General features: G+C 56.4%; 59 protein-coding genes, 1 pseudogene and 1 riboswitch (1 of these 61 cut by a window edge). Of the genes and pseudogenes, 47 read left to right on the forward strand and 13 right to left on the reverse strand.

The window, feature by feature from the left end; genetic code table 11:
- The 3 genes and pseudogenes from BLT01_RS09205 to BLT01_RS09215 all read left to right on the forward strand — a co-directional run.
- Window positions 1-322 (forward strand): annotated as a pseudogene (locus BLT01_RS09205) (IS5/IS1182 family transposase); the annotation flags it as partial.
- 506 nt (window positions 323-828) lie between these two features.
- On the forward strand, window positions 829-1,380 hold the full coding sequence (locus BLT01_RS09210; protein WP_092097393.1) for an RNA polymerase sigma factor: 552 nt from the start codon (window positions 829-831) through the stop codon (window positions 1,378-1,380).
- A gap of 127 nt (window positions 1,381-1,507) precedes the next feature.
- Entirely contained in the window at window positions 1,508-2,968 is a 1,461-nt protein-coding gene (locus BLT01_RS09215; RefSeq protein ID WP_092097394.1) for a phospholipase D family protein, read from the forward strand.
- A 59-nt stretch (window positions 2,969-3,027) separates the two neighbouring features.
- Here the strand turns inward: BLT01_RS09215 and BLT01_RS09220 are convergent, their stop codons facing one another.
- Together BLT01_RS09220 and BLT01_RS09225 are read right to left on the reverse strand one after the other, a co-directional pair.
- Window positions 3,028-3,213, reverse strand: a complete 186-nt coding sequence (locus tag BLT01_RS09220) for an SE1832 family protein (protein WP_092097395.1) — start codon at window positions 3,211-3,213, stop codon at window positions 3,028-3,030.
- Window positions 3,214-3,298: 85 nt separating this feature from the next.
- The gene (locus tag BLT01_RS09225) at window positions 3,299-4,324 is read right to left on the reverse strand and encodes a glycosyltransferase family protein (protein ID WP_092097396.1); all 1,026 of its coding nucleotides are present in this window, start codon (window positions 4,322-4,324) and stop codon (window positions 3,299-3,301) included.
- 142 nt (window positions 4,325-4,466) lie between these two features.
- On the opposite strand from BLT01_RS09225, the gene BLT01_RS09230 reads away from it, so the two are divergent.
- From BLT01_RS09230 to BLT01_RS09270, 9 genes are all read left to right on the forward strand, one after another.
- Complete coding sequence (locus BLT01_RS09230; protein ID WP_092097397.1) at window positions 4,467-6,431, forward strand: cation:proton antiporter; 1,965 nt, start codon at window positions 4,467-4,469, stop codon at window positions 6,429-6,431.
- Window positions 6,432-6,561: 130 nt separating this feature from the next.
- Entirely contained in the window at window positions 6,562-8,736 is a 2,175-nt protein-coding gene (locus tag BLT01_RS09235) for a DNA topoisomerase III (protein ID WP_092097398.1), read from the forward strand.
- 14 nt (window positions 8,737-8,750) lie between these two features.
- Complete coding sequence (gene ybaK / locus BLT01_RS09240; protein WP_092097399.1) at window positions 8,751-9,239, forward strand: Cys-tRNA(Pro) deacylase; 489 nt, start codon at window positions 8,751-8,753, stop codon at window positions 9,237-9,239.
- Between the two features lie 33 nt (window positions 9,240-9,272).
- On the forward strand, window positions 9,273-9,905 hold the full coding sequence (locus tag BLT01_RS09245; RefSeq protein WP_092097400.1) for a YczE/YyaS/YitT family protein: 633 nt from the start codon (window positions 9,273-9,275) through the stop codon (window positions 9,903-9,905).
- A gap of 83 nt (window positions 9,906-9,988) precedes the next feature.
- Complete coding sequence (locus tag BLT01_RS09250; RefSeq protein WP_092097401.1) at window positions 9,989-11,056, forward strand: hypothetical protein; 1,068 nt, start codon at window positions 9,989-9,991, stop codon at window positions 11,054-11,056.
- Between the two features lie 98 nt (window positions 11,057-11,154).
- Window positions 11,155-11,496 (forward strand): DMT family transporter, encoded by a 342-nt coding sequence (locus BLT01_RS09255; protein WP_092097402.1) that lies wholly within the window; start codon window positions 11,155-11,157, stop codon window positions 11,494-11,496.
- Window positions 11,496-11,810 carry a DMT family transporter gene (locus tag BLT01_RS09260; RefSeq protein WP_092097403.1) on the forward strand — a complete coding sequence of 105 codons (315 nt, stop codon included), beginning with the start codon at window positions 11,496-11,498 and terminating at the stop codon, window positions 11,808-11,810. Before BLT01_RS09255 ends, BLT01_RS09260 begins: the two co-directional genes overlap by 1 nt.
- 29 nt (window positions 11,811-11,839) lie before the next feature.
- The gene (locus tag BLT01_RS09265; RefSeq protein ID WP_376739644.1) at window positions 11,840-13,051 is read left to right on the forward strand and encodes a glycine C-acetyltransferase; all 1,212 of its coding nucleotides are present in this window, start codon (window positions 11,840-11,842) and stop codon (window positions 13,049-13,051) included.
- Window positions 13,052-13,064: 13 nt separating this feature from the next.
- The gene (locus tag BLT01_RS09270; RefSeq protein ID WP_218123197.1) at window positions 13,065-13,352 is read left to right on the forward strand and encodes a DUF6958 family protein; all 288 of its coding nucleotides are present in this window, start codon (window positions 13,065-13,067) and stop codon (window positions 13,350-13,352) included.
- A gap of 55 nt (window positions 13,353-13,407) precedes the next feature.
- Here BLT01_RS09270 and BLT01_RS15220 read toward each other — a convergent pair whose 3' ends face one another.
- Together BLT01_RS15220 and BLT01_RS09275 are read right to left on the reverse strand one after the other, a co-directional pair.
- Entirely contained in the window at window positions 13,408-13,566 is a 159-nt protein-coding gene (locus BLT01_RS15220) for a hypothetical protein (protein ID WP_176765104.1), read from the reverse strand.
- 24 nt (window positions 13,567-13,590) lie between these two features.
- A complete protein-coding gene (locus BLT01_RS09275; RefSeq protein WP_092097404.1) occupies window positions 13,591-14,238 on the reverse strand; it encodes a hypothetical protein in 648 nt (215 codons plus the stop codon).
- Window positions 14,239-14,422: 184 nt separating this feature from the next.
- Here BLT01_RS09275 and BLT01_RS09280 point away from each other — a divergent pair, with 184 nt between their 5' ends.
- Window positions 14,423-15,373 carry an L-threonine 3-dehydrogenase gene (locus tag BLT01_RS09280; RefSeq protein ID WP_092097405.1) on the forward strand — a complete coding sequence of 317 codons (951 nt, stop codon included), beginning with the start codon at window positions 14,423-14,425 and terminating at the stop codon, window positions 15,371-15,373.
- Window positions 15,374-15,547: 174 nt separating this feature from the next.
- Window positions 15,548-16,426, forward strand: coding sequence for a GNAT family N-acetyltransferase (locus BLT01_RS09285; protein ID WP_092097406.1), 879 nt, complete (start codon window positions 15,548-15,550; stop codon window positions 16,424-16,426).
- Between the two features lie 69 nt (window positions 16,427-16,495).
- On the opposite strand, the gene BLT01_RS09290 is transcribed toward BLT01_RS09285, so the two are convergent.
- From BLT01_RS09290 to thiD, 4 genes are all read right to left on the reverse strand, one after another.
- Window positions 16,496-17,854 carry a YjiH family protein gene (locus BLT01_RS09290; RefSeq protein WP_092097407.1) on the reverse strand — a complete coding sequence of 453 codons (1,359 nt, stop codon included), beginning with the start codon at window positions 17,852-17,854 and terminating at the stop codon, window positions 16,496-16,498.
- 163 nt (window positions 17,855-18,017) lie between these two features.
- Window positions 18,018-18,719, reverse strand: coding sequence for a bacillithiol biosynthesis deacetylase BshB2 (bshB2, locus tag BLT01_RS09295; RefSeq protein ID WP_092097408.1), 702 nt, complete (start codon window positions 18,717-18,719; stop codon window positions 18,018-18,020).
- Between the two features lie 13 nt (window positions 18,720-18,732).
- Window positions 18,733-19,083 (reverse strand): YojF family protein, encoded by a 351-nt coding sequence (locus BLT01_RS09300; RefSeq protein WP_092097409.1) that lies wholly within the window; start codon window positions 19,081-19,083, stop codon window positions 18,733-18,735.
- Between the two features lie 144 nt (window positions 19,084-19,227).
- A complete protein-coding gene (gene thiD / locus BLT01_RS09305; protein ID WP_092097410.1) occupies window positions 19,228-20,061 on the reverse strand; it encodes a bifunctional hydroxymethylpyrimidine kinase/phosphomethylpyrimidine kinase in 834 nt (277 codons plus the stop codon).
- Between the two features lie 206 nt (window positions 20,062-20,267).
- On the opposite strand from thiD, the gene BLT01_RS09310 reads away from it, so the two are divergent.
- The 4 genes from BLT01_RS09310 (at window position 20,268) to BLT01_RS09325 (ending at window position 22,420) form a co-directional block, all read left to right on the forward strand.
- Window positions 20,268-20,987: a DUF4230 domain-containing protein gene (locus BLT01_RS09310; protein ID WP_092097411.1), complete on the forward strand. Its 720-nt coding sequence runs from the start codon at window positions 20,268-20,270 to the stop codon at window positions 20,985-20,987.
- 6 nt (window positions 20,988-20,993) lie between these two features.
- Window positions 20,994-21,677 carry a uracil-DNA glycosylase gene (locus BLT01_RS09315; protein WP_092097412.1) on the forward strand — a complete coding sequence of 228 codons (684 nt, stop codon included), beginning with the start codon at window positions 20,994-20,996 and terminating at the stop codon, window positions 21,675-21,677.
- An 80-nt stretch (window positions 21,678-21,757) separates the two neighbouring features.
- On the forward strand, window positions 21,758-22,021 hold the full coding sequence (locus tag BLT01_RS09320; protein ID WP_092097413.1) for a YwdI family protein: 264 nt from the start codon (window positions 21,758-21,760) through the stop codon (window positions 22,019-22,021).
- Between the two features lie 21 nt (window positions 22,022-22,042).
- Window positions 22,043-22,420 carry a DUF423 domain-containing protein gene (locus BLT01_RS09325; RefSeq protein ID WP_092097414.1) on the forward strand — a complete coding sequence of 126 codons (378 nt, stop codon included), beginning with the start codon at window positions 22,043-22,045 and terminating at the stop codon, window positions 22,418-22,420.
- A 108-nt stretch (window positions 22,421-22,528) separates the two neighbouring features.
- Here the strand turns inward: BLT01_RS09325 and gerQ are convergent, their stop codons facing one another.
- Together gerQ and BLT01_RS09335 are read right to left on the reverse strand one after the other, a co-directional pair.
- On the reverse strand, window positions 22,529-22,900 hold the full coding sequence (gene gerQ, locus BLT01_RS09330; RefSeq protein ID WP_245696908.1) for a spore coat protein GerQ: 372 nt from the start codon (window positions 22,898-22,900) through the stop codon (window positions 22,529-22,531).
- Window positions 22,901-22,921: 21 nt separating this feature from the next.
- A complete protein-coding gene (locus BLT01_RS09335) occupies window positions 22,922-23,341 on the reverse strand; it encodes a cell wall hydrolase (RefSeq protein WP_092097415.1) in 420 nt (139 codons plus the stop codon).
- A gap of 84 nt (window positions 23,342-23,425) precedes the next feature.
- Here BLT01_RS09335 and BLT01_RS09340 point away from each other — a divergent pair, with 84 nt between their 5' ends.
- Window positions 23,426-24,283, forward strand: a complete 858-nt coding sequence (locus BLT01_RS09340) for a hypothetical protein (protein ID WP_092097416.1) — start codon at window positions 23,426-23,428, stop codon at window positions 24,281-24,283.
- Window positions 24,284-24,410: 127 nt separating this feature from the next.
- Here BLT01_RS09340 and hemQ read toward each other — a convergent pair whose 3' ends face one another.
- Window positions 24,411-25,163, reverse strand: coding sequence for a hydrogen peroxide-dependent heme synthase (hemQ, locus tag BLT01_RS09345; RefSeq protein ID WP_092097417.1), 753 nt, complete (start codon window positions 25,161-25,163; stop codon window positions 24,411-24,413).
- Between the two features lie 209 nt (window positions 25,164-25,372).
- Between hemQ and BLT01_RS09350 the strand changes: the two genes are divergently transcribed.
- Window positions 25,373-26,215, forward strand: a complete 843-nt coding sequence (locus tag BLT01_RS09350; RefSeq protein ID WP_092097418.1) for a lipoate--protein ligase family protein — start codon at window positions 25,373-25,375, stop codon at window positions 26,213-26,215.
- A 94-nt stretch (window positions 26,216-26,309) separates the two neighbouring features.
- On the opposite strand, the gene BLT01_RS09355 is transcribed toward BLT01_RS09350, so the two are convergent.
- On the reverse strand, window positions 26,310-26,942 hold the full coding sequence (locus tag BLT01_RS09355; RefSeq protein ID WP_092097419.1) for an RsfA family transcriptional regulator: 633 nt from the start codon (window positions 26,940-26,942) through the stop codon (window positions 26,310-26,312).
- A 210-nt stretch (window positions 26,943-27,152) separates the two neighbouring features.
- Between BLT01_RS09355 and BLT01_RS09360 the strand changes: the two genes are divergently transcribed.
- The 3 genes from BLT01_RS09360 to BLT01_RS09370 are packed head-to-tail and all read left to right on the forward strand — an operon-like array spanning window position 27,153 to window position 29,553.
- Window positions 27,153-28,451, forward strand: coding sequence for an HD domain-containing protein (locus BLT01_RS09360; RefSeq protein ID WP_092097485.1), 1,299 nt, complete (start codon window positions 27,153-27,155; stop codon window positions 28,449-28,451).
- Window positions 28,452-28,469: 18 nt separating this feature from the next.
- Window positions 28,470-28,976: a YwgA family protein gene (locus BLT01_RS09365; RefSeq protein WP_092097420.1), complete on the forward strand. Its 507-nt coding sequence runs from the start codon at window positions 28,470-28,472 to the stop codon at window positions 28,974-28,976.
- A gap of 58 nt (window positions 28,977-29,034) precedes the next feature.
- A complete protein-coding gene (locus BLT01_RS09370) occupies window positions 29,035-29,553 on the forward strand; it encodes a YwhD family protein (RefSeq protein ID WP_092097421.1) in 519 nt (172 codons plus the stop codon).
- A 251-nt stretch (window positions 29,554-29,804) separates the two neighbouring features.
- Here the strand turns inward: BLT01_RS09370 and BLT01_RS09375 are convergent, their stop codons facing one another.
- Window positions 29,805-31,868, reverse strand: a complete 2,064-nt coding sequence (locus BLT01_RS09375; RefSeq protein WP_092097422.1) for a transglycosylase domain-containing protein — start codon at window positions 31,866-31,868, stop codon at window positions 29,805-29,807.
- A gap of 213 nt (window positions 31,869-32,081) precedes the next feature.
- Here BLT01_RS09375 and speE point away from each other — a divergent pair, with 213 nt between their 5' ends.
- The 24 genes from speE to icmF all read left to right on the forward strand — a co-directional run.
- Complete coding sequence (gene speE, locus BLT01_RS09380; RefSeq protein WP_092097423.1) at window positions 32,082-32,924, forward strand: polyamine aminopropyltransferase; 843 nt, start codon at window positions 32,082-32,084, stop codon at window positions 32,922-32,924.
- A complete protein-coding gene (gene speB, locus BLT01_RS09385) occupies window positions 32,921-33,793 on the forward strand; it encodes an agmatinase (protein WP_092097424.1) in 873 nt (290 codons plus the stop codon). Before speE ends, speB begins: the two co-directional genes overlap by 4 nt.
- 215 nt (window positions 33,794-34,008) lie before the next feature.
- Entirely contained in the window at window positions 34,009-34,443 is a 435-nt protein-coding gene (locus tag BLT01_RS09390; RefSeq protein WP_176765106.1) for a DUF1934 domain-containing protein, read from the forward strand.
- Window positions 34,440-36,110, forward strand: coding sequence for an arginine--tRNA ligase (gene argS / locus BLT01_RS09395; RefSeq protein ID WP_092097426.1), 1,671 nt, complete (start codon window positions 34,440-34,442; stop codon window positions 36,108-36,110). Before BLT01_RS09390 ends, argS begins: the two co-directional genes overlap by 4 nt.
- A 195-nt stretch (window positions 36,111-36,305) precedes the next feature.
- Window positions 36,306-36,437, forward strand: a riboswitch (cobalamin riboswitch).
- Window positions 36,438-36,589: 152 nt separating this feature from the next.
- A complete protein-coding gene (locus BLT01_RS09400; RefSeq protein WP_245696909.1) occupies window positions 36,590-37,615 on the forward strand; it encodes an ABC transporter substrate-binding protein in 1,026 nt (341 codons plus the stop codon).
- Complete coding sequence (locus BLT01_RS09405; RefSeq protein WP_092097428.1) at window positions 37,593-38,615, forward strand: FecCD family ABC transporter permease; 1,023 nt, start codon at window positions 37,593-37,595, stop codon at window positions 38,613-38,615. The genes BLT01_RS09400 and BLT01_RS09405 overlap by 23 nt, the downstream gene beginning before the upstream one ends.
- Complete coding sequence (locus BLT01_RS09410) at window positions 38,608-40,092, forward strand: adenosylcobinamide amidohydrolase (protein WP_092097429.1); 1,485 nt, start codon at window positions 38,608-38,610, stop codon at window positions 40,090-40,092. Before BLT01_RS09405 ends, BLT01_RS09410 begins: the two co-directional genes overlap by 8 nt.
- The gene (gene cbiB / locus BLT01_RS09415) at window positions 40,083-41,042 is read left to right on the forward strand and encodes an adenosylcobinamide-phosphate synthase CbiB (protein WP_092097430.1); all 960 of its coding nucleotides are present in this window, start codon (window positions 40,083-40,085) and stop codon (window positions 41,040-41,042) included. Before BLT01_RS09410 ends, cbiB begins: the two co-directional genes overlap by 10 nt.
- Window positions 41,029-42,105 (forward strand): threonine-phosphate decarboxylase CobD, encoded by a 1,077-nt coding sequence (gene cobD / locus BLT01_RS09420; protein ID WP_092097431.1) that lies wholly within the window; start codon window positions 41,029-41,031, stop codon window positions 42,103-42,105. The genes cbiB and cobD overlap by 14 nt, the downstream gene beginning before the upstream one ends.
- The gene (locus tag BLT01_RS09425; protein WP_092097432.1) at window positions 42,078-42,665 is read left to right on the forward strand and encodes a bifunctional adenosylcobinamide kinase/adenosylcobinamide-phosphate guanylyltransferase; all 588 of its coding nucleotides are present in this window, start codon (window positions 42,078-42,080) and stop codon (window positions 42,663-42,665) included. Before cobD ends, BLT01_RS09425 begins: the two co-directional genes overlap by 28 nt.
- Window positions 42,662-43,489 carry a cobyric acid synthase gene (locus BLT01_RS09430; RefSeq protein ID WP_092097433.1) on the forward strand — a complete coding sequence of 276 codons (828 nt, stop codon included), beginning with the start codon at window positions 42,662-42,664 and terminating at the stop codon, window positions 43,487-43,489. Before BLT01_RS09425 ends, BLT01_RS09430 begins: the two co-directional genes overlap by 4 nt.
- Window positions 43,486-44,253: an adenosylcobinamide-GDP ribazoletransferase gene (gene cobS / locus BLT01_RS09435; RefSeq protein WP_176765107.1), complete on the forward strand. Its 768-nt coding sequence runs from the start codon at window positions 43,486-43,488 to the stop codon at window positions 44,251-44,253. The genes BLT01_RS09430 and cobS overlap by 4 nt, the downstream gene beginning before the upstream one ends.
- Window positions 44,226-44,822 carry a histidine phosphatase family protein gene (locus tag BLT01_RS09440; RefSeq protein WP_092097435.1) on the forward strand — a complete coding sequence of 199 codons (597 nt, stop codon included), beginning with the start codon at window positions 44,226-44,228 and terminating at the stop codon, window positions 44,820-44,822. The genes cobS and BLT01_RS09440 overlap by 28 nt, the downstream gene beginning before the upstream one ends.
- Complete coding sequence (locus BLT01_RS09445; RefSeq protein WP_176765108.1) at window positions 44,774-45,166, forward strand: bifunctional adenosylcobinamide kinase/adenosylcobinamide-phosphate guanylyltransferase; 393 nt, start codon at window positions 44,774-44,776, stop codon at window positions 45,164-45,166. Before BLT01_RS09440 ends, BLT01_RS09445 begins: the two co-directional genes overlap by 49 nt.
- A 21-nt stretch (window positions 45,167-45,187) precedes the next feature.
- Window positions 45,188-45,784: a cob(I)yrinic acid a,c-diamide adenosyltransferase gene (locus BLT01_RS09450; RefSeq protein ID WP_092097436.1), complete on the forward strand. Its 597-nt coding sequence runs from the start codon at window positions 45,188-45,190 to the stop codon at window positions 45,782-45,784.
- Complete coding sequence (locus BLT01_RS09455) at window positions 45,781-46,266, forward strand: ECF transporter S component (protein WP_092097437.1); 486 nt, start codon at window positions 45,781-45,783, stop codon at window positions 46,264-46,266. Before BLT01_RS09450 ends, BLT01_RS09455 begins: the two co-directional genes overlap by 4 nt.
- A complete protein-coding gene (locus BLT01_RS09460; protein WP_092097438.1) occupies window positions 46,263-46,937 on the forward strand; it encodes a hypothetical protein in 675 nt (224 codons plus the stop codon). Before BLT01_RS09455 ends, BLT01_RS09460 begins: the two co-directional genes overlap by 4 nt.
- A 260-nt stretch (window positions 46,938-47,197) precedes the next feature.
- Complete coding sequence (locus BLT01_RS09465) at window positions 47,198-49,363, forward strand: heterodisulfide reductase-related iron-sulfur binding cluster (RefSeq protein ID WP_092097487.1); 2,166 nt, start codon at window positions 47,198-47,200, stop codon at window positions 49,361-49,363.
- Between the two features lie 181 nt (window positions 49,364-49,544).
- Window positions 49,545-50,750 (forward strand): acetyl-CoA C-acetyltransferase, encoded by a 1,206-nt coding sequence (locus BLT01_RS09470; protein ID WP_092097439.1) that lies wholly within the window; start codon window positions 49,545-49,547, stop codon window positions 50,748-50,750.
- A gap of 2 nt (window positions 50,751-50,752) precedes the next feature.
- Window positions 50,753-51,604: a 3-hydroxybutyryl-CoA dehydrogenase gene (locus BLT01_RS09475; protein WP_092097440.1), complete on the forward strand. Its 852-nt coding sequence runs from the start codon at window positions 50,753-50,755 to the stop codon at window positions 51,602-51,604.
- A 42-nt stretch (window positions 51,605-51,646) separates the two neighbouring features.
- Window positions 51,647-52,783 carry an acyl-CoA dehydrogenase gene (locus tag BLT01_RS09480; protein ID WP_092097441.1) on the forward strand — a complete coding sequence of 379 codons (1,137 nt, stop codon included), beginning with the start codon at window positions 51,647-51,649 and terminating at the stop codon, window positions 52,781-52,783.
- Between the two features lie 224 nt (window positions 52,784-53,007).
- Entirely contained in the window at window positions 53,008-54,147 is a 1,140-nt protein-coding gene (locus BLT01_RS09485) for an acyl-CoA dehydrogenase (RefSeq protein ID WP_092097442.1), read from the forward strand.
- Window positions 54,144-54,803 (forward strand): TetR/AcrR family transcriptional regulator, encoded by a 660-nt coding sequence (locus BLT01_RS09490; RefSeq protein ID WP_092097443.1) that lies wholly within the window; start codon window positions 54,144-54,146, stop codon window positions 54,801-54,803. Before BLT01_RS09485 ends, BLT01_RS09490 begins: the two co-directional genes overlap by 4 nt.
- A protein-coding gene (icmF, locus tag BLT01_RS09495; protein WP_092097444.1) for a fused isobutyryl-CoA mutase/GTPase IcmF crosses the window boundary here: on the forward strand, window positions 54,800-56,308 show its start. Its footprint extends 1,755 nt past the window's final position; the window shows 1,509 of its 3,264 coding nt (coding positions 1-1,509); its start codon is at window positions 54,800-54,802; its stop codon lies beyond the right edge, outside the window. The genes BLT01_RS09490 and icmF overlap by 4 nt, the downstream gene beginning before the upstream one ends.

The raw sequence follows: 56,308 nt of genomic DNA on the forward strand, positions 1-56,308 counted from the left end.
CCGGATTCTAAAACAGGTTGCAGACCGTGGGCTGCTCCGGGCGGAGCACGTGTTTATCGACTCTACCCATGTCAAGGCCAGCGCCAACAAACTGAAGTTCACGAAGAAAGTGGTCCGCAAGGAAACACGCGCCTACCAGTCCTTGCTGGAAGAAGAGATCAACGCGGATCGTGAGGAGAACGGAAAGAAACCGTTCCCTCCGGACAAGTGGGACCGTGAAGAGGAGAAGGAAATCAAGGAAAGCACAACCGATCCAGAAAGCGGTTATTACGTAAAAGACGAGCGGGAAAAGAAATTCGCCTATTCCTGTCAAAGAAAATGTCCATGCAGGCGATGCTTACTTTTGCTGCCTTAAATCTGAAAAGATAGGCCTGCTGGACCTGGGAGTCACCGGAACCGGCCCGACGGCCGGTCATTCCAAGGGGGTATGGGGAATAACATGCGAAATATCCACGAAAATGACAAAACGGACCCAAAAAGATTTCTTTTGGGTCCGTTTTGTCTACAGTCTGGGGCGCTTCCTTACGGTAGCGCCTTTTTGTGATTTCCTGACCTTTGCGTCCAGCTTCAGGGCCCAGCAACTAGCAAACTTCGCACTTCTCCACTGCAATAAGTCAACATCGGCTCGTACCTCGCCGTGTTTCCTTTATCTCATTGCGAAGTACCTCGTTTGTACGTTGCCAACCGGGCGATTTGCGCTTTTGTGTGCAACCTTTCTCCTTTTCTTACATCTTTGTAATGGACCTGAAAGAGAATCCGATGGAGGGCAAGGTTGCTCTATAGGACAATAAGGTCAACAAAGAACAGTACGAACGGGAGGGATCGGCCATGGCCGGTCGTAACATTGAAACCATCTACGAAGAATATGAACGCTTCATTTATCATCTCTGCCTCAAGCTCACACGGAACAAGGACGAGGCGGAAGACCTGATGCAGGACGTCTGGCTGAAAGTCGTGCGGAATGAAAAGTCGCTCGAGGGCGTCGACCATGTCAAGGCATGGCTCACGACAATCTGCATGAACACGTTCCGCGATCGCTACCGCAAGACGGTACGCAGGAGCCAGCATGTCATGGAACAGCCGGATACGCTTGATGTGCCGATCCTGGACCTTGTCCCGTGTGCGGAGCCGACAGCGGACGACCTGTTGGAGCGCGAGGATATCCGCGCCATTGTCCAGTCAAAGCTGGATGAACTGGACGGCATCTACCGCAAGACGGTGCTTTATTTCTACGTCAACCAGTATTCGCTCAACGAAATCGCCGAGCTTATGAAAGTATCGATCGGTACCGTCAAATCCCGGCTTTTCCGCGCCAAGCAGCGCCTCAAGGAAATGATGCTTCTCGATGAGCAGGCGCAAGGCTATGTCATAGCCGGATAAGATAGTCATTAGGACGGCGGTCCGGGCAGAAAGTTTCCCGGACCGTCTGTTTTTTTGTCCGTTTCGGCCGGGGCGTTTCCCGGCGTATCAGAAAGGGGAATGGAAGGGGAGCAAAGGGGGGAATCGGATGGACAAGAAGATAGTCAAAGAATGGAGCACGAGACGCAGGGTACTGACGATCATCACCTGCCTGTTCGTGCTTATTTATCTCGGAATCGTGCTCTACCATACATACAAGCCGCTCCCGGCAGGCATCTCCCATGACGGGACACTCTACCGCACAGACAATGTGGAGATGCTCACCGATCTGACTTATTCGCAAGACAGGTCAAAGGACAGCATGGTCCACGAACTGCAGATATTCGATGAAGTGTTTTCGATGATTGAACGGGCTGAAGAGTTCGTCGTGGCGGACTTTTTCCTTTATAACGCCTTCTACGATGAAAAAGAAGACTTCCCGGAGCTTTCCCGCACACTGACCGACCGGCTCGTGCAAAAGAAAAAAGATCATCCCGGCATGCCGGTGATCCTGATTACCGATCCCGTGAACAACGGGTACGGTTCCTATGAGTCTGAGGAAATCAGGCGCCTGGAGGATGCGGGCATCGAAGTCGTGGTCACTGCCCTGGATCCTCTCCGGGACTCCACGCCGATTTATTCGGGGGTCTATCGGATCCTATTCCAATGGTGGGGAGAGGACGGCAAGGGATGGCTGCCGAACCCGATGGCTGAAGACGCCCCTAAGATGACGGCCCGCTCCTATTTGAAGCTGTTGAACGTCAAGGCCAATCACCGGAAAGTCATTGCCACGGAAAAAGGGGTCCTTGTCAATTCCGGGAATCCTCACGACGCGAGCGGCTGGCATGGGAATGTCGCGTTCAAGACGGACGGCCCCGTGATCAATGATGTGCTTGAGGCGGAAGAAGCGGTTTCGCGCTACTCGGGCGGCCCGGAAACGTTTCCGCGAGCGGAAGTGGATGAAACCCCTGAAGGAGTGTACGGTGTGCAATACGTGACGGAACGGCCGATCCTCGATCACCTGCTTGAAGACATCGGTAAAGCAGGGAAAGGGGATGAGGTATGGCTCGGTATGTTTTATCTGGCCAAGCGGGACGTTTTATCTGCCCTCGTCGAAGCGGCAGAGCGCGGTGCACAAGTGCGGATCATCCTGGACCCGAACGAGAATGCCTTCGGCAACAAAAAGACCGGTTTGCCGAACATGCCGGTTGCCGAAGAGCTGATCGAGGACTCGGAGGACCGCATCGAAATCCGTTTCTACAATGCGGTCATCGGGCAGTACCATACCAAACTGGTTTATGTGAAGGACGGGGACGAAGCCTACATTTCAAGCGGTGCGGCCAACATGACGGAGCGTGCGCTGGATGACTACAACCTTGAGGCCAACCTGCGCATCGAAGCACCTGCGGACAGTCCGCTTGCAGCAGAGCTGGATGCTTACTTCAACCGCCTCTGGAACAACGAAGATGCGCTCTACACGCTGGAGGCCGAGGAAAAGCTGGACGGCTTCGCCCAGGCACAGCGGGTGGTGTACGGTCTTCAGAAGCTCCTGAAGCTCACTACATACTGACCTGAAAACAACGGCGGCCTCCGCACCGGTTGAAGGGTGCGAAGGCCGCTTTTGCCTGCTCAGTCCAGCGCGTCCAACTGCCGGTTCAGTTCCGACAGGCGGGCTTCCATGTCCGCAAGACGCTGTTCCGCATTTTGAACCTGTGCCTCATGGCCGGTCGACTCGAGTTTCTCGATGTCGCCCTGCAGGCTGATATAGTCCATCTTCAGTTCCGCAATCTCCGCTTCGAGAGAACGTTTGTCCATCAAGAACGCCTCCTTGTCGCGGACATTGTACCATAACCGGCAACCTTGCGTATTCCGGCAGCCGGGAAAACCTGCACTTAGGAGATCAGTGCTTTCCGGCCTGCCTTCGCGGCGGATACTCCAGGTAGTAATGCACCGCTTCGCTTACCATATCGAGCCCATCCTCGACGTTGAGTGCGGCCTGTCTTTCGACTGCGCGTTTCCTGCGAGGTTCATGCAGGAGAAGCTCCATCACCGCATTCAGCAGCATCGACTGCTTGACCTTGCGCCCGAGCCCGAGCGGGATAAAGCCATTTTCCTCATTGGGGAGCGCATGTCCCAGCTCTTCTTCGTCCTGTGCGAGAACGATGCACGGGATGCTCAAAAAAGCGACATCATAGGGAATGTATCCGGAAGAGCAGATGATAATGTCGGCGGCAGCAAGTTCCCTGCCGTAGTCGTAGGGCATTTTTTTGACGGTCACATTGCGGCGGCCGAGTGCCATCATCAGCAGCGGGTCATCGGGGTGGGAGTAGGCCTCGCCGAGAAGAACGGTCACTTTCAATGGAATGTGGAGCTGGGTCAGGTGCCGGAGCGTCCGGTGGGAAAGGTTGGCCGGGTCGGAAGGACCGTGGGTCACAACAATGTGGGGCAGATCGCCCGGCGGCCGCTTGGCGAGCCCGATCCGCCGGTGCCGGATCAGGCTAGGTTCTGCGATGAATCCCGTCTTTCCCGTAACGACATTGGAGGGCACAGGTCCCCGGAATTCCCCGTCGAACGTTCGGAAAACAAGGTCAGCCGCCGGTTCTCCCTCACCGCAGTCGTCAAAGTGGATGATTGCGGGAATCAGGTCCCTGAGTTCATCCGTTTCACCCGGTTCGGAGCGGCCGTCCCGCAGGAGGATATCCGGCCGCAGTTCAGCGGCCGCTTTTCTCAGTCCGGCCTTTCCGCGGATCCGGACGACCCTGAAACCCGCCTCCTCGACATGGGAGAGCGGGCGCTCCGAAAGGAAGATCACTTCAATATCGGTAAGCGACTGCGCGATGCGCAATGCGCGCCGTGTCCGGTAGGCGGAAGGAATGTCGATTGCCGTACAGTAAAACAGCGCTTTCTTTTTTGAATTTCCGGTCAAGGCCTTCACCCTTTCTGGCTGCAAAATCGGTTCCTGTCCAACATATGGGACCGGCCCCCGGAATATGAGGGTTTGAACTGGAAGTCTCGTCTGGATATGGTAAACTGGGTATTATTTTTGAGAGTACAAGGGGGGATTTCCCATGTTCGACTCGTTTCTGTTCTCCTTCATGGCCATCGCGGCACTTGGCATCGGGTCGCAATGGCTTGCCTGGAGGCTCCGGCTGCCTGCGATTGTCGTCATGTCCATTGCGGGGCTTTTGCTGGGCCCGCTGCTAGGCCTGCTGAATCCCGAACAGCAGCTCGGAGACTTTTTCGGCCCGGTCATCTCGATCGCGGTTGCGATTATCTTGTTTGAGGGGAGCCTGAATCTGGACGTGCGGGAAATCCGCGGATTTTCCAAGCCGGTCGGCCGCATCGTGACACTCGGCGCTTTTCTGGCCTGGATTTTCGGATCGCTTGCCGCGCACTATGTGGCAGGGCTTAGCTGGGAAGTGGCCTTTGTCATCGGCGGGCTGTTTATCGTCACGGGCCCGACTGTCATCTTACCGCTTCTGAGACAGGCGAAGCTGAAGCCGCGTGTCGGCGCCATCCTGAAATGGGAAGGGATCATTGTCGATCCTTTCGGCGCTCTGCTCGCATTGTTCGCATTCGAGACCATCCGCTTCCTGAGCGGGGACCTGACCGGCACAGGCATCATGATCTTCTTTGCCGCCTCTGCATTTGCGGGTGTGCTCGGCTGGTTTTTCGCGTGGTCGCTCGGCAGGATGTTCGAAGCAGACAAAGTGCCGGAATTCCTGAAATCGCCGGTGCTGTTTGCGGCTGTCCTGTTTGTCTTTGTCCTGTCCGATGAAATCATGCACGAGACGGGGCTGCTCGCAGTCACTGTCATGGGGGTCTCGATGGCGAATATGCATCTGTCTTCAATCGAGGACATCCGGCATTTCAAGGAGAACATTTCGGTTCTCCTCGTCTCCGCGATTTTCGTCATGCTGACAGCTTCGCTGTCAGTGGACACGTTGCTCGCGATATTTGAGCCGAGGATCATCGCTTTCGTCCTTGCCACCCTGTTCGTCGTCCGCCCGCTGTCGATCTGGCTGTCGACAATCGGTACCGACCTGACCCACCAGGAGCGCACACTCATCGGCTGGATAGCACCACGTGGAATTGTCGCACTTACGGTCTCCGGTTATTTTGCGACCATCCTGCTGAATCAGGGTTACAGGGACGCGGAGCTTCTGACAGCTCTGACGTTTGCGCTCGTTTTTGGCACGGTCATCGTGCACGGTTTCACGCTCGGCCCGCTCGCCAAAAAGCTCAATTTAGTCGCTGCCGACAACTCGGGTGCGCTGATTGTTGGAGGCGGATTGTTCAATGCGCGGCTTGCCGCATCCATCAAGGAGGACGGCAAGCCGGTCGCCCTGATGACCGATGCATGGAACGATGTGTTCGAAGCACGTAAGGCAGGCATCAAAGTGCTTTCGGGTGACATCCTGTCCGAACAGGTCGACTACAGATATGACCTTGCGCCTTACCAGAACCTGTTGACCCTGACGCCTATGGACATGTACAACGCTCACATCTGCAGCGACTTTGCCCATGATTTCGGCCCTTCATTTGTTTTCCGGGCAGGCCTGAAGGGAGATCCGAAGCGCTACGGCGTGGAGAGCGTCCGGCTTGTCCGGTCGCCGGGCAGGTTCATCTTTGAACCGGCGCTCCCGGTGGGCGTCTTGGACTCCCGTGTCCGGAACGGACATGTGATCCGGAAGACACCGATTACGGAGCGGTACAAGTACACCCAGTATCTTCGCGAGCGTGATGAGAGCCCGGTTCTCCTGTATATTCTGAGGAAGGATGGCAGGATCGACTTTTACTCACCGGGCGCTGAGCTGGCCGCGGAGCCGGGTGACACCGTCGTTTCCCTGAGCCCGCCCGACAAAACCGTCGAAAAGGTAAAGGAAAAGCTGGAAGTCAAGACGGAAGGTAAGGTATCCGCCAGTACAGAACAGATCAAAAACCGCCTGAACGGCAATGATCCGGCGGGCGGTGACGGCAACGGCGGAAAACCGCCGCTGCCGGGTGCCGCTCCGGAATCATCCCTTAAATAAAGCCAGGAAAAGCCGGAAGCGCAACGGATATGCTTCCGGCTTTTCTTCATTGCCGCCCGTCCCGCCGTGTCCGATGAAATCCCGCTTCCGGTCTTGTATAATCAGTACGTATGAGAGGAGTGGACGCACATTGTCCAAATCATTGGTATTGGCAGAGAAACCATCCGTCGCGCGGGACATCGCCCGCGTGCTCGGATGCAACGATAAACGGAACGGCGCAATGGAAGGGAAGGACTACGTCATCACATGGGCGCTTGGCCATCTAGTGACCCAAGCCGATCCGGAGCAGTATGACCCGAAATACAAGGACTGGAAAATGGAGGACCTGCCGATCTTGCCCGAGCCGTTCAAACTCGTGCCGATCCGTCAGACGACCAAGCAGTTCAACGCCGTGAAGGCGCTTCTGAAGCGCGGCGACATCAGAGAAGTCATCATCGCGACCGATGCAGGGCGTGAAGGGGAACTGGTTGCCCGCTGGATCCTTGAAAAAGCGAAGGCGAACAAGCCGGTCAAGCGTCTATGGATCTCTTCGGTCACTGACAAGGCGATCAAGGACGGTTTCCGCAACCTGAAAGACGGTCGCGAGTATGAAAACCTGTTCAAGGCAGCCGAAGCGCGTGCTGAAGCCGACTGGGTTGTCGGAATCAACGCGACCCGGGCCCTCACGGTCAAGCACAACGCCCAGCTTTCGACGGGGCGTGTACAGACGCCGACACTCGCGATGATTGCGGAGCGGGAGCGGCAAATCCGCGAGTTCCGGCCGAAATCGTTTTACGGCATCGAAGCGCTCACCGATTCCGGCCGATTCAAGTGGACCGCCAAGTCGGGGGACGGCCGCACGTTCGACAAAGGCGAAGCGGAGGCGCTTCTCGGCAAGTTGGAGAACATCCGTGAAGGCGTCATCGGGGAAGTGAAGCGCACGCCAAAAAGCCAGCCGGCACCTCAGCTTTTCGATCTGACGGAACTGCAGAAGGAAGCACACAAACGATTTGGCTGGTCGGCAAAGGAAACGCTGAACACCCTTCAGGGGCTTTATGAGTCGCACAAAGCCGTCACGTATCCGCGGACTGATTCCAAACATCTGACATCCGACATGGCGGCCACACTAAAGGACCGGCTTGAGGCCGTGCGCCTCGCCCCGTATCGGAAAGACATCGCCGCCATTCTGAAAAAAGGCAGTCCGAAGCCGCAAAAAGGGGTCATCGATGACGGGAAAGTCAGTGACCACCATGCCATTATTCCGACAGAAGAACCGGCAATCCTGGAGCGGATGTCAGACAGTGAGAAGCGGCTGTTCGATCTGATCGTGAAGCGGTTCATCGCCGTTTTCTCCGGTCCGTACAAGTATGAAGCGGTCACCGCGGTTCTCCAGACGGGCGGCGAACGGTTCCATGCAAAAGGCAGGACGATCATCGACGAAGGGTGGCGCGCCGTCTATGGCCTGGACGCGCAAGAGGATGACGACAAAACGCTTCCGCCATTTGAAAAGGGAGAAACGCTCAGCATCCGTGCGTTCTCGATGACAGAAGGCCAGACCAAGCCGCCAGCACGGTTCAATGAGGGGACCCTCCTGGCCGCAATGGAAAACCCGGCCCAGTTCATGGCCGGCGAGTCCAAGGAGCTGATCCGGACGCTCGGCGAAACGGGAGGGCTCGGAACCGTCGCGACACGGGCAGACATCATCGACAAACTGTTCAACTCGTTCGTCATCGAAAAGAAGGGCAATGACATCCACACCACATCCAAGGGCCGCCAGCTGCTGGAGCTGGTCCCTGAAGATTTAAAATCCCCGGCACTGACCGGAGAATGGGAACAAAAACTTACCGAGATTGCAAAAGGCCGTCTTTCGAAAAAAGAATTCATGAAAGAAATGATCGGGTTCGCCAAACAGGCCGTATCGGAAGTCAAGGCTTCCGAGAAGAAGTTCAAGCATGACAACGTCTCGGGCAAGGTATGCCCGGACTGCGGCAAGCCAATGCTCGAAGTGAACGGCAAGCGCGGCAAAATGCTCGTCTGCCAAGACCGCGAATGCGGACACCGCCAGCGGGTTTCCCAGCTGACAAATGCCCGCTGCCCGACCTGCCACAAAAAGCTTGAGCTGCGGGGCGAGGGCGAAGGCCGTATTTTCACATGCCGATGCGGCTACCGCGAAAAGCTGTCGGCATTCGAGAAGCGCAAGGCAAAGACCAACAAGGGCAAGGTGTCCAAGCAAGACGTGCAGAAATACATGAAAAAGCAGGATGATGAACCGGTAAATACAGCGCTTGCCGACCAGCTGAAAAAACTGCTCGGTGACCAAGACTGACGGAGGTGTCGGGGTTGGGCAGAAAAGACAAAATCCAGAAGACCAATGCCGTCCGGATCCTGGACCGGCAAAAGGCCGAATACGAACTGATTGAATATGCTACCGATGACGGTCAGCTTGACGGCATTTCGGTCGCGGAAAAAACCGGACAGGCTGAAGAGACCGTCTACAAGACGCTTGTCGCCACTGCCGGGACCGGGAAGTATTTCGTCTTTGTCATTCCTGTTGCCGGGGAGCTTGATCTGAGAAAGGCGGCGAAGGCGGCGGGAGAGAAAAAAATCGAGATGCTTCACTTGCGTGACCTGACCGATGTGACGGGGTATGTGCGGGGCGGATGCTCGCCGGTCGGCATGAAAAAAGACTTCCCTACATTCATCGATGAATCGGCCCGGACACTCGGACGGATGATCGTAAGCGCCGGAAAGCGCGGGCTCCAGATGAAACTTACGCCGGATGCGCTCGTCCGTGCATCGGATGCGGTGTTCGCGCCGCTGACGAAGTGAACCGGCCCGGCCGGAAGGAAAGGAGGTGGGGCCGTGCATCGGACTCATCTGTGGAGATGGATCTTCTTTATCGTGGGGCAACTGATTTTGTCTCTCGGAATCACGTTGACGATCAAAGGGCATCAGCTCGGCATCGGGCCGTGGGATGTGCTCCATGTGGGGCTGTACAGGATGTTCGGCCTTACAATCGGAACATGGTCGATCCTGACCGGTCTATTCATTGTCGGTTCCACGGCCATTTATCTGAGAAGGTGGCCGCAGGTCGGAACATGGATCAACATGATCCTGATCGGGCTGTTCATCGACTTTTTCAACTGGCTGATCCCTGCTGTTCCCACCATCGCCGGACAGGTGGCGGTCTTTATCCTCGGAATTGGCGTCATGGCGGTGGGGCTCGGCATGTATGTGTCGCCGAATATCGGCGCCGGGCCGAGGGATACACTCATGCTTGTCCTGATCGAGAAGACCGGCTGGAGTGTCAAGACGGTGAGGACAGCGCTTGAGGTGAGTGTGGCGCTGGCCGGTTGGCTGATCGGTGGGCCGATCGGAATCGGCACCGTCATCATCGCGCTGTTTTTCGGCCAACTGCTGCACTACACGCTGCCGTATTTCCAGGAGCTGCTCAGGCGGCTTGCTGATCCGCCTGAAGCTGCACAGGTCAACTGAATGGCACGGCCGGTATCTTTCCGGCCGTGCTTTTTCGTGTGCTTCCTGCATATAATGTCCCGTCAAGAGGAAAGGGTGATCGCTTGAACGGGACCATCACATCCTACATGAGCACGGCGTACACATCAGAAGGAATCCGGCACAATTATAGGGAGTTGCTTTCCGGTGCGTCCAAGGCGTTCCTCCTGAAAGCACCTCCGACAGGGGCTCTTTCCGTTCTTTTGAGGGAAATCGCACAGTATTATGTGAAGCGGGGCTGGGACGTTGAATTATTCCACGACCCGCTCACACCTGACGGACTGGATGCTGTCCATGTTGTAAAGCCCGGGATTCTGTTTGTCCAGGCCTCCCATCCCGTGTCGCTTGAACCCGTGCAACTCGGCGGGGCACATCGGGTGGTGACCTTCTATGACGGGTATGACGAAAGCCGGCTCCGTCTTCAGCATGGGTTCATTCAGGAAACCGCGGATCGGGCTGAAGGGGTCCTCGGCAAAACATTCGCTTCCCTCCGCCGGGCGAAGGAACTGCATGACAGGTGGGAAGAGGCAAACCGGGCAAGAATGTCCTGGGAACTGGCTGACAAACTATCGGCCGGCATGGCGGAAGCGCTGTTCGGCGACCTGTCGCTCAACAAGAAATCGGCAGTCGCCAACCGGTACATCGGCACGCTTACCGCGGAAGGCGCGCAGGACTTTTTCGGTTCGGTCACCAAAGGCCTGAAGCGCCGGCTTCTTATCAAGGCCCATCCCGGAACGGGCAAGTCCACGATGATGAAGAAACTCGGGAAGGAAGCGGAGGAACGCGGCCTCGATGTCATCTATGGCTGGTGCGCACTCGACCCGGGGAGTGTCGATCTCATTGTTCTTCCGGAACTTTCTGTCTGTGTGTTCGATGCGACCAAGCCGCATGAGTACGGGCCGGAGAGGGATGGGGACGAGATTGTCGACATGCTCGGGATGTGCCGTGATGATGAAAAGCTTGAAGAAAAGGCCGCGGAAATTGAAGCGGACTACCGGGAAGCCATGCTGGACGCGCGTGCCTATATGAACGCCTATGTGCGTGAAATCCATGCCATCCGGGCAAGGATGGACAGTGCCATCAACCAGGAGCGATGGGAAGAGAAAATCAGGATAATCAACGAACAATTGTGACAGGCCGCCCGGGGAGTTCCCGGGCGGTTTCGCTATGTGGGCAGGGTTCAGTTCTGTTAAAGTGGATACGATAGCAGAATGGAAAGAGGTGACGGCCGGTGGCATGGCTGTATGTGTTTTTCGCTGCCGTCGTCGAGGTATTCTGGGTGGTCGGCCTATCCTATTCCGACAGTGCCCTAGAATGGACCGGAACGGCAATCGCCATCATCTTCAGCTTTTATTTCATCATCAAGGCTTGTGAAAAATTGCCTTCCGGGACGGTCTATGCCGTTTTCACCGGATCGGGAGCCGCGGCGATCGTCCTCGTGGATATCATCGTTTTCGGAGAGCCATTTTCGCCGGTCAAACTGTTTTTCATCGGCCTCATCCTGGTCGGCGTGGTCGGAATCAAGCTGACTGACGGCGGGGGCAAGCAAGAACAGGAAAGGGGTGAGCAGTGATGGCATGGGTATTCCTTGCACTTGCCAGTTTGGGTGAAATCTTTGGCGTCATGTTCATCAACCTCTACCTGAAAGACAAGCAATGGTGGCGGCTCATCCCGCTTGTCCTTACCTTCGGCCTCGGCTTTGTCCTTTTGTCCCTCGCCATGCGGGAGATTCCGATGGGAACCGCCTATGCCATCTGGACAGGCCTCGGAGCCGCGGGGGCCGTACTGATGGGCATCCTGTTTTTCAAGGAGCCTGCGGGATGGCGTCGGCTCCTGTTCATTTCGTTCATCATCACGGGAGCGGCCGGCCTAAAACTGTTCAGCTGAGAACCCTGTGGTAAAATGAAGTCAATCACATGTCGGAAAGGAAGATTCCTTTGGCTAAAACTTTGGATCAATTTCTTGAACAAAACTTGCAGGAGCTGCGAGGTGCAGGATTGTATAACGAAATCGACCCGGTAGAAGGGCCGAACGGGCCGACGATCAAGATCGGCGGAAAAGACCTGATCAACCTGAGTTCGAATAACTACCTTGGCCTTGCAACGGATGAAGAACTGAAAAAGCTTGCGAAGGACGCCATCGACAAGTACGGCGTCGGCGCGGGCGCTGTCCGGACCATCAATGGCACACTCGATATCCACGTCCGGCTTGAGGAAAAGCTTGCCGAGTTCAAAGGGACCGAAGCGGCGATCGCTTACCAGTCCGGGTTCAACTGCAACATGGCGGCCATCTCGGCGGTCATGGACAAAAACGATGCCATCCTCTCCGATGAGCTGAACCACGCATCGATTATCGACGGCTGCCGCCTGTCCCGGGCTAAAATCATCCGTGTCAACCACCAGGACATGGATGACCTCCGCAAAAAGGCGAAGGAAGCGACGGAGTCCGGTCAATACAACAAAGTCATGTACATCACGGATGGTGTATTCTCAATGGACGGAGATGTCGCCAACCTGCCGGATGCTGTACAGATTGCAAAGGAATACGACCTGATCACTTATGTGGATGATGCGCACGGTTCCGGCGTCATGGGCGGCGGGAAAGGCACCGTGAAGCACTTCGGCCTGGAGAAGGAGATCGACTTCCAGATCGGCACCCTCTCCAAAGCGATCGGCGTCGTCGGCGGTTATGTGGCAGGGAAGCGGCAATTGATCGACTGGCTGAAAGTCCGCTCCCGTCCGTTCCTGTTCTCGACTGCGATGACTCCGGGAGATGTTGCGGCGGTCATCGGGTCTGTCGACAAGCTGCTTGCATCCGACGAACTTGTGGACAAGCTGTGGGAAAACGGCGACTACCTGAAAGACGGCCTGAAAAAGTTGGGCTTTGATATCGGCCATTCCGAAACCCCGATCACGCCTTGCATCATCGGTGAGGAAAAGCTGACCCAGCAGTTTTCGAGACGCCTGATGGAAGAGGGCGTCTATGCAAAATCGATTGTCTTCCCGACTGTTCCACAAGGCACCGGCCGCGTCCGCAACATGCCGACGGCCGCGCACACGAAAGAGATGCTCGACGAAGCACTCGCCGTCTACGAGAAAATAGGCAAGGAACTGGGCGTCATCGGCTGAGAGGGGACTCCTTATGAGCATGCGTGACGAAGAACAGATCCAACTGCTTCATCCGGAAGGAAAGCAAGGCGCGAGGATTCTGAAGCGCCGCTACGAAGCCATCCGCAAAGCGATTCTCGATGAGGTGGAAGCATCAGGCGAAATCTCATTCCTGGATCTGACCGAGCGCGCCCCAAAGCGGCTCTCTCATTTTGACGGCAAGACGACGTGGTACATCACCGCTGTCAAGCTCGATCTCGAGGCAAGAGGAGAACTGGAGCGATTCGAGCGGAATGGCAGGCAACAGATCAGAAGAACATGAAAACCGCCAGGACATCGGCATCAGCAGTTGTCCTGGCGGTTTTTCCGTATCCGGCTCAGATCGGCCGGTTCACTTCTTCGGCAAAGACAGTGACAATTTCTCCGTCTCCCATTTCAACGTCATACTGGATGGATTCCCCGTTGTCCCGAACGTCTACAATCAGCCCGCGGCGGCCGTCCTTTAATTCGACGGCTGTGTTCTCGGCAAGCAACATGGCAATCATCCTCCTGTATGTTTTTTATGGAGAAGCCGATGCCTCCATCTTTCTGAAGTTATGGTGCAGAAGATAATACTGGATGCCGCCTGCGTGAGCCTTCGCGGCAGCTGCTTCTTTGCGGAACGTATCGCGATCACCTTTGCGATGTGCCACAATTGCCCGGATGGCGTGCTTCATCCATTCATGGTCTTCAGGGATTTGGGAGAGGGCTTCTTCCGCCCGTTCATACTCCCCGTTAAGGGCGTGTCCGTAAGCATCATAATACGACTGCATCGGCCCGCTGCCGATCTTCTCCGCATGAGACAAAACACCGTCCCCGTCTTTTTCGGTCACAGCATACAAAGCACCGTACACATGGTGGATGTCCGGCTGCTTGTACCGAATCATGATCTCTTTGAGCGATGACCGGATTTCTTCATCGGTTCCATGAGCCACAGAATAGGCGTATTGATAGATCGGCTTACGGGAATTCCTTAACAAGAACCGGTCGATCGCCTGTAAATTTTTGGACTTATACGATAGCATCAGCGTTGGCACGGTGGTCAGTGTCAAGTACATGGCGGCGAGCACGAGCACCGTCAGCCAGAACGGTGCTCCAAGCCATATCAGCAGCAGAGCCGCCAATACCAAGATGGTGAGCAGCATCAGAAATTGTATGACAGCAATCAAAAAGGCACTTCCTCTGTTTTTTCACTATTATATCAATACTGACCTTTCGGGAAAAGCAATCCGGTGTTGTACTTACTGTGAATACAAATTATAATAGTGAACATTGAAATGCAGTGAAATCAGTGATTTATTTGAATAAAATGTCCGTTTCAAAAATACAAATGGACGAATGGGAGTGACGGAGATGAAGAAAATCATGGTGACCGGGGCGCTGGGACAGATCGGCTCGGAATTGACGGGTAAACTGAGGGGGCTATACGGCACGGATCAGGTTCTCGCAACGGATATCCGGGTGCCGGAATCGGGACCGGCGCTTGACGGGCCCTTCGAGCAACTGGACGTTACCGACGGCAAACGCATGCACGAGCTCGCCAAATCATTCGGGGCCGACACGATCATCCACATGGCCGCACTCCTGTCCGCGACGGCCGAGAAAAATCCGCTGTTCGCCTGGAACCTGAATATGGGCGGACTTGTCAACGCGCTTGAGACCGCACGCGAACTGGATCTCCAGTTCTTTACCCCGAGCTCGATCGGCGCATTCGGCCCGAGCACGCCGAAGAAAAACACACCGCAAGACACGATCCAGCGCCCCACCACCATGTACGGGGTCAACAAAGTGTCCGGGGAACTGCTCTGCGACTATTACTTCGAGAAGTTCGGTGTGGATACCCGGGGCGTCCGGTTCCCGGGGCTCATCTCGTATGTGACACCTCCGGGCGGCGGAACGACCGACTATGCCGTCGATATCTATTACAAAGCGATAGAGGAAGGAAAGTATGCCTCGTTCATCGCAGAAGGCACCTACATGGACATGATGTACATGCCGGATGCGCTGCAGGCCATTGTTGACCTGATGGAAGCGGACCCGTCGAAACTGACCCACCGCAACGCGTTCAATGTGACCGCGATGAGCGTAGAGCCGTCCGATTTCGAAAAGGCGATCCGAACGCATATTCCGGATTTCCAGCTTAATTACGACGTTGACCCGGTACGCCAGGCAATCGCCGAGAGCTGGCCGGATTCCATTGATCCATCCGCCGCAATTGCGGAATGGGGCTTCCAGGCCAAATACGACCTTGATAAAATGACAGCGGATATGCTCGAAAAACTTCGGGAAAAGCTGGGGAAATAACCGGGTGTCAAGAAAACTGGGCTGAGTGTTAAGAAGCAGCTTCTGAGTGTTAAGCAAATTCCAAATGACTTGGCCTTGAGTGGGCGGGAGTGACGGAAAACGTCCTCCCGTTTTTTGATTGGGAGATGAATGCCTTGCCCACAATGTGTACAGTAGGGGAAAGGGGGCGGCAAGATGGGAATCCGGGTGAGGCCGGCAAGCGATGAAGGGGAAGCGGCAAAGTTTGTTGCTGCACTGAACATCCATCGGACCAATCATATCGGTTTTTGCGGTACGGATGAAAAGGAGATCCGGCATGCGCTGGAGCACGGCTTTTCTGATTCAGGGTTTGAACAATCCTTTTTTGTGGCAGAAAACGAAGGGCGGATCGTGGGCGCGGTCGGCTTCGACATCGATAGCGATGAAGGAGCCGCTGAAGTGTGGGGGCCTTTTGTCAGTGAAGATTTGCCATTCAAGAAAGTGGCCATGTCCATGTGGAGCGAGACGATCGCAGCCCTGGAAGGCGTCCGAACCTTCCGGTTCTTCGTGAATGAGGAAAACACGGACGTATCGTCTATGGTCGAATCCATCGGCGCAATCCATACAGGACGGCACCTGATTTTGCGGGTACAGGCGGGAGCGGTGAACCCCGGGAACTCACAGGCGATTCCGGCTGAGGAACCGCACGAAAAAGAATTCCGCGCTATGCATGCCCGTGCTTTTCCGGGAACTTACTTATCTGCTGATGAAATCCTCGAGCTTTTGGACGACAACCACAGGCTCTTTGTCATTCCTGACGGGGAAGCAGGTGTAAAGGGATATGTCTACACCGAGGCGGACCCGATCCACGGAGAGGGGAGCATCGGGTTTCTCGCGGTCGGGGAGGCGTACCGCCGTCAGGGCCTTGCCACTGCCCTTCTTCAGGCAGGGCTCGGCGAATTGTTCCGCCATGAGCCAATCCGCGAAGTGCGGCTTACGGTCGGGGAGGAAAATGGAGCCGCCGTGGGGCTGTATGAAGCAGCCGGATTTGAGCGGATTCATCGGATGAACGCCTACCGGCTTGACCTGGACTGAGCGGTACGGACATATCGGGAAATCTGAACATAAAAACCGCCGTTTCCAAGGGAAGGGCGGTTTTTATATTTAAAACAGCATATGGGCGATCAACGAAACAATCGGCAGGGCGATGATCGTCCGGAGCAGGAAAATCACAAACAGCTCAAAGAAGTTGACCGGAATCTTGGAACCGAGAATCAGTCCGCCGACTTCCGACATGTAGATCAGCTGGACGACCGAGATGACCGCCACTGTAAACAGCGTGATTTCGGATGCGACCGTGCCCGCAGCGAGAATCGATGGCAGGAACATATCCGCAAAACCGACGATCATGAGCGGCGCCGCCTCGGCCGCTTCAGGAATCTGGAGAAGTGCCAGGTAAGGCTCGAACGGTTTCCCGATGATCTGGAAGAAACTTGTGTACTCGGCGAGAATGAGTGCGACTGTCCCGAAGGCCATTACAACGGGAATGACGCCGACCCACATATCCAGCACGTTTTTTAGACCGTCTTTGAACATTTTGCCGATGTTGCGGTTGGCATGGGCCTTCGTCAAGGCATTTTCAAGGCCGTGGGAAAACGAATTGTAACCTGCCGGCACTTTTTCCTCTTCGCCTGTAAACGCACGTCCATCCACATACTCCTGCTTTTTTCGGGACAGCGGATAAATGCGCGGCATAATCAATGCTAAGGCGAGTCCGGTTACGATAACGGTACCGTAGAACGGCAGGAAGTATTTCGCCAAACCGACTGTATCAATAATGACGATGGAAAACGTGATCGATACGACGGAGAACGTCGTGGCGATGATTGCGGATTCTTTTTTCGTATAGTGGCCTTCCTGGTACTGCTTGTCAGTGAGAAGGACGCCGATCGTGCCGTCGCCTACCCAGGAAGCAAGCGCATCGATCGATGAACGGCCCGGCAGTTTAAAGAGAGGGCGCATGATCTTGACCATCATCGTGCCGAAAAACTCCAACAGCCCAAAGTTCATGAGAAGAGGCAACAGCAGCCCGGCAAAAACGAAAATCGTGAAAAGGAAGGTGACAAGTCCTTCTGCCGGATCGAGGAGAAGTCCGCCGGTGTTCTCACTCCAGATAGCCTCCGGTCCGAGCCTGAAGGCAGTCATGATTGCGAATACGGCCCCGATCATCCTGACCACTGTCCAGAACAGAGACACGCCAAACAGGTTATGCCAGAATCCCCGTTTATCGGGTTCCTTTTTAGGTCCAAACAGCATGATGACCGAGCCGAGAGCGGCGATGACGAGGATGGCGACCGCCACCCACATGATGATCGGTGTGACGATGCCAGCCAGCCAGTTGGCGAGAATGGCGATCGGCACAATCCAATCTCCTTCATATTTGATCGGAACCATGAACAGGAAGACCCCGATAATCGACGGAATCAAGAACCAAGTCCACGTCGATGCACTTTTCTTTTGCATTTTTATTATCCCCCAATATTATTTTTACCGGTTTTGATTTTCACTTTTTTACATATTAATTCACCTTAGTGAATAAGTAAATCCCCTTGCAAATGAAAGTGAATTCAGCCAATTCCGGCACAAAAAATACCCCTCCCAACAATAGCAGGGAGGGGGGGCGCCGTCAAAAGGAATTTTCAAAATCCTCTTGCCAGCGATAGTAATAATAGCGTTCCTTCGCGAAGCGCTCAAGGGCTTCCCCGTTGCCGGCGGCAAGGGCCGGCTCGAGATCCCGCATCATCCAAGCGGTCTGGGAGGAGTGGGCCTTCAGTGTTTTAATCTTTCTGTCCAGCATATCCGTGACATCGTGTTCGATGTCAGGCATGCCGAGATTTTCTTCCGTATCATTCGAGAAAGCGACAAGGTACATCTTCGGCCGTTTTTCTTCCGGCAGCCTGCGCACTGCCCTGACAACCGCGCGTGCGGTCGCTTCATGGTCCGGATGAACCGAGTATCCCGGATAAAACGAGATGACCAGTGACGGATCCAGCTCGTCGATCAAACCGCTGATCAGCTGGACCATCTTTTCATCGTCCTCGAATTCGACTGTCTTGTCGCGGAAGCCCATCATGCGCAGATCGTTGATGCCGATTGCGTCCGCGGCAGCCTGAAGTTCTTTCTTGCGGATTTCGGGAAGCGTTTCTCTAGTGGCAAACGGCGGGATGCCCAGATTGCGTCCCATTTCGCCCAGTGTCAGGCAGGCGTATGTGACCGGCACGCCCATATCCACATATTTGGAGAGCGTCCCGGAAGTACCGAAGGCCTCGTCGTCCGGATGAGGGAAGACGACGAGGACACTGCGTTCTTTTTCAATCGTAACAGCCATATCGTTTCCCTCCTTAGTATGCGAATGGCGTCTCGCTCAATTGGAGCGCAACGGCGAGTTTGCCTTCGCCGTCGAGACCGGCCATGAGCAAGCGTCCGTGCTCATCAAGTTCATAATGGGTGATGCCTTGTGCGTACACCCAGCCATAAGGCAGTTTCAGCCCCACGCGGTGCGGAGCTTCGCCGACGACTTTGCCCAGTTCAAAGCGGATCTGGGCATTTCGGATGAAGGCGCCGGCGTTGAAGAATCCTTCGTTGAAATGGGCCGCATACGAACCGTTCGTCGTCTCCAAGTGGATGTAGAGCTCCTTGCCGGCGAACGAATCGATGAGGCGCTGAAGGTGTTCGGGATTCACTTTTTCCATGTTTCAGGCCTCCTCCAGTTACCTATATCGTATTCAGTATAAAGAACATCAGCCGGGAATGCGAAAGGGGCGCTCCGCTGCGGTTGGATGATTTCTTGCCGATCCCATCAAAAACGGCCGGGAATCCCGGCCGTCTGGCTTGCATCAGATTTCAGTTACGGTGACTTCCGCCGGGCCGTGTTCATTTTTCGCGCCGTGCAGGACCGGGCCGACGTACTTGTTCAACTTCCAACCGTGGGCGATCGCTGCAGCGACGAATTTTTTCGCCTCGACGACGGATTCCTCTACGCCGAGACCATTCGCGAGGTTGGCGGTGATGGCAGCGGCAAATGTGCAGCCGGCCCCGTGTGTGTATAGCGTGTCCTGTTTTTCAGATTCCAGAAGAAGGAACTTGGAACCGTCATAGTAAAGGTCGGCCGCTTTGTCATGCTGGAGCTGCTTGCCGCCTTTGATAACGACGTGTTTTGCTCCGAGTTCGTGGATTTTCTCTGCGGCTTTCTTCAGGTCATCGATGGTCGTCAGCCTGCCGAAGCCGGAAAGCTGGCCGGCTTCAAACAGGTTCGGCGTGACGACTTCCGCGAGCGGAAGAAGGTATTCGACCATCGCACCGACCGTGCCAGGGTTCAGGACCTCGTCTTCGCCCTTGCATACCATGACCGGGTCGATGACCACATGATGGGTGCCGGATTCCCGGATTCCCTCTCCGGCTGTGCGGATTACATCTTCTGTGCTCAGCATGCCGGTCTTTACCGCATCGATCCCGACGGAAAGCGCCGTCTTGAGCTGGGCTTTCAGGACATCGATCGGAAGTGTATAGACGCCGTGGCTCCAGTAGTTGTCCGGGTCCATCGTCGCTACGACGGTGAGCGCGGTCATGCCGTATGTTCCGTGCTCCTGGAATGTTTTTAGGTCAGCTTGGATGCCGGCGCCGCCCGACGTATCGGATCCTGCGATGGTGAGTGTCTTTTTGAGTGTCATGTGTCAGGGCTCCTTTTTGGGTAGTTCGTTTGATGTTCTCATTGTAACAAATTAAAAGACGCTTTTACGAAAAATTCATTTCTCCATAGAGAATTGGATGTTACATACCAGCTGATCGCCCAACCAGACGTGCGTGAATCGGATGACATCGGGTATGGTAGAAGAATAATAGATTCACCCCGGTTTGCGGGAGAAGGGAGTTGGATATGACTGGACGCAATGTTAAAAAGGGCCGCGCCGAAGAAGAAAGCGCGGTAACGGTGGATGATACTTGGGACGCACCGGCCGGAATACGCGGCAAAATAAGGCGTGGCCGTGCAACAAAGGGATTTTTGTGGATTGCCGTCCCTCTTCTCCTGCTTGCGGTCATCCTCCCTCTGGTTGCACTGCGTATGCTGACGGGAGGCAGCACATTCACCGAACAAAAGGGAGCCGTCGTCCAAAGTGTGCAGGAACTGAGTGAACTGGCAACCGCAGAGGCTTTTACGAAAGTGATTGTCGAACGTACGGACAACGAGCTGTTCGGCCAGAGCATCGGTCTCGACATTCCGGGGACGAAGCGCCATCTTCTAGTGGTCATTCCAGGGTCTGTCAAGGCGGGAATTGATTTCGGAATGGTCACGGAAGACGACATAGTTATTGATGAGGAAGCCAAGACGGTCACCTTGACCGTACCGGAGCCCGCATTTCTTGGTGAGCCTGAAATCCGCTTCGATGAAGTGGAAGTGTATTCGCAGGAAGGGCTGTTCCGCGACCGGCCGGACATCCGCGAAGGGTATGAGCTTGCCGAAGATGCCCAGAAAATGATCATTAAAGAAGCGACCGAACAAGGAGTCCTTGCAACGGCACAAAAAAATGCAGAAAAGACCCTGAGGGAGATGTTTTCGTTCTCGGGTTATAACGTACAGGTCAAGTTCAAGGAGTGATGCGGGATGGCGAAGGAGCTATTGGACAACAGCTGGCAGGACGTGATCGGCGACGAGTTTTCCAAGCCTTATTATCTGGAATTGCGAGAGTATCTGAAAAAGGAATATGCCGGAAGAGAGATTTATCCCCCGATGAACGACATCTGGACGGCATTCGAGCTGACGCCGTATGAGTCGGTCAGAGTGGTCATCCTGGGCCAGGATCCGTACCATGGGCCGGGACAGGCGCACGGGCTCAGTTTCTCCGTGAAAAAGGGCATCCGGAAACCGCCGAGCCTGCGCAATGTATTCAAGGAACTGCAGGAGGACATCGGCTGCGATGCCCCCGACGACGGGACGCTCACCGGTTGGGCCGATCAGGGCGTCATGCTGCTGAACACCGTGCTCACGGTTCGCTCCGGAGAGGCGCATTCACATCGCGGCAAAGGGTGGGAAATACTGACCGATGAAGTAATCCGTAAGCTTTCCGGGCGAGAGGCACCGATTGTGTTCATCCTCTGGGGCCGCCCCGCGCAGGAAAAGAAAAAACTGATTGATACGGAGCGTCATGCCATTATCGAATCTCCCCATCCGAGCCCCCTGAGTGCAAAGCGCGGTTTTTTTGGCAGCCGGCCGTTCAGCCGCGCAAATGCCTGCCTGAGGAAATGGGGCGAAGAAGAGATTGACTGGTGCCGTACAATCTCGCGGTGAATTGTCACGGGATTGTACGGTTCCAAAAGCAGATTGCAGTAACGGATATGATACACTTTTAACGGAATGGAGGGGATCGGATGATTCCGATTGAACGGATCCTCGAAGAGATGGAGCGCCATCTGCGGACAGCCAAAAACGCCGGTGACACGGCCACGAAGCGGGAGTCGCTTGCCGCTATCCGCGCGTTGTCAGAAGCGGCGCTCGGCAGTCGGCCACAAAACCGGATACCGGAAGTGGAGCCGATGCCTCTATCTGCGCCTGCAGCTCCGCATGCCGTTCCTCCTGCCGTACAAAAGCGGGAAGAGGACGGAGCCAACGGTGACTCCATCTTTGACTTTTAACGCCGAAAGTAGGGAAGCAAAGTGAAGTTCTTTTTGATAGCGGGTGCGGTAAACGCACTGATTTCGGTCGGAATGGGCGCATTCGGCGCGCACGGACTCGAGGGCAAGGTTTCGGATCATTACATTGCCATCTGGGAGACGGCGGCCAAGTACCAGATGTACCACGCAATCGGCCTGATCCTGATCGGCATCCTGCAGAGCCGGGCCCTTCTGGGGGCTGCCTCCCAGTTGAACTGGGCGGGATGGCTCATGCTGGCGGGAATCCTTCTTTTCTCCGGAAGCCTTTACGTGCTCGCCCTGACCCAGATCGGCGTCCTCGGTGCCATCACGCCAATTGGCGGCGTCGCCTTTATGGCCGGCTGGATCATGGTGATTCTCGCAGCCGTCAAACATGTCTGAGAAATGATGAAAGCCGGCCGCCTCTCCGTATGGCGGCCGGCTTCACGCTTTTGGGGAAATCGTGCAGAACAGTGAAAAGAGCCATCCGCGCCGGATGGCTCTTTCCCATTATCTCGGTGCCTGGTCGAAGTAGTTGAGCTCTTCGTCGAATTCAGCGTAGTCAAAGTAAATCATCGGGAACAGGAAACGGTGATCGGTTCGCGCTTCCCGCAAAATGACGTGATCCCGTCCTGCCGCCTCGACAAAACCGCGTACTATCTTTGAAGTCGTCTGCCGGTCCCCGTGTTCGAACGAGAAATGGAATGTGCCTGGCTGTCCCCGGTTCAGGCGCAGGATATTCTCAATGTAGGATTCTTCTCTTTGGGGAGGGCGCCCGGCTGTCGGCAGTGTCACCATTGGCGGGACGATCTGTTGCTGAGGCTGCTGGGCCGGCTGCATCGGCATCGGCCGGTAATTCGGATTCCAGTAATATTGGACCATGCGGTTCCACCTTTCTCTCACTCATAATGACGGACAATCACTTTCAGAAGGCGAATAGAAGCAGTGCGACTTGTAGCGGCCTGTGTTCCATTGGTCCCACCATTGTGCGGGACACGCTCCCTCCGGCATGAAAAACCAGAGCGAGCGGGTCGCCGGGTGAAACCGTTCTCCGTTGATGACCCGGCGGGCCAGGCTGATGTCCTCTGGGCGGGCGCGCTGATAGAAGTAACCTTTTGTTGTCGCCTCAAAACCGCCTGGCCGCTGGAAGACCATTTGCTGAATGGTCCGGATATCCCCGAAATCCAGACAGTCGCCGCGGACCCGGTTGACGCCGACGTTGCCGACCATGAGCATTCCGAGATTCCCTTCCCCTTCAGCTTCGGCGCGCATCAGTCTCGCCAGCAACTGCACTTCTTTTTCAGTTGCCGGTACAACCGCCATCGTCTGACCCCCTCGATAATGACTATATGAGAGGGGAGGGGGGTACATTCCATATATGCAGATTTGGACGGGAGGAGATTTCCATTGGCGATCAACAATACGGTCTATGAGTTCATGGAACGGCTGGACAGAGGGGAACTAAAGACGAAAGAGGGGCTGCTGGATTACTTCGGGCGATACCCTGAAATTTTCGATGTATACTTTCCGGATTACTGCCCGAAGACGGATGAGCGGCTGATCCGGGCAATCGAGCAATATCCGGTCAAGGAGGAAGACATTTCGCGTGCCGGCCAGCGGCTTCCGGAGGAGATAGGAAACGTACGCGATCTTTACCGCGGCCTGACCGGAATCGACGCGGACAACGACCATCATCTGTTTGTCGGCGCCTTTGGGCCGAGCGCATTCGTGGCAGGTGCGAACAAAGACGAGGTGTTCTACGCACTTGAAATGCTGTCTCCCGAACCGGATGATTTGCGCCTGGTTGCCGCTCACGAAATGGGCCATGTCGTCCACCGCCGCATCAGTGCGGAAATTTCGGGGGAAACCTGGTGGCGCGAAGTTGACTGGAGCCATCCGCTCGTCACGCTGTTGTCGGAAGGGGGCGCCCTTTACCTGTCCAAACTGGCGGTGCCGGGCAGGGGGCGTCCGGCCTATATCTCGTTCGGGTCGCTTGGCGAGGATGGTTTCGGTATCTACATGGCAAACAAAAAGAAGCTTCATGAAGCGTTCGCGGAAGACATGGATACCGGCTGGAACGAAGAGAAGGACAAAAAGTGGTTTCGCCTTTCCGGCGGCACGAGGCACGGCACTCCGCGTCTTGGCTACTACATCGCCGACGACTTCATCGAACACCGGGCGGAACTCCGCGGGATGGACGCGGCACTTACCGATTGGGACGCGATGACGCTTGCAGAGGAATTCATGGATTATGTGAAACGCTGATCAACTGGCAGGGCAGGCAATGGTGTTGTTTCAGCGGTCTGGTATGGATTTCCGCCATCCCACCCCTTTTCCAATCAAATAATAAAAGCCCGGCAGCCCAATTGGCCGCCGGACTTGTCAATCTCCGTTACTGTACATTAAAGAACGATACGCGGTCGCTGCCTTGAAGAATCGTTCCTACGAAGAACGAGCCAAAGACACCGTAACGCGCGCTGACTTCGTCAAAGCGCATTTCATAGACGAGCTTCTTGAACTGCAGCACGTCGTCGGAGAAGAGCGTGACGCCCCACTCATAGTCGTCGAAACCGACGGAACCGGAGATGATCTGCTTGACCTTGCCCGCGTAGCTGCGGCCGATCAGTCCGTGGCTCCTCATCAGTTCGCGGCGGCGGTCCATGTCAAGCATGTACCAGTTGTCTTCGCCTTCGCGCTTTTTGTCCATCGGGTAGAAGCACACATACTGCGAGCGGGGAAGTTCCGGGTAAAGGCGTCCGCGGACATACGGGTTCTGGTATGGATCTTCGTCTGAATCCTTCGCCAGGTAGTTGGACAGTTCGACCACAGATACATAGGAATACGCCGGTATCGTGTAGTCCGCAATGGCGAGTTTGTTGAACTCTGCCTCCAGTTGCTGAAGTTCATCCATCGTCGGGCGGAGGGTCATGAGCATGAAGTCCGCCTTCTGGCCGACCACCGTATAGAAGGCATGGCTACCTGTTTTTTCGTCATCGGCTTTCTGGAGCTTGTCGAGGAAAGCGATGAATTCATCGGTTGCTGCTTTCCGTTTTTCTGCAGGAAGGGCTTTCCATGATGTCCAGTCCATCGAGCGGAAGTCGTGGAGGACATACCAGCCATCCAATGTGATTGCAGCTTCGTTCATGTGGAAACACTCCTTTGGGATCATATGGCTTCAGTCTATCATAGAAGGCAAGCATGGTCCGCCCGCAAGCCCCCCTTGTCACTGTTTTGTGAAATAGTCCCCGGTTTTCCGTTTGGCCTCATTTTGTGTATGCTTGTCTCTGGAATGAAAAAACGTACCGCGTCCGGCTTGCTCCGGGCGGACGGATCAGATATATGGGAGACATTGTTATGGATCAAACGCTTACTCTTCTCCGGCAGCCGGCCTGGCGTTTCATTGACCAGGCGGTGAGCGGTCTCGGCCGTTCAGCATTGGAATCATTCGCCATGGACGATACGCTCTGCCACGTTGTCGGCCAGCAAAAAAGCCTGCCGGCCGTTCGCACATGGGTGCATGACCGGACCATCGTCCTTGGCATCCAGGATCACCGTCTGCCGTATATAGGGGACGCAACGGAACTGCTCCGGCTAAACGGCTGGCGCCCGATTGTCCGGAATTCAGGCGGGCTTGCCGTCGTCCTCGATGATGGCATCCTGAATATCACAGTCGTGCTGTCCGAGAAAGGCCGGGCGATCGACATACCGGCCGGCTATGAGGTGATGCTCGAGTTTGTCCGCCTGCTGCTGCCCGAAGCGGCGGAACGGATCGAGGCTTATGAGATTTCCGGTTCCTATTGCCCGGGATCGTACGATCTGAGCATCGGCGGCAGAAAATTCGCCGGCATTTCCCAGCGCAGGCTCCGGGGCGGCATCGCCGTCCAGATTTATCTCTGCGTGGAAGGGAGCGGATCTGAGCGCGCCCGGCTCATCGGTGAGATGTATGAGGCCGGACTAAAGGGCGAAAAAACAAAGTTCGAATACCCGGCTATCCGGCCGGAAGTGATGGCATCCCTTACCGAACTGCTTGGAGAGCCGATTACCGTCACGGAACTGAACAGCCGTGTCCGCCGATTGCTTCATGCGCTGTCGGGTAACGTCCGTGACAGCCTTCTTGAAGGGGAGGAAACCGGCTTGTACGCAAGTTATCTGAGACGGGTCGTCGAACGGAATGCCAAGCTGCTCGATGGCATCTGAATCCGGAAACAACAACCGAACAAACGGCAAGGACTCAGCCGCCTGCTTGAGAGGCGATGGGGTCCTTGCCGTTTCTATTTGCGTGTGTTTCGCTTCAGTGGGCCTGCTGTTCATCGTTATTCACGAGATTTCCGTTCTGTTCCATCCGGAAAACGGCTGATGAGTTTTCGTCTTCTTCAAACGCAACCAGTTTGCGTGCACGGTTCATGATCTGTACAAACTGCTCATAGTCATCGCGGATCTCGTCGTTTTCCCTGGCAAGCCGTGCGACTTCGTTTTCGAGCTCGCCCACCCGGCGCTCGGCCGCTTCAGCGGTATGCTTCCACTTCATCGTCTCCTGATCCGCGAGATTCGTATGCTGAAGTCGCATCAGGTAAGCGATCACCACATCAAGAGAAAGATTCGAAAGCCGGATTGCGGCCCGTCCTTCGCCCTCCGCTCCGTCGGGCACGACATAGAGTCCGGAGTTTTTGCGGCGGAAATCTTTGCCCATTGCCTTCAGATTAGCCTTGCGTTCCTTTTTCGCATCGGCAAGCTCTTTTTCGTATTCTTTCCTGACGACCGCGTTCCATCTGAATCCGCAGGCCGCTGCCGTCCGGTTCATCGCATCGCCGGCTTCCTCGAATGCGTTGAGCTGAGTGCTTCCTTCGCGTACATGCCGCAGCACCGTTTCCGCGAGCAGCCGGTCGTTTTCTTCTACCCAGGCATCCTGTCTGACTTTCACCATTTGTGTACCTCCTGCCATCTTCATAGAATGTTTGCCTGGTGTCAGTTTGCACCGCGGCACTGCGTTTTATACCGTTCCATTTGGAAATGTCGGAGAATGCGCATCTTTTCGGATTTGATTTTAGGAGGAGAAGGCGACCGGCGACCGTTCCAAACAAGTGCCGAACAGGGTATACTGGAAGGACCCACTGTTTCCGGGAGGTGCCAGATGATGGACTATGGCTTACAAAAATTAAGCGAAGAAAAAGTGTTCAAAGACCCGGTTCACCGGTACATTCATGTGAGGGACCAGGTGATCTGGGACCTGATCGCCACCAGGGAATTCCAGCGGCTCCGCCGCATCCATCAGCTTGGCACGACTTATCTGGTGTTCCACGGTGCGGAGCACAGCCGGTTTAATCATTCGCTCGGCGTCTATGAAATTGTCCGGCGAATGATCGACGACAGCTTCAGCGGACGGCCGCAGTGGAATGATTCCGAGCGTCTCGTCACGCTGTGCGCGGCATTGCTCCATGACCTTGGGCACGGACCGTTTTCCCATGCCTTCGAGAAGGTGTTCGACCTGGATCATGAGCTGTTCACCCAGAAGATTCTTCTCGGGAACACCGGGGTGAATGAGGTCCTCCGGCGAGTCGCCGAGGACTTCCCTCAAAAAGTCGCAGATGTCATCGGGAAGACCTATCCGGACAAGCTGGTCGTCAGCCTGATCTCCAGCCAGATCGACGCTGACCGGATGGATTATCTTCAGAGGGATGCCTACTTCACGGGGGTCAGCTACGGCCATTTCGACATGGAGCGGATTCTTCGCGTCATGCGCCCGGCCGAGGACCAGGCTGTCATCAAGCAGAGCGGCATGCATGCGGTGGAGGACTACATTATGAGCCGCTATCAGATGTACTGGCAGGTGTATTTCCACCCCGTGTCCCGCTCGGCGGAAGTGATTCTCGTGAAAATTTTGCAGAGGGCGAAAGTTTTGAGCGAAGAAGGGTATACGTTCAAACAGGAGCCCGTCCACTTCAAGTCGTTTTTCGATAAGACGTATGACCTTGCTGATTATATTGCTTTGGATGAATACATTCTCATGACTTATTTCGAAACTTGGATCCGGGAGGACGATGAAATCCTGTCCGATCTGTGCGACCGGTTCGTGAACCGGCGTCTTTTCCAATACATCGATTTCAACCCGGCCAAAGAATACCGGAAGCTCGGCGAACTCGATGTATTGTTCCGGAAAGCCGGGATCGACCCGGAATATTATCTCGTCGTCGATTCCTCGTCGGACCTTCCGTACGATTTTTACAGGCCGGGCGAGGAAGAGGAACGGCTCCCGATCCATCTGCTGATGCGGGACGGCGAACTGCGGGAGCTGTCCCGCGAGTCCGATATCGTCGATGCCATTTCCGGTAAGAGGCGGACGGACCATAAACTCTACTTCCCTGAGGACATGCTCAAGGAAGGGAAGAAGAAAAAAGTGCTCAGGCAACAAATCCTAAGCATCTTGAACACATAGAATAGGGAGGGCATTTTGATGCTTCAGGAACATGCAAAGCTTGTTCAGTTCATTTCACTGGCTGATGGGGTGACAGGGCGGAAGAAGTTGCAGAAGATGATTTACATCGCCAAAAAGATGGACTTCCCTTTCCAGGAAAAATACGAACTCCATATTTACGGCCCCTACTCTGAAGAGTTGACGCTCCGCATCGAGGAACTGTGCGAAATGGGCTTTCTCGCTGAAACATGCGAAGACAAGGGTTCCTACGTTCAATACAGCTACCGGGTTACCGGGGAAGGCAGGGATTTTATCGGTGATGCGGTTGAAGTCCCGGACACTCTGGGCGAGTGCATCACCAGGATGAGTGAAAAGAGTTCCCGTTTCCTGGAACTGGTCTCCACGCTTTTGTATTTCGATTATCTGCCGCGGAAAGAGCAGATTGAAAAAGTACATATCGTCAAGAACAAGCTGAATTATACGGATGCGGAGATGGATGAGGCTTTTGCCTTCATCGGGGAACTTTCCGCCTGTATCCTCCAGTAAGCCTCCTCTTTTAACAGCGGGGGCGGATTGGCTATAATGCAGGGAAGGGGGTGTGATCATGGCCAACGGAGAAAAACCAAAGCAAAAGATGGAGTTCACGATTATCCGCGATAACCCGACCGCCGGTCATAAGGGGTTCGGCATCGGTTCAATCTCACTGGAAAACGTGTCACCCGTCATGATCGATGTGGAAGAGGAACTTGCGCAGGTGGAAATCGGTGCGCTGCATGCCCGGAGCAAGACGGAGCGTGGTGTCAAATTCACCCCGGACCGCAAGGATTCCGAAGGCGGCAAGCCGTACTGGCTCGTATGGGTCGCTATCGATTATAAGGAAGACGGACCTTACTATGCCGGTGTCACGGCGGCAGAAATGGTCGTCAACCGAGAAAAACGGCGCGGCTACAAAAACCTGCCCGAGCATGTGAACCTCTTGGATAAAGCACTGAAGCGGCATGTCATCGTCGACAAGATGGACGACCGCTCGAAAAAAGTACTTGCGGAATTTCTGCAGGAGCAGAATCCGGAATTGTGGGAGCGGAGCCACCAACTCCAGGAGGCGCTCGGCGTCATCGGATGAGCAGGCAATTATGAACGATCTTTGACAGTTTTGCCCGGCGCGGTTGCAGCCGGTTGAAGCGCTCGCGAAAAGGGAGTAAACTTAAAGCAACGCTTGCTGAATACAAGCTAGGACAGTGCGGCGTCTAGCTAACGGCGCACAGAGCCCGCCCCGCCTCCGGAAATGGAGGCGGGGCGGGCTTTTTTGGTGTTTGAATATGGTATGCCAATGTCTGATTGCAGGATGTTCACGTCTCACTTGAATCCAAGTAGTCAGTCGAAAAACGAGAACGGGAACAGCCGGATCGGTCCGCCGTCTTTTGTGTCGGAAGAGCGATCTTGCCGGAGCGCCGGATCTGTGCAGAGTTTCCGCGGCACATTCCGTTCTTTGACGTAGATCATGCGCTGTTTGCCGCAGCCTTCGACGGCAAGGCCGCCGGTTTCGACATCGACGATGACGCCTGTGACACCTTCCGGCTGGACGAACGGTTCCGGCGGAAGGCCGGCATGTGCGTCTTCCATGAACTCGATCCACACCTTCTTGGCGGCCATTTTGTCGCTGTTTTCGGTGAGGCGGTTCCCTTCGTCGAATCCGGCCCAGATTCCTGCGGTCAGCGTCGTGGAGAAGCCGATCAGATACTGGTCGGAAAGCGTCGTGCCGGACTTTGCCGCATACGGGCGTGTCTGGCTCGCCCGCATCGACAGGCCCGTCGCCGGAGTATAGTCGCTGAAGACCGGGTCGAACATGCCGGTCATCATCTGTGTCAGGACAAAGGCATCTGCCGGATCCATCACTTCCCGCTGCTCTTTTTCTTCCTCATCGCTCTGGTAGACGATTTCGCCGGAGGCATCGGTGATCGACTGGATGGTTGTCGGGACAACCCGCCGCCCACCGGATGCAATCCGGTTGTATGCCCCGGTCATTTCGTAAAGGGTGACCTCGGTTGTACCGAGGGCGGTGGCCGGGGCATCGACGAAGTTGCCGGTGATGCCGAGACGGGCGGCCATATCCTTGAACGGCTTGTAGCCGATTTCCTCGAGCGTTTTGACGGCAAAGATATTATCGGAAATGGCAAGTGCCTGGGCGAGCGAGATCGGCCGTTCGGCAAACTTGCCGTTGACGTTCCGGGGCTCATACTCCTGGCGGCCGTCGTCGAAGGTGAAGACAGTCGGCTCGCTCTTCAGGAAGGTGAGCGGCGTGAATCCCTGTTCGAGCGCTGCAGCGTACAGCACCGGTTTCATCGCGGAACCGGACTGGCGCTCTGCCTGGGTGACCCGGTTAAAAGGGCTGGCGGCATAATCGCGCCCGCCGATCAGCGAAGTGACCTGTCCGCTTTCCGGTTCCATCGTGACAAATCCGAACTGGAGGCTGTTATCAGGCATCCACTTTTCGGCCGCGGCTTCCGCAGTTTTCTGATGGAATGGGTCGAGCGTCGTACGGATTGTCCAACCTCCTTCCGCGATGTTCCGTCCCGCTTCTTCCAGGCGGTTTTCAGCCTCCCGCCACACCTCGTCCAGAAAGTACGGGGCGACCTTTTCTCCCTCGTCCCACTGATCATGCTTCAGTGCAATCCGCTGGTTCAGGGCGTGATCCGCCTGCTCACGTGTCACGTATCCGTCGCGCACCATCGCATTCAGGATGATTTCCTGTCGCTCCGCCGCAGCTTCGGGGTTATTCACCGGGGAGTAGACGGACGGCCCCTTCGGTACAGCTGCGAGCAATGTCGCTTCGGCAAGTGTCAGGTCTTCAGCTTCCTTGCCAAAGAAAAACTTGCTTGCCGCCTCGGCACCGTACATGCCATGGCCGAAGTAAACGGTGTTCAGATAGCCTTCGAGAATGGTGTCCTTGTCGTAAAACGTTTCGATCCTTCTCGCATAGACCGCCTCGTTGACCTTCCGTGTCCAAGTTTTTTGATGGGTCAGGAACAGGTTGCGTGCATACTGCTGGGTGATCGTGCTCGCGCCTTCCGCTTTGCGGAATGATTTGACGTCTTTCATCACGGCCGCTGCAATCCGGGAATAGTCGAACCCCTTGTGTTTGTAAAAGTCCTTGTCTTCGACGGCGACGAACGCCTCGGCAAGAAACGGGGACATATCGTCAAGAGAAGCCCAGTAACGGCGTTCGCCTGAATGCCGGTCACCGATCGGGTCGCCGTTTCGGTCGAGGAAGACGGTCGCATTCGGCACTTCCAGGGAAGGGGGACCGGCCGAATGGATATAGATGAGAAGCGCCCCGTACATGACCAGCCCGGCTACGCCGAAGCTCAGGGAAAGAAGCAACAGCCGCTTCATGAGTGTCCGCCGCTTCCGCTGCTTTTTGATATGTGCCCGTTTCACCGCATTCCCGCCTTTCTTACGCTTTTCCGCAAGTATGCACAGACAGACCGCATTTCATCCGGAGGATTTTTTAGGGAAGTCCCGATTTGTCCGCTCGCATAAAAAAACAGTTGCAACGGAGACCGGTGGCCGTATAATGAAGCTTAGTTTCGTGGAGGCCGGGAATATAGGCAGTGCGGGACGTTTCCCTTTAATGAAGGAGGAATGCAGCCCATGGCAGGGTTATGGTATACGGAAAAACAGACGGACAACTTTGGAATCACGATGAAGATCAAGCAGACACTGCATGTTGAACAAACGGAGTTCCAGCTGCTTGAAATGGCGGAAACGGAAGAATGGGGGAACATGCTGTTTCTCGACGGCATGGTGATGACATCGGAGCGTGATGAATTCGTCTACCACGAGATGGTCGCACACGTTCCGCTGTTCACACACCCCGATCCGAAAAAGGTGCTGGTCGTCGGAGGCGGCGACGGCGGTGTGATCCGCGAGGTGCTCAAGCATCCGCAAGTCGAACAGGCGGTGCTTGTCGACATCGACGGGCAGGTGATCGAGTACTCCAAACAGTACCTGCCGTCAATTGCGGGCAAGCTCGAGGACCCTCGAGTGGAGGTCCGTATCGGGGACGGATTTATGCATATTGCCGAGTCCGAAAACGAATATGATGTCATCCTGGTGGACTCAACCGAGCCCGTCGGCCCTGCAGTCAACCTATTTACGAAAGGCTTCTATGCAGGCATCTCAAAGGCACTAAAAGAGGACGGTCTGTTTGTCGCCCAAAGCGATAACCCATGGTTCAAGGCGGATCTGATCCGCCAGGTACAAAAGGACGTCCGGGAAATCTTCCCGGTCACCCGTCTGTATACGGCCAACATCCCGACGTACCCGAGCGGGCTCTGGTGCTTCACGCTCGGCTCGAAAAAGCACGACCCGCTTGAAGTGAAGGAAGAGCGGTTCCATGACATCGACACGAAGTACTACACGAGCGAACTGCACAGGGCATCCTTCGTGCTGCCAAAGTTCGTCCGTGACCTGGCAGAAGGTGAAGGTGAATGAAGTTCGACGAAACCTACTCCGGCAATGTATTCATCAAGAGCGGCCTCAGCTACGATGAAGCGGATGCGGTGATCTATGGCATGCCGATGGACTGGACGGTCAGTTGGCGCCCGGGCTCCCGGTTCGGTCCTGCTCGCATCCGCGAAGCATCGGTCGGGCTGGAGGAGTACAGCCCCTACCTGGACCGCGAACTCGATGACCTCCGATTTTATGATGCGGGAGACATCCCGCTTCCATTCGGCAATGCCGGTAAATCCCTTGACCTGATCGCCGGGTTCGTCCGCCAGCTCTTGTCTGATGGGAAGATACCGGCGGGGATGGGCGGCGAGCACCTCGTGTCGCTGCCGGTCATGAAGGAAGTGGCGGCCGTGCATAAGGATCTCGCCATTATCCATATCGATGCCCATACCGATCTGCGGAGCGAGTACGAGGGGGAGGAACACTCCCACTCGACACCGATCCGAAAGATTGCCGATCTGATCGGCCCCCACAACATCTATTCGTTCGGAATCCGTTCCGGTATGAAAGAGGAGTTTGAATGGGCGCGCGAAAACGGCATGCACATCTCGAAATTCGATGTTCTGGAGCCGCTCAGGGAAGTGTTGCCGGCGCTTGCCGGCCGCCCCGTCTATGTCACGATCGACATTGATGTTCTGGACCCCGCCCATGCACCGGGCACGGGCACGGTCGACTGCGGCGGCATCACGGCACGCGAGCTTCTTGATTCAATCCATGAAATCGCACGTTCCGGTGTCCGGGTCGCCGGTTTTGACCTGGTCGAAGTCGCGCCCGTCTATGATCCATCCGAGCAGACGGTCCATACTGCAAGCAAGCTGTTCAGGGAAATGCTGCTCGGCTTTGTAAAGTAAAGGAAAAGGTGATGCGCGGAGGAAAACGGCGCATCACTTTTTTGTTCGTGGCATCTAGCCGACGGGCTGTGTTCCGCGGACGGATGAATTTACTCGGTTCGCCGCAGGGGCCTGCCGGTAAACCGTTCACTTATGGGGAACGGAGCCGGCATCCATTGAAATCCCACGGCCCTGCGGGATATAATAGGGAAATGATTATGAACGGGGGCATCCAGATGACTATTCCCGAGGAAGGAAGAGCGGTCAGCATCCGCCTCGTGACGACGGTCCGTCAGCCGGGCGAGAAGCCGTTCCGGAACTTCATCCGGGCGGAGGGCCTTCTGATTGAAAAAGCGGGCAAAACGTATCTGAGCTTTGAAGAAAACGCGGACGGCCAGAGAGTCCGCACGATGGTCCGGATGGGACATGAGGAAGGGCTGATCATGCGGAACGGAGAAGTTTCAATGCGGCTTCCTCTCGTCCCGGGCGAGCAGCGGGAAGGACGCTACGGAAGCGGGGGTGCGGGCTTGCCGCTGACGGTCAAAACCGGCTCGGTCTGCTACGAACCGGGTTCGGAAGGGCGGTTCGCGGCCGAGTATGACTTGATGTCGGGCAGTGAGACTGTCGGCACCTATGATGTGGAATTTACTTATTCGGAGGGAAAAGCATGAGCACAGTGGAACAGATCAAACAACAGCTGAAGGACGCGCTCGGCATCGCGGTGGAAAAGGCGGGTCTCGTAGATGTGGCGGAAATGCCCGATGTGATGCTCGAGACGCCGAAAAGCAAAGAAAACGGCGATTATGCCACCAACATCGCGATGCAACTGACGAAAATTGCGAAAAAGCCGCCGCGCACCATCGCTGAAGCGATTGTCGGCAACCTGGACAAAGATGGCACACCGATCCGATCGGTCGACATCGCAGGGCCGGGTTTCATCAACATCTCCATTAAAACCGACTATCTCGGCGATGTCGTGAAGGACGTGCTGGAAAAGGGCGAGAACTTCGGCCGCAGCGGCTCGGGGGAAGGCGAGAAAATCCAGGTCGAGTTCGTCTCGGCCAATCCGACAGGCGACCTTCACCTCGGCCACGGCCGCGGCGCGTCAATCGGTGACGCGCTCTGCAATGTGCTCGATTTTGCAGGCTATGACGTTTCCCGTGAATACTACATCAACGATGCCGGCAATCAGATCAACAACCTGGCTTTGTCGATCGAAGCCCGCTATTTCCAGGCGCTTGGCGAAGAGCGGGAAATGCCGGAAGACGGTTACCACGGCAAGGATGTCATCGAAATTGCCAATGCACTCGCTCAGGAGCACGGCGACAAGTTCGCCAAGATGCCGGAAGAAGAACGCTTCCAGTGGTTCCGCAAGCATGGCCTTGGCATCGAGTTGGACAAAATCAAGCGGGACCTGGCCGATTTCCGCGTGACATTTGACAACTGGTTTTCCGAATCGACGCTTTATGAGTCCGGCAAGATCGAGGAGGCACTCGGTAAGCTCAAGAAAAACGGCCATGTTTATGAGGAAGATGGCGCCACCTGGTTCCGCTCGACGACATTCGGAGACGATAAGGACCGGGTCCTCATCAAGAAGGATGGCACTTATACGTACCTGACGCCGGATATTGCGTATCACGAGGACAAGCTCCAGCGAGGCTTCGGCAAGCTGATCAACATCTGGGGAGCTGACCACCACGGCTACATTCCGCGTATGAAAGCGGCAATCGAGGCGCTCGGCTACGACAAGGACACGCTTGAAGTGCTGGTATCCCAGATGGTCCAGCTGTATAAGGACGGCGAGAAGTTCAAAATGAGCAAGCGGACCGGAAAGGCAGTTACCCTGCGCGAGCTCGTTGATATGGTCGGCCTGGATGCGGTCCGCTACTTCTTCATCATGCGATCCGGGGATTCCCAGATGGACTTTGACCTCGATCTCGCGGTTTCCCAGTCCAACGAAAACCCGGTCTACTATGCGCAGTATGCCCACGCGCGCATTTGCTCGATTCTCCGCCAGGCGGATGAAGCCGGGCTGTTCCGTTCGGATGAACATGTCGGTCTGCTGCAGGACAGCGAGAAGGCGATCGATCTCATGAAGAAGATCGGCGATTTTCCTCAAGTTGTAGCGGACTCGGCGAAGCTCCGCGCGCCGCACCGGATTGCCACATATATTCAGGAATTGGCATCCGCATTCCACACGTTTTACTCGACTGACAAAGTCGTCGACCCGGACAACAAGGAATTGTCGGAAGCGCGCCTCGCGCTTGTCACGGCAGCCCGAACGACCGTTGCGAACGCACTCCGCCTGATCGGAGTCGCCGCTCCGGAACGGATGTAACGATCGGCCGGCCCCCTACAGCAGAAGCTGAAGGGGGCCGGTCTTCAGGTTGTGGCAACGAACTCCGTTAAGAAGTTGCGATAGTCGGGCGAGACGTTAACCTACCTTGGCGGCTCCCGCTTTTCCCGGGCATCCCTCGACAAAAACCGTGCCATCTGATTAAATTGAAGAGGAATTGAATATCCGGCATGACTTTTTGCCGGATGACGCTGAGGTGCCCCGAATCGCGGGGGTAAAAGGGAAGCCGGTGAAAGTCCGGCACGGTCCCGCCACTGTAAGCGGCTATACGCCGCAAGTCAGGAAACCTGCCCCAGCGGAAAGCACCTGAATGCGCCTGCGAGGACAGGCCGGTGTGGAACGGCGCCTGCATGAGCAGGCTGCGGTCGTTTTTCCGCGTGCCCGTCCTGCCGGTATTTCTGCCCCCCGCGTCGCGCGGGGGTTTTTTCTGTTCCGTATATCATGATGAGGGGGAATCGGAGTTGGATAAAAAATGGCTAAGGTGGCTTGCCGCACCTGTTGCGGCACTGATGCTTGCTGCATGCGGCTCGGCCGATGACAGTGCGGAACAACCGCAGAACCAGGACGGTGAGACAGAGCAGCAGACAGCAGACCAAGGCGGAAAAGCGGATCAGGAAGCAACGTTCCCGGTCACGGAAACCGATGCTGTCGGAAATGAAATTACGCTGGAAAAACAGCCGGAGAAAATTGTTTCCATGGTTCCGAGCAACACCGAGATTCTCTTCGCGGTTGGTGCCGGAAAAGCAGTTGTCGCCGGAAGTGACTTCGACGACTATCCGGAAGAAGCGCAAAAACTCGAGAAAATCGGCGGGCAGGAATTCAACGTCGAAAAAATCGTCGGCCTGCAGCCGGACGTTGTGTTTGCACACGAATCCGCACTCGGTGTCGGGGAAGAAGGACTGCAGCAGCTTCGTGATGCGGGCCTCACCGTGTTTGTCGTAAAGAATGCAACAGATTTTGATGAAACGTACGGAACCATCCAGCAAATCGGAAAGCTGACCGGCTATTCCGCCGAGGCCGAAGAAATCGTCAGCGGCATGCAAGACAAAGTGGATGAAATCAAGGAAAAAGCGGAAGCAGTCACCGACAAGAAAAAAGTATTTGTCGAAACCTCGCCTGCACCGGATATTTACACGCCTGGATCTGGCACATTCATGCAGCAGTTCCTGGACATCATCCACGGGGAAAATGTTGCGGCCGACCAGCAAGGCTGGGTCATGATGGATCCGGAGGAGATCGTCAATCGCAATCCGGATGTCATCATGGTCATGTATGATTACATCGATACGGCAGTGGAAGATGTTTACTCGCGTGAAGGATTTGACGCCGTGACCGCCATTAAGGAAAAGGCTGTTATCCAGGTTGATGAAAACATTACAAGCCGTACCGGTCCGCGCCTTGCCGAAGGTCTGGAAGCCGTAGCGAAGGCAGTTTATCCGGAAATATTCGGGGAAGCGGAACAAGATGAAGAAGATCAAGCAGCATAAGACGAAACGGCCGGTTGCCGCATACATTGTATCGGCTGCCGTTCTCCTGCTGGCACTTTGGCTAGGTGTTTCCGTCGGATCGGTGAAGATTCCGCTGCAAGTGCTCCTGGACCCGGGAGCGGATGAAACAGCCGCGAACATCCTATGGAAAATCCGCATGCCGAGGGTGGTGCTTGCAGGGCTCGTCGGAGGGTCGCTGGCCTTGGCGGGCGCGGCGTTTCAGGGGCTTCTGAAAAACCCGCTTGCCGATCCGTACACCCTTGGAGTGTCGTCCGGCGCCTCAGTCGGCGCTGTGGCGACACTCTTTTTTGGAATCGGATTGTTTGGCACCTATACCCTTCCCGTATTCAGCATGGCGGGCGCGATGGCAGTGCTTCTTCTCGTGATCGGTTTTTCCCGGGCGGTCGACAGGTCACTCAAGATGGAAACGATCATCCTGACCGGGGTCATCTTCGGGTCATTTCTCGGCTCGGTACTGTCCCTCATGATTGCCCTGACCGGGGAAGAACTCCGGCAGATCATCGGCTGGCTGCTGGGCAGTGTCTCGATGAGAGGCTGGAAGTACGTATGGATGATCCTGCCGTTTGTCCTGATCGGAGGGTTTCTGCTATGGCTTTGCCGGCGGGAGCTGAATGCGATGCTGTTCGGAGAGGAACGGGCCCACCATCTCGGAGTGGACGTACGGAAGCGCAAATGGATGATTCTCGGCGGTGGCTCGATTCTTACCGGTTCAGCGGTTGCCGTATCCGGGACCATCGGATTTGTCGGTCTGGTTGTCCCTCATATGACGCGGCTCTTATGGGGGAGTGACCACCGGCATCTGTTGCCGCTGTCGTTCATTAACGGGGCCTCTCTGCTTGTGTTCTGTGATCTCGTGGCAAGAACGATTATATCGCCCACCGAGCTGCCTGTGGGCGTAATCACTTCGTTTATCGGGGCACCGGTGTTTGCATTTATTTTCTACAGGCAGCGGAGAAAGGGGAGGAACCGGCATGCTTGATGTCAAGCGGCTAACAGGCGGATACGGAGGCACGCCGGTCGTCCGGTCAGTGTCGTTTAAGGTGGAAGCCGGGACCATGCTCGGGATTCTCGGGCCGAATGGAAGCGGCAAATCGACGCTTCTGAAAATGCTGAGCGGTCTGCTTCCGGCAGATTCCGGCTCGGTCGAAATCGGCGGGAAGCCCATATCCGGATATTCCCGAAAGGCGTTTGCCAGGCAGGTTGCCGTGCTTCCCCAGCTCCAGGCGGATGCGTTTTCACATACGGTGTATCAGACCGTGTCACTCGGCCGGTATCCCCACCAGGCCGGCCTGTTTGCCGGCTGGACCGACGCGGATGAGCGCGCAGTCCAAAAGGCCATGGATCAGATGGGGGTCACCAAGTACCGGGATACGGAAATTGAGTTTATGTCCGGAGGCGAGCGCCAGAGGGTATTTGTCGCCCAGGCACTGGCCCAGGAAGCGCCGGTACTGCTGCTGGACGAGCCGACCAACCATCTGGATATTGCGCATCAGCAGCAACTGCTGGATACCATACGGCGCCAGGCGACCCAAAACGGGCTGACTGTCGTCTCTGTTTTCCATGATGTCAACTTGGCCTCGCTGTACTGTGACCGGCTGCTGCTCATGAACCGGGGGGAAGTGGCTGCGCTCGGAACTCCGGACGAAGTGATCGACGAACAAAAGATGGAAACCGTATACGCGGCAAGGGTGAGGGCAGGGATGCACCCGGAAATCCCGAAGCCGCAAATTACGCTCCTTCCGGCCAACGAGATGGGACACGAAAAAGTAATCATCCGGAAATCCGATTTTTCGGTGTCGGGCGAGTATGTTCATCTCGACAGCCGGATGCCCCTGAAGACGGTTTCTTCCGCTGTTTACCGTGCAGGCGCCGGCTGGTTCCGCCATTTCGTCAACCGGAAAGTCGGCGCGGCTTATATCACGGACGATGCGGAGGCGGAGATGAGGAACTGGCTGCATGAAACCGGGTTCCCGCTTACCCAGACGGTGGCAATGATGACGGCGGCCATGACGGAAGACGCCGTGATCGGGGAATACGGGCCACCGGATGCGCCCATTGTCATTTGCGTGACGGCGGGGGTAGGCAATGCCGTGGACGCCTCGCTCGGCGCTTCCCGTGACGTTTACGCAGGAACGATTAACACTTGGGTGATTGTGAACGGGCATTTGTCGGAAGAAGCGATGATCCAGGGAATGATCACTGCAACCGAGGCGAAAGCAAAGGCGATGCAGACGGAACAGGTGCTGGACCCGCTGACCGGAACGGTGGCAACCGGAACGTCGACCGACAGCCTTCTGATTTCGGCCACCCAGACGGGCATTTGTTACCCATATGCCGGGACTGTCACCGAACTCGGAAAAGCAATCGGCAGCGGCGTGTTTGAATGCACGGCCGAAGCGATCCGCAGGTACCGCCGGCGGAAGGCTGATCTGGATGGGAGCGGCCGATGGTCCTGAACCATCTGATCGCCTGTCTGGCCGGCTTCCTGATTGACCGGGTGATCGGTGACCCGCCCGGATGGCCTCATCCTGTCCGATGGATCGGCCGGCTCATCACCTTTTTGGAAACCCGGTTGAATACGGGCAGCAACCGCCGTGCAAAAGGGCTGGTCCTTCTCCTTGCCACTGCGGGGGTTTCCGGCCTCCTGGCGGCTGCCCCCGTCTGGCTTTTCTACGGCTTCCACCGCGCAGCTGGCATTGCCGCGGAGTCATTGCTGATTGCGGCAGGCCTTGCCCGGAAAAGCCTGGCACAGGCCGCAATGGACGTGTATCGTCCTCTTGCGGAAGGAGATTTATCGGAAGCCCGGGAAAAGCTTGGCTGGATCGTCGGTCGGGATACCGATTCTCTTCCTGAGTCCGAAATCGTGAGGGGAGTTGTGGAGACTGTATCTGAAAACACGTCGGATGGCGTGACGGCGCCGCTTTTCTGGGCACTGCTGCTCGGGGCGCCGGGCATCTGGGTTTACAAGGCGGTCAACACGCTTGACTCGATGGTCGGCTATCGGAATGAACGGTACGGGGCATTCGGTTTTTTCTCGGCAAAAACTGATGATGTGCTGAATCTGATTCCCTCACGGCTGACGGGGCTTCTTATCTTGTTCGTCACCCCGGTCAGGAGCGGGTTGCCGTACCGGGAGCGGCTCACCGGATGGCGGCGTGATGCCGCCAAGCATCCGAGCCCGAACAGCGGCTGGCTGGAAGCGGCCACAGCCTGGCAGCTCGGAGCCGCGCTTGGCGGGCTGAACATGTATCAGGGAGTGCCGTCCGACCGCGCAAGAATGGGCCGTCAGGATCGTCCGCTTGAGGCCGCGGACATACCGGAGTCCGTACACCAGATGCACGCCGCATCATGGGCGTTTCTCTTAATTGGCTTAACGATCGGAGGAATCACAGTTGCAATTGCCTGAACATGGAGCGAATCCGCTCCGCCTGTATGACCGGCTCGGCATGGAAGTGCCTGACCGGGTGCTGGACTTTAGTGAGAACGTGAATCCGCTCGGTGTTCCGGAAGGGGTCCGGCAAATCTGGCCCGAACTGCTTTCGGAGCTGCCGCATTACCCGGACCCGGACGGAGAACCCTTCCGCTCGGCCGCCGCTGATTATCACGGTGTGCCTGCCGAGCGGGTGCTGGCGGGAAACGGCGCGGCCGAGCTGTTTGCGGTCATTGCGGAACGATACCGCGGCCGCACCGCCCTCCTGATTCACCCGACGTTTTCCGAATACAAGGCCACTTTGCTTTCAAAAGGCGCCACTTGCATCGATTTTGTGACGGACCCGGCAGAACCGGAATTCCCGGAGGACCGGGTGATAAAAAAGATGGAGGAAGCAGATGTGCTGTACCTCTGCAATCCCAACAACCCGACAGGCGTCCGGCTCTCCGTCGAGGCCATCCGCCGGCTGGCTGAACACGGGCTCCGGACCGGCTGCGAGCTGGTGATCGATGAAGCGTTCATGGATTTTGCGGGGGAGAAGCACTCGTTTATCCCCCATACAGAAGAATTTCCGCATGCGGTCGTCGTCCGGTCGATGACGAAAATGTACGGCATTGCCGGCATCCGGCTCGGCTATATGATCGGCTCCGGAGAACGGATTGCGGGCCACCGGAAAGCCGTGCCGCATTGGAATGTCAATGGAATGGCCGCCAGGATCGGAAAGCTGTGCTTCGGGGAAGAATCATTCCGCCGGCGGACAGTCCGGTATTGTAAAGAGGAAAGACGGCGGCTTTCAGAATTTCTGGAGACGGCAGGGTGCATCGTGACCGGCAGCGAAACGAACTACATCAGTTTCCGTCCCCGGCAGTCCGACGGGCTCTATAGGGAGATGCTCGGGCAGGGCATCGTCCTCCGCCATACGGAAAACTTCCTCGGCATGGACGGGACATGGTTCCGGGTGGGGATCAAGGAACGTGAAAAAATGGAGATTCTGAAGGAGGCGCTTGCCGGATGGTTCGGGGAACACTCGTCTTCATAAGTGGAGGGGTCAGAAGCGGAAAGACCGCTTTTGCCGAAAGCTGGCTCGGCAACCGACAAGCCGGCCGTCTCGTTTATGTCGCAACGGGCCGGCCGGCGGATGAAGAGATGAACAGCCGGATCCGGAGACACCGCCGGGACCGTGATGCACGGCCGGAACAGTGGGAGACGATCGAGCGCCCGCTGGATCTTCCGGGCATCCTTCCGAGGATCCATGAAGGAGACGCGCTTTTGATCGACTGCATCACGACATGGTTGGCCAATGAAATGTATGAAGGGATTGAAAGCGGCCTGCCTTGCCACAGCCGGACGGGATGCATCGAGAAAAAGGTTTCGGAGCTGCTCGGAGCCTTGTCCGAAATGACCGATAAGGCGTCTGCCGTCGTTGTGGTCTCCAATGAAGTGCTGGACGAGCCGCTTCCTTCCGCTGCGGATATCCGGGCTTATTCGGAAATGCTCGGGCGAATTCATCAAAAGCTCGCGGCAATGGCGGACGTCGCGTACGAAATGGACGCGGGCATGCCGCTCCTTCGGAAACCGGGAAACGGAGGGATTGCATGAATGGGATCATGATTCAGGGTACCGCATCGCATGTCGGAAAAAGCATGACATGCACGGCCATCTGCCGATTGCTCGCTGACGACGGAGTCCGGACGGCGCCTTTCAAGTCACAGAATATGTCGGCCTTCACGACGGATATCGGAGGCGGTCTCCGGATCAGCCGTGCACAATGTGTGCAGGCGGAAGCGGCCAAGACCCGGCCGGTGCCCGAGATGAACCCGATCGTCCTGAAGCCCGCGGATGACACGGCTGCCGAAATCCTGCTTCTCGGCAGGCCATTTGGCCGGATGGGCGGGATGGAATACCGGGAGCGCTTTTTCCGGACCGGAATGGAAGCGATCCGGAAATCGCTCGGGGTGCTTGACGAACGTTATGATGCCATTGTCATCGAGGGTGCAGGCAGCCCGGCGGAAGTCAACCTGAACGATCGGGAACTGGTGAATATGCGGGTCGCCAGAGAGGCCGATGTGCCGGTTCTGCTTGTCGCGGACATCGAGCGGGGCGGCGTGTTCGCCTCAATCATCGGCACGCTCGAACTGATGGTTCCGGAGGACCGGGACCGGGTCAGGGGACTTCTCATCAACAAATTCCGGGGGGATATCCGGCTGTTCCGGAGCGGCATTGAATTCCTGGAGAAGCGCACCGGCCTTCCCGTACTGGGCGTGATTCCGCATTTGGAAGAGCATGGAATCGAAGAAGAGGATTCTCTCGGACATGCAGAAGACATGAAACTACCGAAGTATGATGAATGGGCAGCGCATTTTCGGAGGCATGCGGACTGGCCGCGCATCCGGCAACTGATTTTTGGGGCAGACGGCAGATGATCCGCGGATTTCTCCTCGCTGTCCAGTTTTTCACGGCCGTGCCTGTCCGCAAAAACTTGCCGATCGGACGAAAAGAGACGATCTGGATGTTCACCCTTTATCCGCTGGTCGGCGCCATGATCGGCGCTGTGTCCTGGTCGGCAGCGGCACTGGCTTCGGGACCGGGAGGAACGGGACCGTTTCTTACGGCGTTCATTTTGGTGCTCCTGTCCGCCGTCTTGTCCGGCGGCCTTCATCTTGACGGATGGGCGGATATGGGGGATGCGTATTTTTCATACCGGGAACGGGACAAGCGGCTGGAGATCATGGGAGATCCGCGAATCGGGGCGTTCGGTACGATGGCGCTCCTGTTTCTGATTCTGGGTAAGCTTGCGGTCCTGGAAGATTTAATCAGCCGGGGAGGCCTGCTGCCGGCCTTTGTCGTGTTCGTGCCGTTCGCGGCACGGGCGGGGCTTGCCATCTATCTGGCGGTTTCCATGCAGGCAAAACGTTCGGGATTGCTTGTTTTCTTCATAGAGAAACTGGAAGGGTTTCCTCTCGCCCTTCCTGCCGCAGTGCTGCTTGCCTCTGGCGGAGCGGCGGCTGCTGTGTGGTCCGGCAGCTTGCTGTTTCCGTTGCTCGCCGCCGTCGCGGTACCTGCGGCGGTTCTGTTTTTCAGAAACTGGTCGGCCCGGAACTTCGGAGGGGCAACCGGCGATCTGGCCGGTGCATTTATCGAAGGGTGTGAGCTGCTTTTATGGACGATCCTTTTGTTCTGTATCTGATCCGCCATCTCGAAACAGCGGCCAATCGGGAGCGCCGTTATGTCGGATGGAGCAATGTTCCCGTCTGCACGGCAGCGGGACCTTCAGGGCTTTATCCGGATCATCTGACAGGAAGCGATCTGCTTCGCTGCCGGCAAACAGCCGTGATGCTGTTTCCTGGGATGCCATACGAAGCCAGGCAGGAATTTCGGGAAGCGAATTTCGGGGAATGGGAAATGAAAACGTATGAAGACCTGAAAGAGAACGTCCGCTACCGCAGCTGGATTGACGACCCGTCCGCTGAACACCCGCCGGGCGGCGAGCGGTTTGCCGATCTGGAGGCCCGTGTGATGCACGGAATTGACCGCCTTAAAAAACAAAAGATCCGGTCGGCCGCCATTGTCACGCACGGGGGCCCGGCCAGGGTTCTGCTGTCAGAACTCGCGCCGGAGCGGCAGCCGTTTTTCGGCTGGAGTGTTCCGCCGGGCGGAATATACATGCTGGAGTGGATCCATCGAAAATCATGGGAGGAGGGACATCGGTGCACGTCGTTATCGGAGGTGCCCATAACGGGAAGCGCGAATATGTAAGGGAAATACTTGCCGGTGAACAAGTGGAATGGATCGAGGCCGGAGCATGTTCCCGGCTGCCGCAATCGCTCTCCGGCAGGGTGGTGCTGGCCGGGATTGAATCCTACCTATCAGCCAATCACGAGAATGAAGAAACCGCCATGGAAGACGTGTTCCGCTTTGTCCAAGCCGCGGACCGGGAAAAGCTGACCATTATCGTGACGGACATCGGCCGGGGCATTGTTCCGGCTGATCCGCATGAGCGCTGGCTTCGGGATGTGTGCGGAAGGCTGAACCAGCGTCTGTTCCGGGAAGCCGGCCGCATCACGCGGATCTGGTACGGCCTTGCGCAAGAATTAAAATGAATACATAGGAGGAGGATCAGGATGGGGATTTACACACGAACGGGAGACAAAGGAATGACAGGGCTGATCGGTGCGAGAGTGGGAAAGGATCACCTCCGTGTCGAGGCGTATGGGACCACGGACGAACTGAATTCATTTATCGGCAAGTCGATGTCCGAGTTGCCGGATAAGCTGTTCGGTGATTTGCTTGAAGACTTGGAAGAGATCCAGCATGAGTTGTTTGACTGCGGGGGAGATCTGGCAACCGTCACCAAAAAACGGGAAGAGAAACTACGCCCGTCTTCCATTGAACGGCTTGAAAAACGAATTGACGAGCTGACGGAAGAAGCGCCTGAACTGGAGCGCTTCATCCTTCCCGGCGGAACAGATCCGGCTGCGACCCTCCACATTGCCCGGACGGTGGCAAGAAGGGCGGAGCGTCAGGTGGTCCGGCTGATGAATGCTGGGGAAGATGTTCCCGAAACCGTTCTTCAATACATCAACCGGCTGTCGGATTATTTGTTTGCCGCGGCACGAATCGCAAATTTCCGGCTTGGCCGGGCCGATGTCGAATATGCAAGGAGCGCCAAGGTGTTCCGGAATACAAAGCGGACCGGGAAAAAGGGTGGAGACGAATGAAGCGCACCCGTCTGCTGGCGCTCACTGCGATGGTGTCGGCACTTTGCGCGATCGGTGCTCTTGTAAAGATTCCGATGGGCATCGGATCGGCTGCGTTGGACTCCGCGCCGGCCCTGCTGTCGGCGGTTTTCCTGCCGCCGGCAGCGGCAGGGACGGCTGCGATGATCGGACATCTGATATCTGCGGTCACCGGCGGGACTCCGCTGGGACCGTTTCATCTGCTGATTGCCGCTGAAATGTTTGTTGTGATCGGTGGGTTCGCCTGGCTGCACCATCATGGACGGAACGTTCTCAAATGGGGATTTTTCCTGATCGGTAACGGTGTGCTTGCAGTCCTGCCGTTTTACTGGCTTGTGTCACCGGCGTTTTTCTGGACGGCGATTGTCGCAATTCCGGCAGCGACACTGGTGAATGCCGTCATTGCCGGCGCCGTCATGCCGATTGTCAGGAAAGCAGTTGCCGGTGAAGAGGTGGCAAGGTGAGAAATGCTTTGGAACTGGTCGGCGGTCTCGTCGTTACGACGGACAACTCGGGCGGAATCGGCATGAAGGAGGCCGACGCGGTCCATGCGCCGGATGACCTGGTCGGCTACTTCACGGCGAGGGTCACGTTGCTCGAACAGTGGGCGGCCGGAGCGGAACCGGTTGCCGTCATCCTTCACAATTTCGCCGGGGACGCCAGTTGGGACGACTACCTTTCCGGAATCCGGCGGGTGTTCTCGGAAAGCACGCTCGGTATGCCGCCGATATCGGGCAGTTCCGAGACGAACATGGAAATGCTCCAATCGGCCATGGCCGTGACAATGGTCGGAAGGAGATGCCGTGAAGTTGCCCAATCCGGCGGGTCATGGTTTCTTTACGGCCGCCCGCTTGTCGGCCAGGACGTCATCAGGGAGCCGGAAAAGTGCGCGGAACTCGGTAAAGTCAAACGTGCACTTGATGGGGAACTCATTGACGCCGTCTGGCCGGCAGGGTCCGGCGGAATCGGTGCGGAATGGTTGCGCCTGACGGGGCGGCCGCTGGCCCGCTGGCCGGCGGGAGTAGATCCCGCAGCTTCCGCCGGGCCTGCCACGGCGGTGTTTGTCCGTGCGGTTCCGGGAAAAGAGGCGGAAGCTTCGGATCATTTCAGAGACTACTTCGATGAAATCGAATGATCAAGGGGCTTGATGTAGATTCCTGCACAGCGGCCCGGCAATCAATAGAAAAACAGACATTGCAGAGGCATGCGCGTTCCCGTAAACTTGGGGACACGATGCCTCACTTTTGCTATTCGGGACAAAATTCAAAAATTATTGTTGACTGAATGCTCATTCATTATTACACTGGAATCATAAAGAGATACCGGAGCGGGCTTGGACTTCACCATGTGAAAGCGGATTCAATGCCGGCCGGTACCGGAAAGGGAGGGACCATTGTGAACCCATTGCTAATCGCCAACTGGATTCTGTTCCTGGCCGTCACTGCGTACGCGCTCGGATTGTTCACATACGTGGTCAAAACACGCATTGACTTTATCAGGCTCGGGAAGAAAGAGGAGTTTGATGCCAAGATCGATGAACGGCTGCATGCGGTATGGACAAACGTCTTCGGACAGAAAAAGCTTCTGAAGGACAAGAAGAGCGGTACGATTCACGTCATGTTCTTCTACGGATTCCTTCTTGTTCAGTTCGGGGCAATCGACCTGATCTGGAAAGGGCTGAAGCCGGATTCCCACTTGCCGTTCGGCCCGGTTTATCCGTTCTTCACTTTCTTCCAGGAAATCGTCGTCTTCATGATTCTCGTCGCGGTTGTCTGGGCGTTCTACCGCCGCTACGTTGAGAAGCTCGTCCGGCTGCGCCGCGGCTGGAAAGCCGGCCTCGTCCTGATCTTTATCGGAACCCTCATGCTGTCGACGCTCGTTGCAAATGGCATGAACATGATCTGGCACGGCCATGGGACAACCTGGACGGAACCGATGGCTTCTGCGATCGCTTCCGCGTTCAGCTGGATGTCGCCGACAGCGGCCGCCGCCGTGTTCTTTGTCGCATGGTGGGTACACCTGCTGACATTGCTCGCGTTCCTCGTGTATGTGCCTCAGTCGAAGCACGCCCACCTGATCGCAGGTCCCGCGAACACGTATCTCATGCGATTTGACCGCAGGGGCAAGCTGGCGCCGATCGACTTCGCCGCGCTTGAGGAAGACGATTCGGAAGAAGAAGGCGGCGAAGAAGAGATGCCGTCGATCGGAGTCGGGAAAATCCAGGACTTCACACAGCTCCAGATGCTTGACTTTTATGCTTGTGTGGAATGCGGGCGATGCACGAACATGTGCCCGGCAACCGGCACCGGCAAGATGCTGTCTCCGATGGACCTGATCACCAAGCTGCGCGATCACCTGACCAACACGGGCGCGGTCACGACCAAACAAAAACCGTGGGTGCCGCCGTTCATGTTCAACGACACACGCGGCAACCAGCTCGCGGTGGCGGCAGGCGCTGAAGGTGCGGTTATCGGCGATATCTACAGCCCATCCCTGATCGGGGAGGTCATCACGGAAGAAGAGATCTGGGCGTGCACCACCTGCCGGAACTGCGAGGATCAGTGCCCGGTCATGAACGAACACGTCGACAAAATCATCGATCTCCGCCGCTACCTTGTCATGACGGAAGGCCGCATGGATGCCGACGCCCAGCGAGCGATGACGAACATCGAACGCCAGGGCAACCCTTGGGGCCTCAACCGGAAGGAAAAGGAGAACTGGCGCGAAGCGCGTCCGGACCTCCTCATCCCGACAGTCAAAGAAGCAAAAAAATCCGGAGAAGACTTCGAGTACCTACTCTGGGTCGGTGCGATGGGGGCATTCGACAACCGTTCCCAGAAAATCGCGCTGTCGTTCGCTCATCTTCTGAACGAAGCTGGCGTCAAGTTCGCCATCCTTGGAAACAAGGAAAAGAACTCCGGTGACACACCGCGCCGCCTCGGAAACGAATTCCTGTTCCAGGAGCTGGCCGAAGCGAACATCAAAGAGTTTGAAAAGAACGGAGTCAAGAAAATCATCACGATTGACCCGCACGCCTACAACATTTTCAAAAACGAGTATCCGGACTTTGGCTATCAGGCCATCGTCTACCACCATACCGAGTTTCTGCACAAGCTCCTCATGGAAGGCAAGCTGAAACCGAAGTACGCGGTGAACGAAAAGATCACGTTCCACGACTCGTGCTATCTCGGACGCTATAACGATGTGTACGATGCGCCGCGTGAAATTCTGAAGTCCATCCCGGGCGTCGAACTTGTCGAGATGGTCCGTAACCGCCAGGATGCGATGTGCTGCGGTGCAGGCGGCGGGCTCATGTGGATGGAAGAAGACAAGGGACACCGGATCAACGTCGCCCGGACCGAACAGGCGCTGGAAGTCAACCCGTCCGTCATCTCTTCCGCCTGCCCGTACTGCCTGACGATGATCTCTGATGGCACAAAAGCGGTTGAAGTGGAAGACAAGGTCGGCACGTACGACGTTGCGGAACTTCTTGAGCGCTCCATTTTCGGGGACAACCTGGAACCGGCGGCCGAAGAAGAGAAAGAACCGATTCTCCAGTAAGCCGTTGCAGATACTTTGAAAATTCGATACAATGAAATAAATGAAAGAGGGAGTGCCGGTCACTCCCTTTTTATTGGAGTTTTGTCGAGCGAGCGTTCAGTCACTCATTGGACCGGCGCTGCCCGACATTGTCTCAATCCGACATGAAAACGCTCTCAAAACCAAAAGGGGGAAATCGATCATGGCAAGAACGGCGATTCTTGGCGGGGCACGAACACCATTCGGAAAATTCGGCGGGCTGCTCGCGTCTCAGACGGCAAGCGATCTTGGAGGAGTGGCGATCCGGGCAGCCTTGGAACGGACCGGAACATCACCGGAAGAAGTAGACGAAGTCATCATGGGAACCGTCCTGCAGGGCGGCCAGGGACAGATCCCGTCGCGGCAGGCCGCGAACAAGGCAGGCATCCCGTGGAAGGTGAAGACCGAAACGATTAATAAAGTCTGCGCATCCGGCATGCGCGCGGTGACACTCGGCGACCAGCTTATCCGCCTCGGCGAAGAGCAGGTGATCGTGGCGGGCGGCATGGAATCGATGTCGAACGCACCGTACTATATGCCGAAGGGCCGCTTCGGCCTGAAGATGGGCGATGCGCCGCTGGTCGACGGAATGATCCATGACGGGCTGTCCTGCTCGTTCCACCCGGACCGGGTGCATATGGGCACGTACGGGAACAGCACCGCGGAAACGATGGAGCTGACGCGCGAAGCCCAGGACGAATGGGCGCTCCGAAGCCATGAGCGCGCCGTGAAGGCGATCGATGAAGCCCTGTTTGTGGAAGAAACCGTGGCGGTCGAGGTACCCGCACGGAGAGGGCAGACCATCCTCGTCGGGGAAGACGAGGCACCCCGCCGCGATACGTCTTACGAGACGCTTGCGAAGCTGAAGCCGGCATTCGGCAAGGAAGGCACCATCACGGCCGGCAACGCGCCGGGAGTCAATGATGGCGCCTGCGCGCTCGTCCTGATGGATGCCGATCATGCGATTCAGCAAGGCAAGGATGTGCTGGCTGAGATCATCGCCCATGCGGAAGTCGCCGTGGAGCCTGAAAACTTCCCTCAGACACCGGGGCTTGTCATCAATAAAATCCTGGAAAAGACGGGCAAGTCGCTGGAGGAAATCGACCTGTTCGAGATCAACGAAGCGTTTGCGGCCGTGTCGCTCGCCAGCGCGAAAATCGCAGGGCTCGATCCGGAGAAAGTCAACGTCAACGGCGGCGCAGTCGCGCTCGGCCACCCGATCGGTGCGAGCGGCGCACGGATCATTTTAACACTCGCGCATGAGCTGAAGCGCCGTGGCGGCGGCACCGGCATCGCTGCAATCTGCTCGGGCGGCGGCCAGGGGGATGCCGTCATGATCGAAGTACCAAAACAGGGACAGGGGGAATAAACATGGACATCAAACACGTCATGGTCATCGGAGCCGGACAGATGGGCGGCGGCATCGCACAGGTGTGCGCCCAGGCCGGGTTCGACGTGACCCTAAATGATATCAGCGAAGAAGCCTATGAAAAAGGACTCGGTGTCATCACGAAAAATCTTTCCCGCGGAGTGGAAAAGGGCCGGATGACGGAAGAGGAAAAAGAAGCCGCGCTCGGCCGCATACGGAAGTCGACGGATCTTTCCGATGCGCAGCATGCCGACCTGATCATCGAGGCGGCAGTTGAAAAAATGGCGATCAAGCAGTCAATCTTCAAGCAGCTTGACGAACACGCGCAGGAACATGCGATTTTATCAACGAACACATCCGCGCTGCCGATCACGGAAATTGCCGCTGTCACCAACCGGCCGGGACAAGTGATCGGGATGCACTTCATGAATCCGGTGCCGGTCATGAAGCTGGTGGAAATCATCCGGGGCCTCGCCACAACCGATGAAACGTACCAGGCGGTCGAGGACATGACGAGGAAGCTGTCCAAGACGCCGGTCGAGGTGAACGACTATCCGGGATTCGTCTCGAATCGCGTGCTCATGCCGATGATCAACGAAGCGATTTTCACGTTATATGAAGGCGTCGCAACAAAAGAAGCCATCGACGAAGTGATGAAACTTGGCATGAACCACCCGATGGGCCCGCTCCAGCTTGCGGACTTTATCGGCCTGGACACTTGCTTGTACATCATGGAAGTGTTGCAAGACGGTTTCGGCGATCCGAAATACCGCCCGTGCCCGTTGCTCCGCAAATACGTCAACGCCGGCTGGCTCGGCAAAAAGTCGGGCCGCGGTTTTTACATCTACGAATAAGCCGGGCCGTCTGCACGGCATTTATTAGAAGAGGTGCACACCATGGATTTTACATTCAACGAAGAGCAGAACATGATGCGCCGGATGGTGCGCGACTTTGCGAAAAACGAGGTGGAACCGTTTATCCCCCGGATGGAGGCCGGCGAGTTCCCGCGTCCGCTGCTTGAAAAGATGGGGGAGCTCGGGCTTATGGGCATCACGGTGCCCGAAAAGTATGGCGGCTCCGGAATGGACTACACCAGCTACATCATTGCAATCCATGAGCTGTCCAAAGCAAGCGCCGTCATGGGTGTGATCCTGAGCGTCCATACGTCGGTCGGCATCAACCCGATCCTGAAGTTCGGGACGGAAGAGCAGAAACAGGAGTATATCCCGAAGATGGCGTCGGGCGAGTATCTCGGCGCATTCTGCCTCACCGAGCCGTCCTCGGGATCTGATGCCGGCGCGATGAAGACAAAGGCCGTAAAAAAAGACGGCCACTACGTGCTGAACGGTTCCAAAGTGTTTATCACGAACGGGGGCGAGGCGGATGTCTACATCGTTTTTGCCAACACGAATCCGGCAGCGGGAAGCCGCGGCGTCACGGCGTTTATCGTCGATAAAGGCACGCCGGGCCTCGTCATCGGCAAGGACGAGGAGAAGATGGGCCTCCACGGCTCCCGCACCGTCCAGCTGACGTTCGAGGACATGAGCGTGCCGGAGAATAACGTGCTCGGCCAGGAAGGCGAAGGATTCAAGATCGCCCTCGCCAACCTGGACGCCGGCCGGATCGGCATTGCCGCCCAGTCGCTCGGTATCGCGGAAGCCGCGACCGAAGCGGCCGTCACTTATGCAAAGGAACGGGTGCAGTTTGGCAAGCCGATTGCGGCAAACCAGGGAATTGGCTTCAAGCTCGCCGACATGGCGACATCTGTGGAAGCGGCACGTCTTCTCGTCTACCAGGCGGCCGACCTGTACGGCCGCGGCCTGCCCGCCGGCAAGGAAGCCTCGATGGCAAAACTGTTCGCCTCCCAGGCGGCCATGGACTGCGCCATCGAAGGCGTCCAAGTCTACGGCGGTTACGGCTACACTGAAGACTACCCTGTGGAACGCTATTTCCGCGATGCGAAAGTGACGCAGATCTATGAAGGCACGAGCGAGATCCAGCGGATGGTCATCAGCAAACATCTCACAAAGTGAGAGGCTCTGCGCCCACAAGCGGGCGTTGGGGCGAATCTCCTGGCCCGGCGGCATGAAAGATCAGAAAGGGCGGCCGAAAGATAATGAAGCCACGGCGAAAGATCAGAACCGGGCCGTGAATGATCAACAAGGCTGCCGCCTGCCGGTTGCTGCGCCCCGTATCACGCGCCCTATAAAAGGACTAATAAACGGCCCGGCCGATTGACCGAAAGGTGGAAAACAAAATGAACTTTAAATTGTCCGAAGAACATGAAATGATCCGGAAAATGGTGCGCGACTTTGCAGAAAAGGATGTCGCGCCGACAGCGGCGGAGCGCGATGAGGAAGAGCGCTTCGACGTGGAGCTGTTCCACAAGATGGCTGAGCTCGGCCTTACAGGCATTCCTTGGCCTGAAGAGTACGGGGGCATCGGTTCGGATTTCCTCGCATACGTCATCGCTGTCGAGGAGCTTTCCCGCGTCGATGCGTCCGCAGGTGTTGTCCTGTCGGCGCATACATCGCTTGCCGGCTGGCCGGTCTATAAATACGGCACGGAAGAGCAGAAGCAGAAGTATCTCCGTCCGATGGCGGAAGGCTCGAAAATCGGGGCTTACTGCCTGACGGAAGCGGGCTCAGGTTCTGATGCGGGCGGCATGAAGACGACCGCGAAAAAGGATGGCGACCATTACATTCTGAACGGTTCCAAGATGTTCATCACGAACGGAGGGATTGCCGACACGTACATCGTGTTCGCAGTCACCGACCCATCCTCGAAGCACAAAGGCACGAGCGCATTTATCGTAGAAAGTGATTTTGAAGGCTTCGCGGTCGGTAAAAAGGAGAAAAAGCTGGGCATCCGTTCGTCCCCGACAACAGAAGTCATCTTTGACAACTGCAGAGTCCCTGCCGAAAACCTGCTTGGCGAAGAGGGCCAGGGATTCATCATCGCCATGAAAACACTGGACGGTGGCCGTAACGGTATTGCGGCACAAGCGGTGGGCATTGCGCAAGGCGCGCTTGACCACTCGGTTGCCTACGCGAAGGAGCGCGAGCAGTTCGGCAAGCCGATCGCGGCAAACCAGGGCATCGGCTTCAAGCTCGCTGATATGGCAACTTCGATCGAGGCGTCCCGACTGCTCACTTATCAGGCAGCTTGGCTCGAGTCGAACGGCCTCCCGTACGGCAAGGAGTCCGCAATGGCGAAACTCATGGCTGGCGACACGGCGATGAACGTTACGACGGAGGCGGTCCAGGTGTACGGCGGGTACGGCTATACGAAAGATTATCCGGTCGAGCGCTTTATGCGTGATGCGAAAATCACGCAGATTTACGAGGGCACACAGGAGATCCAGCGCCTCGTCATCTCCCGTATGCTGACAAAATGACCGGCAAGAAAACGTCGGTGCGGCACGAGGTGAAGTCGTCGGTCAAGGATGAGTCACTGATCGAGAAGCGCCGCGACCAAATGATCCGCGGAGCGGTGAAGCTGTTCAGGGAGAAGGGGTTCCACCGCACGACCACGCGGGAAATCGCAAAGGAAGCGGGCTTCAGCATCGGCACACTCTATGAATATATCCGGACAAAGGAAGATGTCCTGTATCTCGTATGCGACCGCATCTATGAGGAAGTCAATCACCGCCTGTCTCCGCTTGCGGAAAAGCAGGGAACGCTGGCCGGCCTGAAGGATGCGATCCGCCTCTATATTGAAACGATTGATGCCATGGACGACGAATTCACGGTCATGTACCAGGAGACAAAGTCCCTGCCGAGAACTGCACTCAGTTATGTGCTCGAAAAAGAACTTGAAATGGCGGGGCTGTTCGAGCGGATGCTGGCCGGCTGTTCGGAGGCGGGAGAAATCCGGCTTTCCGAAAAAGAAGCCAGGCTCGGCGCGCACCATATCATCGTCCAGGGACAGATGTGGGCGTTCCGCCGCTGGACGCTGCGCAAACAGTTCACATTGGGGGAATTCATCGATATGCTGACGGACCAGCTGCTTTACGGGGTGGCAGGCTGTCCGCAGGAGGGGGAAACAAAATGACAACGGCACCAGTTGAAGTCTACAAGCCGGTGAACCATGTCCGGTTCGTGACGGCATCCAGCCTGTTCGACGGCCACGATGCCTCGATTAACATCATGCGCCGCATCCTTCAGGCGAGCGGTGCGGAAGTGATCCATCTCGGACATAACCGTTCAGTCGAGGAAGTGGTCAATGCCGCCATCCAGGAAGACGTGCAGGGGATCGCGATTTCTTCCTACCAGGGTGGCCACGTCGAATACTTCAAGTACATGCATGACCTGCTGAAGGAAAAAGGCGCACCGCATATCCGCATCTATGGAGGCGGGGGAGGCGTGATCATTCCGAAGGAAATCAAGGAACTTCAAGACTACGGCATTTCTGGCATCTTCTCCCCTGAGGATGGAAGACGGCTCGGGCTTCAGGGCATGATCAATGAAATGTTGAAGCAGTGTGATTTCAAGACGTCCGAGAAAAAGGACCTCGGCCATCCTGAAGAGCTGACCGCGGACAATGTGCCTCTCCTGTCCGGGTTGATCACGCTGGCGGAAGACGCGCACCTGAACCGGACCGAAGAAGCGAAAAAGATGCTGGAAGCCGTCCGGCAGAAGTCGAAAAACACGCCGGTATTTGGCATCACGGGTACGGGGGGCGCAGGGAAAAGCTCGCTGACTGACGAGCTGATCCGCCGGTTCCTCCATGAGCTGCCGGACAAAAAAGTCGCCATCCTGTCGATAGATCCGACCAAGCAGAAAACGGGTGGCGCGCTTCTCGGCGACCGGATCCGCATGAACGCCATCTTCAGCGACCGAGTCTACATGCGGAGCCTTGCGACACGGGGCTCACGCTCTGAGCTGTCCGGCGCCATCCGCGATGTTCTAGATGTCGTCCGTGCGGCAGGCTTTGACCTGATCATCGTCGAGACGAGCGGGATCGGACAGGGCGACGCCGAAGTCGCAGAGATCGCAGACGCGTCGATGTATGTAATGACGAGCGAGTTCGGTGCGCCGACACAACTCGAAAAAATTGACATGATTGACTTTGCGGACCTCATCGCCATCAATAAGTTCGAGCGTAAAGGGTCCGAGGATGCACTTCGCCAAGTGCAGAAGCAGTACCAGCGGAGCCGCCTGCTGTGGGACCGCGAGCTTGATGAAATGCCGGTGTACGGTACGATCGCAAGTCAGTTCAACGACAAGGGCACTAACTCACTGTTTGCGGCAATCGTCGATGTGCTGAACGGCAAATTCAACCTCGGCTGGGAAACGTCCTATAAGCAGTCTGTCAAAACGCAGAAGCAGAACGTCATCATTCCGAATGACCGCCGCTATTATCTGCGCGAGATTACAGAAACGATCCGTGACTATCACAAGCACGCGAAACAGCAGGCAGAGCTCGGCCGCAGGCTGTTCCAGCTGAAAGGCACGCTCGCCATGATCCGCGAGAAAGGCGGGGACGAGGCACTCGAGGCATCCCTCCAATCGCTGATCGATGGGGTGAACAGTGAGCTGTCGACTGAGTCGAAGCGC

It is taken from the genome of Bhargavaea beijingensis, from assembly GCF_900101985.1.
Taxonomy (GTDB): Bacteria; Bacillota; Bacilli; order Bacillales_A; family Planococcaceae; genus Bhargavaea; species Bhargavaea beijingensis.

What these genes read in the sequence shown, in the direction of transcription:
- BLT01_RS09210 (WP_092097393.1), top strand. Translation starts at nt 829, where the DNA reads ATGGCCGGTCGTAACATTGAAACCATCTACGAAGAATATGAACGCTTC.
- BLT01_RS09215 (WP_092097394.1), top strand. Translation starts at nt 1,508, where the DNA reads ATGGACAAGAAGATAGTCAAAGAATGGAGCACGAGACGCAGGGTACTG.
- BLT01_RS09220 (WP_092097395.1), bottom strand. Translation starts at nt 3,213, where the DNA reads ATGGACAAACGTTCTCTCGAAGCGGAGATTGCGGAACTGAAGATGGAC.
- BLT01_RS09230 (WP_092097397.1), top strand. Translation starts at nt 4,467, where the DNA reads ATGTTCGACTCGTTTCTGTTCTCCTTCATGGCCATCGCGGCACTTGGC.
- BLT01_RS09260 (WP_092097403.1), top strand. Translation starts at nt 11,496, where the DNA reads ATGGCATGGGTATTCCTTGCACTTGCCAGTTTGGGTGAAATCTTTGGC.
- BLT01_RS09265 (WP_376739644.1), top strand. Translation starts at nt 11,840, where the DNA reads ATGTCGGAAAGGAAGATTCCTTTGGCTAAAACTTTGGATCAATTTCTT.
- BLT01_RS09270 (WP_218123197.1), top strand. Translation starts at nt 13,065, where the DNA reads ATGAGCATGCGTGACGAAGAACAGATCCAACTGCTTCATCCGGAAGGA.
- BLT01_RS15220 (WP_176765104.1), bottom strand. Translation starts at nt 13,566, where the DNA reads ATGTTGCTTGCCGAGAACACAGCCGTCGAATTAAAGGACGGCCGCCGC.
- BLT01_RS09280 (WP_092097405.1), top strand. Translation starts at nt 14,423, where the DNA reads ATGAAGAAAATCATGGTGACCGGGGCGCTGGGACAGATCGGCTCGGAA.
- BLT01_RS09285 (WP_092097406.1), top strand. Translation starts at nt 15,548, where the DNA reads ATGGGAATCCGGGTGAGGCCGGCAAGCGATGAAGGGGAAGCGGCAAAG.
- BLT01_RS09290 (WP_092097407.1), bottom strand. Translation starts at nt 17,854, where the DNA reads ATGCAAAAGAAAAGTGCATCGACGTGGACTTGGTTCTTGATTCCGTCG.
- bshB2 (WP_092097408.1), bottom strand. Translation starts at nt 18,719, where the DNA reads ATGGCTGTTACGATTGAAAAAGAACGCAGTGTCCTCGTCGTCTTCCCT.
- BLT01_RS09300 (WP_092097409.1), bottom strand. Translation starts at nt 19,083, where the DNA reads ATGGAAAAAGTGAATCCCGAACACCTTCAGCGCCTCATCGATTCGTTC.
- thiD (WP_092097410.1), bottom strand. Translation starts at nt 20,061, where the DNA reads ATGACACTCAAAAAGACACTCACCATCGCAGGATCCGATACGTCGGGC.
- BLT01_RS09310 (WP_092097411.1), top strand. Translation starts at nt 20,268, where the DNA reads ATGACTGGACGCAATGTTAAAAAGGGCCGCGCCGAAGAAGAAAGCGCG.
- BLT01_RS09315 (WP_092097412.1), top strand. Translation starts at nt 20,994, where the DNA reads ATGGCGAAGGAGCTATTGGACAACAGCTGGCAGGACGTGATCGGCGAC.
- BLT01_RS09320 (WP_092097413.1), top strand. Translation starts at nt 21,758, where the DNA reads ATGATTCCGATTGAACGGATCCTCGAAGAGATGGAGCGCCATCTGCGG.
- gerQ (WP_245696908.1), bottom strand. Translation starts at nt 22,900, where the DNA reads ATGGTCCAATATTACTGGAATCCGAATTACCGGCCGATGCCGATGCAG.
- BLT01_RS09335 (WP_092097415.1), bottom strand. Translation starts at nt 23,341, where the DNA reads ATGGCGGTTGTACCGGCAACTGAAAAAGAAGTGCAGTTGCTGGCGAGA.
- hemQ (WP_092097417.1), bottom strand. Translation starts at nt 25,163, where the DNA reads ATGAACGAAGCTGCAATCACATTGGATGGCTGGTATGTCCTCCACGAC.
- BLT01_RS09350 (WP_092097418.1), top strand. Translation starts at nt 25,373, where the DNA reads ATGGATCAAACGCTTACTCTTCTCCGGCAGCCGGCCTGGCGTTTCATT.
- BLT01_RS09355 (WP_092097419.1), bottom strand. Translation starts at nt 26,942, where the DNA reads ATGGTGAAAGTCAGACAGGATGCCTGGGTAGAAGAAAACGACCGGCTG.
- BLT01_RS09360 (WP_092097485.1), top strand. Translation starts at nt 27,153, where the DNA reads ATGGACTATGGCTTACAAAAATTAAGCGAAGAAAAAGTGTTCAAAGAC.
- BLT01_RS09365 (WP_092097420.1), top strand. Translation starts at nt 28,470, where the DNA reads ATGCTTCAGGAACATGCAAAGCTTGTTCAGTTCATTTCACTGGCTGAT.
- BLT01_RS09370 (WP_092097421.1), top strand. Translation starts at nt 29,035, where the DNA reads ATGGCCAACGGAGAAAAACCAAAGCAAAAGATGGAGTTCACGATTATC.
- speE (WP_092097423.1), top strand. Translation starts at nt 32,082, where the DNA reads ATGGCAGGGTTATGGTATACGGAAAAACAGACGGACAACTTTGGAATC.
- speB (WP_092097424.1), top strand. Translation starts at nt 32,921, where the DNA reads ATGAAGTTCGACGAAACCTACTCCGGCAATGTATTCATCAAGAGCGGC.
- BLT01_RS09390 (WP_176765106.1), top strand. Translation starts at nt 34,009, where the DNA reads ATGACTATTCCCGAGGAAGGAAGAGCGGTCAGCATCCGCCTCGTGACG.
- argS (WP_092097426.1), top strand. Translation starts at nt 34,440, where the DNA reads ATGAGCACAGTGGAACAGATCAAACAACAGCTGAAGGACGCGCTCGGC.
- BLT01_RS09405 (WP_092097428.1), top strand. Translation starts at nt 37,593, where the DNA reads ATGAAGAAGATCAAGCAGCATAAGACGAAACGGCCGGTTGCCGCATAC.
- BLT01_RS09410 (WP_092097429.1), top strand. Translation starts at nt 38,608, where the DNA reads ATGCTTGATGTCAAGCGGCTAACAGGCGGATACGGAGGCACGCCGGTC.
- cbiB (WP_092097430.1), top strand. Translation starts at nt 40,083, where the DNA reads ATGGTCCTGAACCATCTGATCGCCTGTCTGGCCGGCTTCCTGATTGAC.
- BLT01_RS09425 (WP_092097432.1), top strand. Translation starts at nt 42,078, where the DNA reads ATGGTTCGGGGAACACTCGTCTTCATAAGTGGAGGGGTCAGAAGCGGA.
- BLT01_RS09430 (WP_092097433.1), top strand. Translation starts at nt 42,662, where the DNA reads ATGAATGGGATCATGATTCAGGGTACCGCATCGCATGTCGGAAAAAGC.
- cobS (WP_176765107.1), top strand. Translation starts at nt 43,486, where the DNA reads ATGATCCGCGGATTTCTCCTCGCTGTCCAGTTTTTCACGGCCGTGCCT.
- BLT01_RS09440 (WP_092097435.1), top strand. Translation starts at nt 44,226, where the DNA reads ATGGACGATCCTTTTGTTCTGTATCTGATCCGCCATCTCGAAACAGCG.
- BLT01_RS09450 (WP_092097436.1), top strand. Translation starts at nt 45,188, where the DNA reads ATGGGGATTTACACACGAACGGGAGACAAAGGAATGACAGGGCTGATC.
- BLT01_RS09455 (WP_092097437.1), top strand. Translation starts at nt 45,781, where the DNA reads ATGAAGCGCACCCGTCTGCTGGCGCTCACTGCGATGGTGTCGGCACTT.
- BLT01_RS09470 (WP_092097439.1), top strand. Translation starts at nt 49,545, where the DNA reads ATGGCAAGAACGGCGATTCTTGGCGGGGCACGAACACCATTCGGAAAA.
- BLT01_RS09475 (WP_092097440.1), top strand. Translation starts at nt 50,753, where the DNA reads ATGGACATCAAACACGTCATGGTCATCGGAGCCGGACAGATGGGCGGC.
- BLT01_RS09480 (WP_092097441.1), top strand. Translation starts at nt 51,647, where the DNA reads ATGGATTTTACATTCAACGAAGAGCAGAACATGATGCGCCGGATGGTG.
- BLT01_RS09485 (WP_092097442.1), top strand. Translation starts at nt 53,008, where the DNA reads ATGAACTTTAAATTGTCCGAAGAACATGAAATGATCCGGAAAATGGTG.
- BLT01_RS09490 (WP_092097443.1), top strand. Translation starts at nt 54,144, where the DNA reads ATGACCGGCAAGAAAACGTCGGTGCGGCACGAGGTGAAGTCGTCGGTC.